Here is a 57,671-nt window from a genome sequence, read left to right on the forward strand (position 1 = left end):
CCGCTTACGATCATCGTGAATCCTTTATTAAGTCAATTGCAGCCCTATCCCTTTGAAAAGTTAAAACAACTCTTTAATGGCGTTACCCCGCCTGCACATTTAGCGCCGATAAGTTTAGGCATAGGCGAACCGAAACATGACACGCCCGAGTTCATTAAGCAGGCGATCACGGCTAATTTATCGGGATTGGCAAATTATCCGAGCACCTTGGGTTCGGATGCTTTGCGCGGCGCGATCGCCGATTGGATTGCGCGCCGCTATCAACTCCCAAGACCGAATCCAGCAACGCAAATTTTGCCCGTGAATGGTTCGCGTGAAGCGCTATTCGCCTTTGCTCAAACGGTAATCAATACCCAAGCGACTTCCTCTGCGTTGATTATGTGCCCGAATCCGTTTTACCAAATTTACGAAGGCGCGGCCTATTTGTCCGGCGCGCAGCCGTATTTTGTGAATGCTGATCCAGCCAGAAATTACTCGCCTGATTACGCCAATGTTCCTGCTGACGTGTGGGAGCGCGTGCAACTGCTGTTTGTGTGCTCGCCCGGTAATCCTACCGGCGCGGTGTTGACGTTAGCCGATTGGCAGCAATTGTTTGAGCTGTCCGATCGTTATGGTTTTGTGATTGCTGCCGACGAATGTTATTCCGAGATTTATTTCGGCGAACAAGCACCGCTAGGGGCATTGGAAGCGGCGCACCGATTGGGCCGCACTTCGTATGCGCGCTTGCTTAGCTTTTCCAGCTTGTCGAAACGGTCTAACGCCCCCGGAATGCGCTCAGGTTTTGTCGCGGGAGACGCTGAACTGATTAAGCAATTTTTGCTATATCGCACGTATCACGGCAGCGCGATGAGTCCCGTTATTCAAGCTGCGTCGGCGTTGGCTTGGCAAGATGAGCAACACGTGATTCAAAATCGCGCCTTGTACAAAGCAAAATTCAATCAAATTACTCCGTTGTTGCAAGAGGTGCTGGACGTCCAATTACCGGATGCGGGATTTTACCTCTGGGCTAAAGTGGATAAATTAGCGCCAATTTCTGATACCGAATACGCCAAGCAACTCTATGCCGAATATAATGTGACGGTTTTGCCGGGCAGTTATTTGGCGCGCGACGCACACGGCATTAATCCTGGCCAACAGCGCATCCGAATGGCATTGGTTGCCTCGGTGGATGAATGTTTAGAAGCGGCGAATCGAATCGTTGCATTCACCAAAAAACTAGCGCGCTAGTTTTGCCAATGTCGCCAATATTTCCGAATTGTCTTAGCCGATTAGCAGTTCTTCTTTTTACTTTTATTAAAGCAAACCATGACTCAACAATTACAGCAAATCATTGATCAAGCTTGGGAAGACCGAGCCAGTTTTTCACCTAAATCCGCGCCCACTGAGTTGCGCCAAGCGGTTGCTGAAGTGCTAGCACAACTCGACAATGGCAGCCTGCGCGTGGCAGAAAAATTAGCGGGTGCTGGTAACTGGCAAGTTAATCAATGGGTAAAAAAAGCCGTCTTGCTGTCGTTCCGCCTAGAAGACAATATTGTGATGCCATCGGGTGAGCACATGCAGTTTTTCGACAAAGTGCCGACCAAGTTCGCTAATTACACTGCCGAAGATTTTGCTAAAGGTGGCTTCCGCGTGGTTCCTCCAGCGGTAGCGCGTCGCGGTAGCTTTATTGCTAAGAATGTTGTTTTAATGCCGTCCTACGTCAATATCGGTGCGTATGTGGATGAAGGTGCCATGGTTGATACTTGGGCAACGGTCGGTTCGTGCGCACAAATCGGTAAAAACGTACATTTATCGGGCGGCGTTGGTATCGGTGGCGTGTTGGAGCCGATGCAAGCTAATCCGACGATTATCGAAGACAACTGCTTTATCGGCGCTCGTTCTGAGATCGTTGAAGGCGTGATCGTCGAGGAGAATTCGGTCATTTCTATGGGCGTCTACATCGGCCAATCGACCAAAATCTATGACCGCGCGACGGGCGAAGTCACTTATGGTCGCGTTCCAAGCGGCTCAGTCGTGGTTTCGGGTAATTTGCCGAGTTCAGATGGCAAGTACAGCTTGTATTGCGCGGTGATTGTGAAGCGCGTCGATGCACAAACTCGCTCAAAAACCAGCATAAATGAATTATTGCGTGGAGTTTAAGGCCCAGTTTGGTTTACTATCCTGAAATAAATATTTATTTGTATCAATAAATTTATTGTAGATTCGTCGTTAGGTAAATTTAAGCGCTAAACGATTGATTTTTATGTGAATTAATATAAAAGCAGGAACGGGAAGGAAATATCATGGCAATGGACCGTCTTTTTGAGTTGATGAGAGAAAAGCAAGCTTCGGACATGTTTTTCGCGATCAACTCGCCGATACATCTGAAAATCAATGGCAATTTGCTCCCCATTAATAACCAAAAAATGGATCAAGCCAATATTCTTGCCTTGTTATCCGAAGTAGTGTCTGCCGAAGATATGGAAAAGCTGCAGCGCGAAAACGAGTTAAATCTCGGTATTGGTGCTTCCGGTATTGGGCGTTTCCGTTTGTCGGCGTTTAGGCAGCGCGGCACCATTTCTGCGGTATTCCGTTTCGTTCCTGGTCACATTCCGGCACTAAATGCCCTGCGTCTGCCCAGCGTGTTGGGCGACTTGATTATGGAAAAGCGTGGATTGATTTTATTGGTCGGTTCCACCGGTTCGGGTAAATCGACCACCATCGCTTCCATGCTCGACCATCGTAATACGCTGCGCACTGGTCATATTCTGACCATTGAAGATCCAATTGAATATCTATTCCGTAGCAAGAAATCCATCGTCAACCAACGTGAAATTGGAACTGACTCGGAAAGTCTAGAAGTCGCTCTGCGCAATTCCTTGCGCCAAGCACCGGATTGTATTTTGATCGGCGAAATTCGGGATGAATCCACGATGGCGTCAGCGATGTCGTATGCGCAATCGGGCCATCTGGTTTTGGCGACCTTGCATGCCAATAACAGTTATCAAGCTTTGAACCGTATCATTAGCTTTTTCCCTTCCGAACACCGCACCGCGCTGCTGCTGGATTTAGCGTCGTCTATCCGCGCTGTGGTTTCCCAGCGCTTGGTCAAAGCTATCGACGGCGGCCGCTATCCTGCGGTGGAAGTGTTGCTCAATACGCGCTACGTTGCCGATTTGATCGCCGCTGGTGATATGTCCGAAATCAAAGAAGCGATCGACAAGAGCTTGTCGCCAGGTTCACAAACCTTTGAGCGCGCTTTAATGCAGTTGATAAATGATGGTTTGATCACGCAAGAAGAAGGTTTGGCCAATGCCGATTCCGCCAACAACTTGTTGTGGCTGCTCAATAACGAGCAAGGATCGAACACCGCCGCTGACCCAGAACCACCAAAAGTAGAGGAAGCGTCCTTTACTGAATTCACCTTGAACATGTAAGCAATGAGTATTACTTTGTATGGAATACCGAACTGCGATCAGGTAAAAAAAGCCCGCACTTGGTTAGCCGATAATTCGGTTGAGTTTGAGTTTGTTGATTACAAAAAGGCTGGTATTTCGCCAGCCATCATCAATCATTGGCTAACCAATCAAGCGACCGATTGGCAAACGTTATTAAACCGCCGCGGCACTACTTGGCGTAAATTGTCCGAAGCCGATCAAGCCCAAGTCGTTGATCAAGCCAGTGCCGTTGCCGCCATGGTGCAATCACCATCCTTGATTAAACGGCCAGTGTTGGTCATTGAGCAGTCCAAAAAACTCGACGTTGTGGTTGGTTTTTTAGAAGATAAATATCAGTCGCTCTTTGCTTAATTTGTCCACGGCGCTTGAGCGCAAATAACTACCCTGCTGCTAGCAGCAATTCCCCTACTCCCACCCTCCTTTTTGAACGACATATGAGCAAGACACTGAAGCTGACTGAGCAATTGATTACCCTTGAATCTGTAACGCCAACCGATTTTGGCTGTCAAAAATTAATGGTCGATCTATTGACTCCCCTCGGCTTTACCTGCGAAACCATTCAATCCGGCAATGTCACCAATTTATGGGCCCGTAAAGGTAGCGCGCAGCCTCTGATTGTGTTTGCGGGTCATACCGACGTCGTGCCAACAGGCCCGGTCGAGAAATGGAATTCCGCCCCGTTTATCCCAACAATTCGTGACGGCAAATTATATGGGCGCGGCGCAGCCGATATGAAAAGCTCAATTGCTGCGATGTTGGTCGCTGTTGAAGAATTCGTGCAACAGCATGCCGACCATCCTGGTTCAATTGGTTTTTTAATTACCAGCGATGAAGAAGGTCCAGCCATTGATGGCACGGTTGTGGTGTGCAATTTATTGAAGAATCGTGGCGAGCAATTAGATTACTGCGTGGTTGGTGAGCCAACCTCGTCCCAACAGTTTGGCGACACGATTAAGAACGGTCGTCGCGGCTCCCTAACCGGCAAGTTGGTCGTGCACGGCGTTCAGGGTCATATCGCTTATCCGCAATTAGCCAGCAATCCCATCCATCTCGCCGCCCCAGCCATTACCGCATTAACGAACGAAGTGTGGGATCAGGCCAATGAATATTATTTGCCGACCTCGTTCCAGATTTCTAATGTGCATTCCGGCACGGGTGCATCGAACGTTATTCCGGGCGACATCACGATAGATTTTAATTTCCGTTTCTCTACCGCCAGTTCAGCCCAAAGTTTGCAAGAGCGCGTGCATGCCATTTTGGATAAACATGGATTGAATTATGACTTGGCATGGACAATCGGCGGACAGCCGTTTTTGACGCCTAAAGGCACATTGAGCGATGCGTTATCGAAAGCAATTTTGTCGGAAACTGGAATCCAAACTGAACTCTCAACCACCGGTGGAACGTCGGACGGTCGCTTCATCGCGCAAATCTGTCCGCAGGTGATTGAGTTCGGCCCAATTAACGCCAGTATTCATAAAATCGACGAACACATCGCCATCAGCGAAATTGAGCCGCTCAAGAATGTGTATCGCAAAACCTTAGAAAATATTTTGCTGTAAATCGACTAGTACAACCTTAATCACATCAACACAACGCCATCTGATTTAACGCAACAACAGATGGCGTCTCTTTTAAAGAAGTTCACCATGTCACATTCCACCTTGAGCAACCATCCCTTCGTTACCGTGCGCGATTTACTGCGCTATGCCGTTAGTCACTTTAACGCGGCGAAATTATTTTTCGGACATGGCAGCGCGAATGCGGTGGATGAGGCGGCCTACTTAATTTTGCATACGCTGCATTTGCCGCTCGATAATTTAGAGTTGTATTTGGAAGCCAAATTATTACCAACCGAAATCGCTGCCGTGATTAATGTGATTGAGCGCAGAACCAATGATCGCGTGCCCGCGGCTTATATTACCAATCAAGCGTGGTTAGGAACCTATGAGTTTTATGTGGACGAACGCGTCATTGTGCCCCGCTCATTTATTGCCGAATTGATTCCCTCGCATTTTTCACCTTGGGTGACGGATCCTGATGATGTCACCGATATTTTAGAACTTTGCACCGGTTCGGGATGTTTGCCTATCATGTTGGCCGATGCATTCCCCAATGCCCATGTGCACACCGCCGATATTTCTGCCGATGCGTTAGCAGTGGCCAAGCGCAACGTGGATACTTACCAATTGCAAGATCGGATTACGTTGCACCAATCGGATCTATATACCATTGTGCCGAACAAAAAATACCAGTTGATCATTTCTAATCCACCTTATGTGAATAGCGCGTCGATGGGGAAATTGCCGCCAGAATATTTGCATGAACCGCAAATCGCCTTGGGCGGTGGCACCGACGGAATGGACTTAGTCCGAACCATTATTGCTGGAGCCAAAGAACGCCTGACGCCCGATGGAATTTTGATGGTTGAAATCGGCAATGAACGCGCCTACGCCGAAGCGGCTTTTCCGGAATTAGAATTTACATGGGTCTCCACTTCAGCCGGTGACGACATGGTGTTTTTGCTGACCGCAGATCAACTTCCTTGATGCCTCGCACGATAAATTTTTACCTTTTTACTTAACTTAACTTGACTCAAGCCAGTCACACCCGAATGCCTAAATAATGATACGTTTTCAACAGCTTTACCTCATGCGCGGTACCAAACCACTTTTCGAAGGTGTCGACTTAACGCTTAATCCACGCGAAAAAATTGGTTTAATCGGCTCCAACGGCGCTGGCAAATCCAGTCTATTTGCCATGCTGCGCAATGAGATTCATTCGGATCAAGGCAGCTTAGACTTTCCGGCCCAATGGCAAGTCGCTTACGTGGCGCAAGAAACCCCACCACTAGAACGCAGCGCAATTGATTATGCGATTGATGGCGATACCCGATTGCGTAAATTAGAAGCGCGACTAGCAGAACTCGAAAGCCAAGAAGCTACTGACGAAAACGGAAATGCGATTGCCGAGGTTTATATCGCGTTGGCAGATGCCGATGCGTACACCGTGCAATCACGGGCGGAGCAATTATTGCTGGGCCTTGGTTTCACCATGGCGCAAATGACGCAATCGGTGGCCAGCTTCTCAGGCGGCTGGCGCATGCGTTTGAATTTGGCGCAAGCGTTGATGTGCCCATCTGATTTATTGCTGCTCGATGAACCGACCAACCATTTGGATTTAGATGCGATTATTTGGCTCGAAGAATGGCTTAAACGTTACGCTGGAACCTTGGTCATTATTTCCCATGATCGCGATTTCTTGGATGGTGTGGTCAATGTGATTGTGCATATCGACGAGCGCAAATTAAAACGTTATGGCGGCAATTATTCTAGCTTCGAACGTCAACGTTTGGCGCAATTGGAATTGGCGCAAGGCATGATCGAGAAACAAAATCGCCAGCGTGCTCACTTGCAATCCTTTATTGATCGCTTCAAAGCCAAGGCCAGCAAAGCGAAACAGGCTCAAAGCCGTGTTAAAGCTTTGGCCCGCATGGACGAATTGGCTCCGTTGCGTGCAGCGGCCGAATTCTCGTTTGAATTCAAAGAACCATTAAACGCGCCTAATCCGCTCTTAGTGATGGAAGATGTTAGCGCTGGTTATTATTTGGATGAATACGATAAAAGCCAAACCAAAATCATCGTTGATAACATTAATTTCTCGCTGCAAATCGGCCAACGGATTGGCTTGTTGGGCGTCAACGGTGCGGGTAAATCTACCTTAATCAAAACTATTGCAGGCGAATTAAATCCGGTCAATGGCGTATCCCATTTAGGCAAAGGCTTAACCATCGGTTACTTCGCCCAGCATCAAGTTGAAATGTTGCGCCACGACGAATCGCCGCTCTGGCACATGGTCAAAATCGCGCCGACTGTGCGCGAACAAGAGCTGCGTAATTTCTTGGGTAGTTTCAACTTCCCCGGCAACATGGTCACCTCACCCATCAAACCATTTTCGGGCGGAGAAAAAGCACGTTTGGCCTTAGCCTTAATCGTCTGGCAGCGCCCTAACCTGTTGCTGCTCGATGAACCGACCAACCATCTGGATTTAGAAACGCGCGAAGCCTTAACCGATGCCTTGGCGCAGTTTGAAGGCACTGTCGTATTGGTATCGCATGATCGTCACTTGTTACGTGCCACCACCGACCAATTCATCATCGTAGCCGATGGCGAACTCAAGCCGTTTGATGGCGATTTGGACGATTACAAAGATTGGCTACTGCAAAACAAATTAGCCACCGCTGAAGCGTCCAAGAACGCGCTGGCAGCCAAAGTGGAAGTTAAAGCAGAACCAGTTGCTGAAACGAAGCCAGCTAAACCGACCACTTTGAATCCGACGCAAAAGAAAGCGTTAGAAACCAAAATCCAACGTCTGGACGGCGAGATCGAGCAATTCAATGCCGAGTTGGCTGAAATTGCGAGCAAATTAGCCGATAGCGATATTTATGACGATAAGCGCAAACATCAGTTGAAGACTCTGCTAGCAAGTCAGACTAAATTGCAAGGTCGTTTAGAAGTAGCGGAAGCCGAATGGCTCAGCCTGAATGAACAACTCGAAGCGTAGCCGTTGATAAAATGACAGCCAAAGGCTAACTCAACAATGTTGCACAAGCTGTTGAGTTAGTTTTTATTGGGATAGGTCCCACCTGCTTGGTTGATTTGGCGGCGCAAGGCTTGCCGTTCTTCTTTCGTGAGTTGCTTTTTGGGGTGCTGAACCGACGCGGCAACGGAACTGGCTCCTGCTTGGCCGACAGCATTTTTATCGTCTTTACCGTTATTCTCTGCGCGCGCAGCCATTTTGACTGGCTTAGGCGCGGCATGCTCAACCGGGCCAGCCAATTTTCCACCCCGACCGCGGCCTTCTCCTGCATTGGCAAAAGAAGCGATCGTGAGCGCAATAAACAGCAAGTTAAGGCGAACCGTATTGATCATGATTGAATAGTGGTTTTAATTTAAAACGTCCAATTTCCCCATCAAACGCTTAACCAATGTGCACGAAATCCTTAGTTAAACGTTGATCTATCTAGATGTTGATTGTATGAGTTTGCCATCGGGAAGTAGATGAATATTGCCGTAAAGTATGTAACAATTTGTGATACAAGTATATTGAAATAAACCAACTTAATAAAAATCCACTACCATAACGCCATGAATACAGAAACCACCCCCAATACCACTTCAGGTCATTCTGCTCACCAGGCTAAGATTTTGGTGGTGGATGACGACGTCCGCTTACGTGAGCTGCTGCGCCGTTATTTAAGCGAGCAAAATTTCAGCGTCGTTACCGCTGAAAATGCCACCGCAATGAATAAGCTGTGGCAGCGCGAACGCTACGATTTGTTGGTGCTTGATTTGATGTTGCCAGGCGAAGACGGCCTGTCCATTTGCCGCCGCCTGCGCGGGATCGGTGACACTACTCCGATCATTATGCTGACTGCGAAAGGCGAAGATATTGATCGCATTATTGGTTTGGAAATGGGCGCAGATGATTACATGCCAAAGCCGTTTAATCCACGTGAATTAGTCGCTCGCATTAACGCTGTATTGCGCCGCAAAGGCAGTGATGAAGCGCCGGGCGGCCCTTCTGAGACGCCGCAATCGTTTGATTTTGGCGGCTTTACGTTGGATTTGGGTACGCGCACCTTGAAAAAAGGCGATGAAAATATTCCGATCACCACCGGCGAATTCTCGGTACTCAAAGTCTTCGCACGCCACGCACGCCAACCTTTGTCGCGTGAAAAGTTAATGGAATTAGCCCGCGGTCGTGAGTATGAAGTATACGATCGCAGCCTTGACGTACAGATTTCGCGCCTGCGTAAATTGATTGAGCCAGACCCATCCAATCCGTTATACATTCAAACTGTTTGGGGCTTGGGTTATGTCTTCATCCCTGAAGGTCAACCGCGTTAATGCAAATAATTAGGGCGCAATTTAACTGGTTAAAAAGCGGCTTATTTTGGCGCACTTTTTTCTTTTTAACTGCGGCTATTTTTATCAGTTTAGTCACGTGGTTTTCCACTTTTCGTCTTAGCGAAGAAAAGCCACGTGCCCAACAGATTGCCTCACAACTCCTCTCTGTCATCACCATCACGCGGGCTGCGTTAATCCACTCCGTACCGGAATCGCGCCAAGAATTGCTGTTTGAATTGGCAAGTGACGATGGCGTGCGCATCTATTCGCTCGAAGATACCGATGTGGTGGAACCACCGCCCGAAGCCGATTTCATGGCGGATTTGCAAAAACTAGTGCGCGACAAATTAGGTCCCGGCACTATTTTTTCACGTCGTGTGAATGGCATCGATGGATTCTGGGTCAGCTTTCAAATTGATGAAGATGACTACTGGCTTAAGCTGGACCGCGAGCGGTTTAATTCGGTGTCCAATTTGCGCTGGATTAGCTGGTCAGCGCTGATTTTGTTGATGTCGATTTTGGCTGCGATGGTCATTACGCGCTTGATTAATCAACCGTTAGCGCGTTTAAGCCAAGCTGCACAGGCTATTTCAGACGGTCAATTTCACAAACCTTTACCCGAAACAGGGATAGGCGAAATTCGCGAAACCAATAAAAGTTTTAACCAGATGGCGCAGGAATTGGCGCGAATTGAAACCGATCGCACCTTGATTTTGGCGGGTATCTCGCACGATTTACGTACCCCCTTAGCGCGCTTGCAATTGGAAGTTGAGTTAGCCCATTTACCAGATGAAGCACGGCACGGAATGCAGACCGATATTACCCAGATGGATGCGATTATTGGCCAGTTTTTGGACTTCGCCAAACCGATGGATGCAACGCGTTTTTCCTCGGTGAATTTAACCGAGTTGCTGGAAGAATGCGTTCTATCGGCCCAACGTTTGCCTGACATTAAAATCCGCCATTTCATTGCCAAAGATTTGACGATAGGCGGGAACTCGATTGAGATCAGTCGCTTAATTAATAACTTAATCGAGAATGCGCGCCGTTACGGAAAAACGCCGGGCAAAGGTTATGCCGATATCACGTTGATTTGCAAAACCCAAGAGCGCAATAAGGTGAATCGGATTGTGTTGCAGTTTTCGGATAACGGGAACGGGATTCCCGAAGAGGACACTGAACGTCTGTTGCGCCCGTTTACGCGCGTGGATAGTGCGCGTGGGCAGGCTAACGGCGCTGGTTTAGGTTTAGCGATTGTTCAACGGATTGTGCAACAACATCGGGCTACGATGAAACTCATTAACCGCAATGGTTTGCTGATTGAAGTGGTTTTTTAAGCTTACTCTTCTTCAGCGATTGGCCCAGCCTTAAACAAGGCCGCGCGCAATGCGTGATCCAAATCAGGATCGTGCCGACGCATCCATTCCACTAACATGGCGATATTCTTTTTTTCCGTGGCGCGTGCGGCTTTTAGTATTGCTATCAGTGACGAATCAGTGCAAGCATCGACGCGCTGATTGCAGCGGTCTAATTCGGCTGCTTTTTCTGACAGCGAAATCAAAGCGCGATGCATATCCATCGTCGGAGCGGTAAGTTTTTGCACTTGTTCTACATAGTCATCTGAATTCATTCCATCTCCCAAAGTAAGCAGCTCATCAATTATTTGCGTACCGGCTTACGTCCAATCGGCGCCGCGCCTTGTCCGCTTTCTATCGTAAATTTGGCTTCGCTGTCATTGCCCAGCACTTTGACCAAGTACGGCATGACTTCTTTAAGCATGGCTTCCAACACCCAAGGCGGGTTGATGATAAACATGCCGCTACTGTGCAAACCAAAACCATCAGGCATAGGCTGACTGATTGACAGCGTGACGTTAAGCCACGTATCGACTGGCAACTGGGACAATTTTCTGGCGAGTTCGCGTGATTCTTGGCGCTGCAATACCGGGTACCAAACGGCGTAAGTACCGCTAGGAAAACGTTGCAAACTATCGGCCAACATATCGCGCACGTATTTGTAGTCGCGTTTATCTTCGTAGGGTGGATCAATTAACACCAAGGCGCGGCGCTGCTGGGGTGGGAGCAACGCTTTAATACCCTCAAAGCCATCACCGGCCATGAGCAAAACACGTTTGCCACGCGCTTTAATGCCTTGTTCGGCCAAATGCATTTCGCGCTTACGCACGTTTTCTTGCAAAATTTTGACGTCGCTTGGATGCAGTTCAAACAGGCGTAAGCGGTCTTCTAGGCGCATCACGCGCTCGGCGCAATAGGGCGAACCTGGGTAGTAGCGCAGTTTGCCGCTGGGATTGAGCTCTTTAATTAGATCGACATATTGCGCCAAGGCCGGCGGCAAGTCTTTACGTTCCCATAATTTAGCAATCCCGTTTTCATACTCGGCATTTTTGGCCGCATAGCCAGTATCGAGCGAATACAGACCCGCGCCAGCATGGGTGTCGATGTACATATACGGCGCGTCTTTTTGCCCCATGTAATCGAGTAATTGAATTTGAATGAAATGCTTTAACACATCAGCGTGATTGCCGGCGTGAAAGGCGTGGCGGTAACTTAACATAGGAATCTTTTCTAATAGTAGACACAGCGCGGATGCTGTGGATGCTCTTTAGTCGGTGCTTAAAGAGTAGCTAAGGAATGGTGTTGCTGCAAAGAATATCGCGCATTATAGCGGATTGGCCGGCGACTCTGAGCAAAACCGCCCCCAAAGGCGGTGACCTAGGCTGAAATCCGCTTACCCAAAATGATTAAATCGCGCTCAATGCCGTCTAAATTGGCAACTTTCGGCAGTTCCGCCCATTGCTGATAACCCATTTTTTTAAATAGGCCCAAGCTAGCGGCATTATGTCCAAAAATAAAGCCCAGCAAGGTATGCACCAAAACCTGCGGCGCATGGGCTTCCGCCAATTTTAAGCAGTAAGTTCCTAAGCCTTTGCCACGCGCATCTGGATGCAAATAAATCGAGAGTTCAGCAGTACCGGAATAGGCTGGACGGCCATAAAAATTGGAGAACGACATCCATCCGACGATTTGCTTGCCCTGCCCCTGATCCATTTCCAAAACCCATAATGGACGCTTGTCAGGTGTGTGCGCATCGAACCACTCTTGACGCGACGCGACGCTAACCTCTTCGGTGTCGGCCGTGACTTCGCGTGAGGCAATGGTTGAATTGTAGATGGCGACGATGGCGGGTAAATCGTGTTGTTCGGCGATGCGGTGTATGGTCATGCTGGTCTTAAATGAAGCGACGATTAAAGAGTATGGGTAATTCGAGTCGAACGCAGAGCAGAGCCAAGCAGTTCTTCTACCCGTTGCTTGATGCGTAGTCCACTTTCATCGTCCGGAAAATGCACGCCAATCCCCTGAGATTTGTTATTGCCAGCAGTCGATGGGGTAACCCACGCAACTTTGCCCGCAATCGGGTATTTGTTTGGGTCGTCTAGCAGCGTCAAAATCAGATAAATTTCATCACCCAAGTTGTAGCTTTTATTGGTAGGAACAAAAATGCCGCCATTTTTTAAAAACGGCATGTAGGCCGAATACAAAGCGGCTTTTTCTTTAATGACCAAGGAAAGGACCGACGGACGCGAGATGGCTGCGGGGGTCGGATCGTTCGGTAAATCTGCCATTGTGTTCTTTCTGGGGCTGGCCCTATTCAATGCACAACTAGGTTTGGTATTGGTTACGTACTTAATTAAATAATTTTTTACATTAATTAGCTTCGGCTTTTTTGCAGTTGTTGACCGTATTCCAGCAACATATCTTCAATCACTAACTTTGGTGCTAACGGATGCTCGGCAGACATACGCCGCTGGGTGTTCGCATCGAGTAAAGAGAGAAGCGATGGCACGGTTAAATTTGCTGCAATTAAACTAATTTCTTTTTGGTAACGCGGATAATAACGGATTTCTCCCGCCAATTTATAAGAAAAAATATCATATAACCACCGTTGCATCCAAGAAATTATCAACGGAATTGAGGTTTTATTTAATTTATCGGCAATTTTCAACGCATTGCTCAAATCTGGCCGCTGCAAATGCATCAAAAATTCCTGTTGCTGCTCCAAAAATTCCGATTGCGACGCTGCTAATGCCGCTAACGGCGCACCGCCCTGCTCGGCTAAAAACTGTTCTGGCTTACTAATCTCTTGCTGCGCCAACCAAGCTTTTGCTTGTTCTGGACTTGGCATTGTCAGGGCAAACTTATGGCAGCGCGAAATTAAGGTCGGCAACAAGGCCTCAATCGAATTGCTGACCAAGATAAAAACGGTGTTGGGACCCGGTTCTTCCAATGATTTTAGTAATGCATTGGCAGCAGCAACATTCATCGTCTCGGCTGGATACAATAAAATGACGCGCGCGCCTTGGCGATGGGTGGATAAGGTCATGAATTCCGCAATGCTACGCACTTGATTAATGACGATTTCTTTGGAAGGCGCTTTGCTGGCTTTGGCTTCTGATTTGCTGGCCTTGCCGCCGTCTTCGCCTTCCGCATCGGGCGCATCGGTTTCTAATATTTCGGGACGCAGGCGGCGATAGTCGGGATGGCTATATTGCGCAAACCAGCCGCAAGAGACGCAGCTAGCGCATGCTTGACCGTCAGCTTGGGGCGCTTCGCACAGCAAGGATTTCGCCAAGCTCTCGGCGAATTCGGTTTTGCCGATTCCTTCTGGGCCGTGCAACAAAATCGCATGCGGCCAGCGTCCTTTGAGCTGCTGCAGTTGCGCCCACGCGGTTTGCTGCCAAGGGTAAAGTGAGCTAGTCATGTTTAATCGTCTTTCAGAATTGGTCGCACGCGGCTTACTCGGCTACACGGCGGCGAAACACCCAGTGCTGTTGATCCGAGCTGTCGGCGTCAAAGGCATAACCATCCAGATTAAATTGCTTGAGCTTTTCTGGATTGGTGACGTTATGCAGTGCGCAGTAGCGCGCCATTAAACCACGGGCACGTTTGGCGTAGAAAGAAATAATTTTGTAGCGATCAGTTTTCCAGTCTTGAAAAACTGGTGTGATGACGTCGGCCTTGAGTTTGGCTAATTGCACCGATTTAAAATACTCTTCGGACGCCAGATTAACCACCACTTGGGCTGAGTGCCCTTCTAACTCTTGGTTGAGTTTTTTGGCAATCGTATCGCCCCAATACGCATATAAATTGGGGCCTTTGGCGTTGTCTAAACGTGTTCCCATTTCCAGCCGATAGGCCTGCAGCATATCAAAAGGTCGCAGCACGCCGTATAGACCAGATAAAATGCGGGTGTGTTTTTGGACATAGGCAAGCTGCTTTACCGACAGTGAATAAGCGTCTAGCCCCTCATAGACGTCGCCATTAAATGCAAAAATAGCGGCTTTGCCATGTTCCAAACTGGGTTTTGCCTTCCAATCTACATAACGGGCTTTATTGAGTTGCGCTAGCGGCTCCGAGATCGACATTAACTCCATCAACTCCAACGCGCTTTGCTTTTTTAGCAAAGTAATGAGCTGCGCGGATTGTTTCATGAAGTCGGGCAAGCTTAACGGGAATGAATCGGAATGCGGTGGCTGGGTGCTGTAATCCAAGGATTTGGCCGGCGATAAAGCAATTAGCATAAGTTCAAAATAAGTTTTAACAACAATGAATTCGACGAAAGTACGGAATGATACCTAAACCACCCGAAGACCGCTTAGTTTTAGTGCTGGACACCAATGTTTGTCTCGACTTGTTTGTGTTCCACGACCCGCGCTGGACGGCTTTGTTAACGGCAATTCAAGAAAAGCGTGTACGTGCGATTACTAAAGCCAGTTGTCGCGATGAATGGTTAGCCGTGTTGCATTACAAACAGCTCCCCATTAACGATAAAACGCGGCCAATGTTTGCTGCCGCGTTTGATCAATGGATTGAATGCGTAGCACCGGAAGCGCGCTCCCTCGTTGCGCTCCCGCTGTGTACCGATCCTGACGATCAGCAATTTATGGAATTGGCGCGCGATTCTGGGGCAACTTATTTGATTACAAAAGATAAAGCTTTACTAAAATGCGCCAAGCGGATTGCCAAACTTAAGCTATTTAACATTCTGACGCCGGAAGATTTTTTAAAAAAAGTACGCGTTTAGGTCAATTTTTTTATTTCTCAGGTGAATTTGTGGTTGTTTTTATCAAATCATCGCATATGCTGAAGTCAGCAAATCATCGCACTACAAATATTTCCTTAAATCAATATTCGGCGTGTTTTAGCAGCGCGTTTAATATGTGGTTCAAAGGTTAATGGAATTGGATTTGATTTTGTAATCAGCAGCGGCTTTCGCCCCACAATGGAGATAAAAGAACTATGAGCGACTCTGATGAAGATTTAGAAGCGCTGTTTGAGGAGATGGCTTCTCAACCAGCATCTCCAGCAGCGAGCAATACTGCAACCGCGGCGGCAGCAACTCCCGTAGCTTCCGCTGTCATCGATCCTATTACCGAAGAGGCGATTCCTTTGGATGTCGCCCCTGATGGTTCGCTCAAAATAAGCAAACCGATGTTTGAGCGGCTCGGTGGCGTGGTGCGGGTATTGCACGACTCGATGCGCGAATTGGGCTACGACCGCTCATTGACTGATCTGACATCACAAATCACTGACGCGCACGAGCGCCTCGACTACATTGCCACGTTGACCGAAAAAGCCGCTAACACCGTGCTTAACGCGACCGACGAAGCCATGCCCGAACAAGATAATTTGGCGAAACGGGCCAAAGACATCGACGATCGCTGGTCTAATTTATTTTCGGGCCAAATGAGCATCGAGGCGTTCAAAACCTTAGCCAACGATTCGCAAAACTTTGCCAAAGAAACGATAGCCTCAACCGAAGCTGAAAAAGCCCGCTTGCTAGCAATTATGATGTCGCAAGATTTCCAAGATTTGACTGGTCAGTTAATCAAGAAAGTACTGAAAATTACGGGCGATATCGAATGCGAACTCGCCCAAATTCTGCTTGATAATGCACCGGCTGAGATACGCGAAAAAGCGGTGGAATTGTTAGAGGGGCCGTCGGTCGCTGCTTCTGCACTTGTACAGGACGACGTAGATAATCTACTTGATAGTCTGGGCTTCTAATGGATGATGACATGCTCAAAGAATTCGTTGTCGAGGCATTAGACCTCGCAACGAATGTGGAAGAACACTTGCTCTCGCTCGAGCGCAATCCGGACGACATGCAAACGTTAAATGCAGTGTTCCGGTCGTTCCACACGATTAAAGGTGGTGCCGGTTTTATGAATTTGACGGCGATGGTGGAGGCTTGCCATTTGACGGAAAATTTATTTGATGCGCTGCGCACCGGTAAAGCACCCGTAACACTGATCGCGATCGAAGCGGCTCTAGAAGCTAGCGGCTTTGTAGCGGACCAATTGAAAGCGCTGCATAACGGCGTTGCGCCCGACCAATTGTCTTTGATGCCGCACGCGCTCGAAGTGATTCTGACCAACGCCATCGAAGGCAAAGGTGGAGTCGCCGTGGCGGCAGCTCCGGCACCAGTAGCCGCTCCGGTTGCGGCAGCCGCGCCCGTTAGCACCGCACCAGTCAACCAAGTTGCTGCCAGCGCAGATGGCCTTGATTGGGTTGCGCTGTATAACGCTGTTGTGCCAAGTGAGAAAGCGATTGCTAGCGCTCCTGCAGCAGGTAGTGCAACTGGCTCGGCGGCCGCGCCAAAACCAGTCGCCGCGGCAGTCAGCTCAGCTCCAATTGCCAAAGTGAGTTCGGCTGAAGTCAAGCAGAACGTGGCGCAGCCTAAGGAAGAAAGTATTCGGATTGACGCAGTGAAACTCGATGTCTTGCTCGAAGTCGCCGGCGAATCAGTCCAAGCTGCAAATCAGGCTGGCGTGTTGCTAGAGAAATTACTGCAATTTAAATTTGACGATAACGCCACCGTCTTGATGACCGCATTGACTGAAACACTGTCCCGCGCATCGCGTTACTCGACCGAATTGCAACGCGCATCGTTGGCAACCCGAATGCAGCCAGTTGGTCGCTTATTCCAGAAATTCCCGCGTTTAGTGCGCGAATTGGCCAAGGATTTAGAGAAAGACGTTGACCTCAACATCAGTGGTGCCGAAACCGAGGTTGACCGCGTGGTGGTGGATAGTTTGTACGATCCTTTGGTGCACATGCTGCGTAATTCGCTCGATCACGGGATTGAAACTCGCGAAGAACGCGCGTTAACTAAGAAGCCCGCTAAATCAGTCATTTCTCTCAAAGCATGGCAAGAAGCCAGCAGCGTCATGATTGAAGTTACCGACGACGGCAAAGGCATGGACGCCAATCGCTTGCGTAACATCGCGATTTCCAAAGGTTTGATCGGCGAAAACGATGCGCGCTCGCACGAAGAAGCGTATCAACTAGTGTTCTTGCCTGGCTTCTCGACCAAAGAAGTTGCCTCCAGCGTTTCTGGTCGGGGTGTTGGTATGGACGTGGTGAAAACCGCAGTCGAAAAACACCGTGGTGACATCAAAATCACTTCCAACCTGGGTACTGGAACGACTTTCTTAATCCGCTTGCCGATCGAGTTATCCATCGTTCCAACCATGTTGGTGCGAACCTCTAGCGCGTCCTTGGCACTGCCGATGGCAGTTGTTCAGCGCGTGGTTGAATTACCTGAGGTGTACGAAACCGTGGGCGGTTCGGCGGTATTGCGCGATCAAGGGATTCCGCTGCCAGTGCGATCGCTTGCCTCAATATTGGGTTATGAACCTTGCACCGAGCGCGTGGGAATTGTGATTGCCGCAGACAATCCTTATATCTTGGCATTGGAATCAGTCGATGGCACATCGGATCTGGTCATTAAGCCTTTAACTTGCATCAGCACACCCGGCATCACCGGAACGGCGCGCTCCGCTGAGGGTGAATTGGTGCTGGTCATTGGTCTGAGCTTCCTCTTGCAAGGCTGCGAGCAATTAGGAGCAGTTACCGCTTAAAACGTCGATTCAATTGCACTCAAAATCCGATTAATTTGGCTGTTTTCAGTTGAGTTACTCGGATTTTTTTATTCCTGTTTATAATTCGTGCTTTCAACATTTCAGCGCTGCACCATCAAAGCGCCCAGCATGTCATCCCTACTCTCTACATTGCGCTTGGCCGATGCGTTTGGTTCTCTAGGAACCGAGTTCTCCACGCCGCAGCAACCGACGCCGCTGCCGAATCCGAAGTTAATTGCATTTGACCAGTCCTGCATGAATTTGCTGGGTATTCCTGAGGAATTTGCGCAACAAGCAGAATTTGCCGAGCTTTTTAGCGGTAACCTGGTTTTGCCCGAATCAACTCCCCGTGCTGCGGTGTACTCAGGGCACCAATTTGGCGTTTGGGCAGGTCAATTGGGCGACGGTCGGGCAATTTTATTGGGCGAGTTAGCGGGCAATGAAATCCAATTAAAAGGCGCTGGCCCCACTCCCTATTCGCGTATGGGTGACGGGCGTGCGGTATTGCGTTCTTCAATTCGGGAATTTTTATGTTCCGCCGCGATGGTTGGCTTAGGCATCCCAACAACCCGCGCCTTGTGTATCACGGCGTCCGATTACATGGTTATGCGCGAGCAACCAGAAAGCACCGCAGTAGTGACCCGCGTCGCGCCCAGCTTTGTGCGCTTTGGTTCGTTTGAACATTGGTTTTACCGCGACGACCTGCCGGCATTAAGAACCTTGGCCGATCACGTCATCGGCAAGTATTTTCCCGAACTACTGAATTCCGACTCTCCCTATGCCGCTTTGTTGCGCGAAGTTACTAAACGCACTGCCGAGTTAGTCGCCCATTGGCAAACCGTCGGCTTCATGCACGGCGTTTTAAACACCGACAATATGTCTATCTTGGGTTTAACGCTGGATTACGGCCCTTTCGGTTTTATGGAAGCCTTTAACCCGCAGCACATTTGTAACCACAGCGATCATCAGGGCCGCTATTCGTATGCGATGCAGCCGCAAATTGGCGAATGGAATTGCTATGCACTAGGACAGGCGCTCTTGCCCTTGATAGGCACGGTCGAGGATACGACTGCCGCTTTAAGCCAATACAAAGAGGTTTTTGAATTGAAATTGGCCGAGTTATGGCAGGCAAAATTGGGGCTAGCTACTCGGCAAGATGGCGATACAGAGTTGGTCGCCGCGTTACTCAAGGTTATGCAGCGCAATCAACTGGATTTCACCTATTTCTTCCGACAATTAAGTCATCTCGGCACAGCGCAATCCGACCGTGACAATGTGCTGCGTGATCTGTGCGTGGATAGAGAGTCGCTCGATCAGTGGCTACTACAATACCGTCAACGATTAGCGTCAGAAGGCAGTCAGGACGCAGCGCGCCAAACGCGCATGAAACAAGTTAATCCCAAATTCGTTTTACGTAATTACCTAGCGCAGCAAGCCATTGAAGCGGCGCAGAAAAACGATTTTTCTGAGATCCAAACGCTGCAAACATTGCTCGCCAAGCCCTTTGACGAGCATGAGCAACACGAATCTTATGCCGCGTTACCGCCGGATTGGGGGCGCGCACTTTCGGTAAGCTGTTCTTCGTAAACCGCATTCTTTGTTAACTAGTTGACTGGAACCACCATGAAAAAAATCATCAAGTCCGAAGCAGAATGGCGCGAGCAACTCAGCCCCATGGAATACCAAGTTAGCCGTGAAGCTGCCACCGAGCGCGCCTTTACCGGTAAATATTGGGATCACCACGAGGTCGGCACCTATACCTGCGTGTGTTGTAATACGCCCTTGTTCACATCAGACGCCAAATTTGATTCGGGCTGCGGCTGGCCTAGCTATTTCAAAGCGTTAAATCCCTTGCATGTGCGCGAAATCATCGACCGCTCGCACGGCATGACACGCACCGAAATAGTGTGTAACATCTGCGACGCGCATTTGGGCCATGTCTTCCCTGACGGGCCACCGCCAACTGGTTTGCGGTATTGCATCAACTCCGCCTCATTGCGATTTGATCCAACGCCATAATTTTTGATTTGCTTTTTTACGTAGTCCGTATCCATGAAACTTTTATTCGACCTGTTCCCGGTAATCCTGTTTTTCGCGATGTTTCGCTGGGGCGAAGGTCATGCGGCCAGCGCGAAATCGATCTTGCAAGACTACTTTAACGGCTTGATTTCGGGTGGCGCGCCAACCTTACAACAAGCCCCGATTCTTCTAGCTACCATTGTGACGATCGCCGCAACGGTCGCGCAAATCGGGTACTTGCTGTTGCGCCGCAAGAAAGTGGACGGAATGCTGTGGATTTCGTTTGTCGTAGTCACCGTTTTTGGTGGCTTGACCATTTACTTCCATAACGAAACCTTTATCAAGTGGAAACCAACCATGCTGTATTGGTGTTATTCCATGGCGCTATTGGTGAGCCAAGTTGTCTTCAAAAAGAATCTGACTCGCAGCTTTATCTCGGTGTTGGAAGAAGAATTTGCGATTCCCGAGTCCGTCTGGAGCAAGCTCAACGTCATTTGGATATTTTTCTTCGCCGCGATGGGAGCACTAAATCTGGTGATTGCTTATAATTTCTCGACAGAAACTTGGGTGAATTTTAAATTGTTCGGTAGCATGGGCATGATGTTCTTATTCATGTTGGCCCAAATCATTTATTTATCTAAATACAATAAAAATCCCGCTAATTCCTAAAATCTGGCCATGTCATGTCAAATCTCGATCGAATTACCCGAATTAAGCAGCGCTTGGCTGTTTTAAACCCTATTTTGTGCACTGTTGAAGACGAATCGGCACTGCATGCCGGTCATGCGGGCGCGGCGTCGGGCGCTGGGCATTTTCGGATAACTATTTCATCTGAAAAATTTAATGGCTTAAAGCCTATCCAACGCCACCGACTGGTGTATGATGCCGTTGGCGATTTGATGCAAACAGATATTCATGCTTTAGCAATAAACGCTCTGGCAGCTTCTGAGTGACCTTAAACAGCTATAATTTTTAATTACGCTTTATTTTTTGCTCTATTTTTAAAACATATTTTAGGAATACATAATGACTTTTAAACCTGCACATTTATTGCTCGTATTACTAGCCTTAGCAACTGCTCCTGTCATGGCACAAAATGTGGCTGTAGTAAATGGCAAGGCAATCCCAACATCACGCGTTGATGAATTGGTGAAGCAAATTACTTCGCAACCAAACGCCCCTCAAGATTCCCCTGACCTGCGTCTGAAAATCAAAGAAGAATTAATCACTCGTGAAGTCTTGATTCAAGAATCTGAAAAATTAGGTTTAGCTAAAAACGCCGATGTTAAAGCGCAATTGGAAATCGCTCGTCAATCCATCTTGATTCGCGCCTTGGTTGCTGATTTCGTGAAGAAAAACCCAATCACTGACGCTGAAGTTTCTGCTGAATACGAAAAAGTTAAAGCACAAGCTGGCGACAAGGAATACCACGTACGTCACATCTTGTTAGGCTCCGAAGATGAAGCGAAAGCAGTTATCGCTAAATTGAAAGCTGGCGCAAGTTTTGAAGAATTAGCAAAACAATCCAAAGACACTGGCTCTGCTAACAACGGTGGTGATTTAGATTGGGCAACTCCAGTAGCATTCGTTAAGCCATTTTCCGATGCGATGGTTGCATTGCAAAAAGGCCAAATGACTGAAACTCCAGTGCAAACTCAATATGGTTTCCACATCATCAAACTCGATGACGTTCGCGCTGCTAAGATTCCTGCTTTAGAAGATGTTAAGAAGCAAATCGTTGACGCAATGGAGCAAAAGAAATTGCAAGCCTTCCAAGAAGAATTGCGTAAAAAAGCAGTGGTTAAGTAATTTGACGTAAACGCTGTTTAATCAGTACTTAAAAAAAGCATCTAATTTTTAGATGCTTTTTTTTATTTTAATTCTCGCAAAACGCGGGTGAAGAGTTAGAACTAAGTGGCTTAATGCATTGTGCTTTACCCTTTAATTCCCGTACCCAACGATATACTCGTCCCAAGAATTTACATTCTTTTTAAAAATTGGCGCTAAAAAGCCTCAATTTTTTTGAAAGTCTGCCGTAACAAGTAGGAAGCGCGGTATTTCGACTTGCGATAGCAAACCTGAAAGTAACATGTTTGCAATATCGCTCGAATGTTATTTGGGGAGTTCACCATGTCAATTTCAAGTCTTGGATCGTACCAGCAGGTGGGATACGCACAACAAGTTCAAAGCTCGCAAGGCAGCGGGCAAAGTCAGGTTTCTGGGCCGGCGCAAGGCAGGCGTAGAGGTGGCGATGGCGATGGAGGCGGCGCGATTTTTAGCGCGATCAGTAACGCTCTGCAGCAACTGGGTATCAACACCAACACCAGCGTTAATCCCACGACCAACGTACCTCCTAACACGGCCACCACGCCGACAAATAGTAATTCAAATGCGACCAAGGGCACGTCGGCTAGTACGTCAGCCGAAACCCCGCAACAAGCCCTGTCGTCATTCGTGCAAACATTGTTTGCCGCTATCCAAACTCAGGTAAGCCAACAGCGTTCGGCGGCCAGCTCAGGCTCGAACACATTGCCAACGGTGCCAACTGCTTCTCCGATCACGATCAACATCACCATTAATGAAGGTGGTTCATCAAATTCAACATCAGGGGCTAACAGCGCAACCCAATCGGGTTTTGGCTCATCGGCTGTGTCTGGTTACCGCCATCATAGCGACGGTGGCGCGAGCAAATTGGAGAGTGGCATCCAAAGCTTAATCATTCAACTGAGTTCTAGTAGTTCTAGCTCCAACAATGGCGGCACAGGGGCAACAGGTTCAACAAGCTCAACTACTTCATGGTCTAGCAGCAGTGGCACGTCAAGTAGCTCCAACTCTGCTTTATCCGCCCTGCAAAGCAGCTTCAATACCTTGCTCTCGACCGACGGAATATCGAGCAACAACGCCACTCTTACCGGTTTCTTGCAATCCTTAGCCAATAACTTGCAGAGTTCCAGCACATCGGGAAATGCGGTGCATACAAAAGTGTAAGGCAGCAAAATTTCAATAAAAAAGCGCATGAAAAATGCGCTTTTTTTATTACCTATTTATGCTGATTTTTTGCGTTAGATCGAATCAAGGTTCGTGTACTAAATAGCCTTCTTTGCTCGTATCCTTCATGCGATACGAAACAATAAATGCAATCGCGCATAATGCCGTGACATACCAATAAAAGGCCGATTCATTGCCAATCGATTTCAGCCATAACGCCACATATTCTGCCGAACCACCAAAGACCGCGTTGCCCACCGCATACGACAAGCCCACGCCCAAGGCACGTACTTCTGACGGGAACATTTCGGCCTTAATCAAACCGCCAATCGAGGTGTAAAAACTCACAATTGCTAGCGCGGTGATAATTAAACCAAAGGCTACATAGGGATTCTCAACATCTTTTAATGCATGCATGATCGGCACGGTACACAGGGTTGCTAAGGCCCCAAACCACAGCATGTTAGAACGCCGACCAATCTTATCCGACAAGGCACCAAAGACTGGTTGCAACACCATATACACGAACAAAGCGCAGGTCATCACGAAGCTGGCTGTTTTAGGGTCCATATGTGCGGTGTTGACCAAATACTTTTGCATATAAGTCGTGAAGGTATAAAAAATCAGCGAGCCACCGGCAGTAAACCCAACCACCGTCAAGAACGCGCCTTTGTGTTTCATTAATCCCGCAATGGTTCCGGCATCTTTGTTTTTTCGGCTGGCGTCGGAAGCTGTTTCTTCTAACGATTTACGCAGGTACAAAGCGACCAAAGCAGACAGGGCACCCAACACGAATGGGATACGCCAGCCCCACTCCATTAATTGTTCTTTGCTTAGCAACTGCTGCAGAATCACTAGGACAAGCACCGCTAACAATTGACCACCGATTAGCGTCACATACTGAAACGAGGCGAAGAATCCGCGCCGACCTTTTAAGGCTACTTCGCTCATATAGGTTGCGCTAGTACCGTATTCGCCGCCGACCGACAAGCCTTGAATCAAACGTGCCAACAGCAATAACAACGGCGCCGCAGCGCCAATAACGGCGTAGGTCGGTAAGCAGGCAATCATCAATGAGCCGCCGCACATCATTAACACGGAAATCATCATCGACTTGCGACGCCCATATTTGTCAGCGATGAAGCCAAACAGCCATCCGCCGATTGGACGCATTAAAAATCCCGCCGCGAAAACGCCAGCTGTATTTAGTAGTTGGGTGGTTGGATTACCGCTAGGGAAAAATGACGGGGCAAAATAAATAGCGCAAAACGAATAAATGTAGAAGTCAAACCACTCCACCAAATTACCGGACGATGCGCCGACGATGGCGAAGATACGGCGTTTGTTGTCTTGTCGGATGGTTTGTTGCTGGGGCAAGCTGCAATTGTCTGAATGTGGCATGTCTCGATACCCTTTTTGTAGTGACTAAAACAGCGAAAATTATAGTCTATTTATTATTGTTTCCAGCACTCAAATACGTTTAATAATGCGGTGGCTTTTCATGCGCCAAACTAGTTTGGTTGGCATTGGCGGAGGTTTCTTTCAAGCGCTTGGCCAGGGCCGAACACAGCATTTCTAGCTCATCAATTTTCTTTCGCTGTTGATAAACTTGATGATTTAGCGTCTCCAGTAAATCTTCCATACTGGTTAATTTCAGTTCGATATTTTCTAAGCGATTCTCTTGCATACCTACTCATTTCAGATAAATAAAAACCGCTTAATTGAACAGATGTTATTAAGCGGTTTTACGATTAAGGCTCAAGCTGGGCCGAGCCAATTCAGACTAATTTAAACCATTTTTGCTAAGGCTTGCTCAATGTCAGAGATTAAGTCAGCGACATCTTCTAAACCGATATTAAAGCGCACTAACTGGCCTTGTTCAGCCCAGTTGGAACGCATGGTTTTCATGCGATACGGCAGACACAAACTATGCGCCCCGCCCCAGCTATAGCCGATTTTGAACAAGCTCAGGCTATCGATAAAACGGTCGGTTTGCGCTTCGGTAAATTTCGGATCAAAAATTACAGAAAACAAACCGCCCGCTCCAGTAAAGTCGCGCGCCCAATTTTCGTGGCCTGGGCAATCGCTCAATGCAGGATGCAATACCTTGACAATCTCAGGTCGAGCAGACAACCAAGTAGCAATTGTTCTGGCGTGGTTATCGTGGGCTGCGAAGCGAATCGGCATACTGGGCAAACTGCGCAAAATCAGCGAGACATCGTCCATGCTAACGCCCAAGCCTAACAAGCGGCGCACCGTTTCTAAGCGCTCATGCAATTTGATATCGCGCGTCACTAAGGAACCCATTAACACGTCAGAGCCGCCGCACTGGTATTTGGTCAGGGCTTGCATGGTAATGTCAACGCCGTGTGAGAACGGTTTGAAGGCGATTCCGGCCGACCACGTGTTGTCCAGCGCAACTATCGCGCCCCGAGCATGAGCCGCCGCGCAAATGGCGGGAATATCCGGTACTTCCATGCTGACTGAGCCGGGCGCTTCAGCCCAAATCAGGCGCGTATTATCTTGAATTAATTCGCTGATACCAGCGCCTATCATTGGATCGTAGAAGCGCGCTGACACGCCGTAATCGCGCACCAACCATTGGGCAAGTTCGCGATTCGGTGAATAAACGTTGTCGGGTAACAAAACGTCGTCGCCGCTTTTTAAAAACGCCAAGCTGACAAGGGAAATTGCCGATAAACCGCTAGGTGCAAGCAGACAATATTCACCTTCCTCGATTGCCGCCAAGCGCGCTTCTAACGTGCGCGAAGTTGGTGTGCCATGCAACCCATAGGTATAAATCGACTTATCGAGCCAATTGCTGCTGCGCATCGCGGCCACATTCTCAAACAAGACTGTCGAAGCGCGGTGAACCGCCATAGGGAAAGCAGAGAAGCCTTCGGGCGCAACATATTCCGGATGGATGATTTTGGTCGATGGATGTGGTTTCATTGTTAGTTTTGGTTCAACAGCAAACGTACAGTTAGTGACTCAAATTGCCTCATCTAATGAATTCGATTAGATCGGCTCGGCCCATAAATCATGCGAATCAGAAGTCGTAATCACGACATCGACAAACTCGCCCACGACTAATTTTTTATGCGGCTCAAAATGCGGTTTGACATACACAACGCCATCAATCTCAGGCGCGTCGGCCGAGGATCGCCCTACTCCGCCTTGGCGATTAACTTCATCTAACAACACGCGCACGGTTTTGCCGACTTTGGCTTGCAAACGCTTTTTAGAAATCTGTTCTTGCAGCTCCATCACACGGCCACGACGTTCTTCACGCAGTTCTTCTGGCACCGGATTGTCGAGCAAATTGGCGGTTGCGCCCTCGACTGGTGAATAGGCAAAGCAGCCCAAGCGGTCGATTTCCGCTTCTTTTAGGAAGTCCAATAAATACTCAAATTCCGCCTCAGTTTCGCCTGGGAATCCAGCGATTAAGGTGGAACGAATCGTCAAATCGGGGCACATTTTGCGCCACGCTTGAATGCGATCTAAATTCTTCTCGCCGCTGGCAGGACGCTTCATGCGCTTTAATACATCGGGATGCGCGTGCTGCAATGGGACATCCAAATAAGGCAGGATGATGCCGTTTTGCATGTGCGGAATAATTTGATCGACATGGGGATACGGATAAACGTAATGCAAACGTACCCAAGCGCCGTAGCTCTTAGCCAACTCGCCCAAGGCTTCAACGAGTTGCGTCATGTGCGTTTTAACTGGTTTGCCGTTCCAAAAGCCCATGCGGAATTTCACGTCAACGCCGTAAGCACTGGTGTCTTGAGAAATGACCAGCAATTCTTTGACGCCAGATTTAAACAGGTTTTCTGCTTCCAACATTAAATCTGCAATCGGACGCGAGACTAAATCCCCGCGCATAGATGGAATAATGCAGAAGCTGCAGCGGTGATTGCAGCCTTCAGAAATTTTTAAGTAAGCGTAATGTTTGGGCGTTAATTTCACGCCTTGCGCCGGAACCAAATCCATGAACGGATCGTGCGGCTTGGGCAGATGTTTATGCACCGCGGTCATGACTTCGGTCAGCGCATGCGGGCCAGTGACTTCCAGCACCTTCGGATGGATGGTTTTGATCATATCTTGACCTTGGGCGTCTTTTTTAGCACCCAGGCAACCGGTAACGATCACTTTGCCATTTTCATGCAAAGCTTCGCCAATGGCATCAAGCGACTCTTGCACCGCCGCGTCAATAAAACCGCATGTGTTGACGATTACCAGATCCGCGCCTTCGTAGGATTTGGCGGTTTCATAGCCCTCGGCGCGCAGTTGCGTAAGGATATTTTCAGAATCAACTAGCGCCTTGGGGCAGCCTAGGGAAACGAAGCCGACTTTTGGTGAGGTGGAATGTTCTTGCATGGCAATCTTATGACAAAACGAAGCCGCCATTGTACTCCAATGCAGCCCTTACTTTTGGCCCAAAACGGCAATTAAGCGGGTGATTTCAGCCGATAAATTGCTAGGCCAAGATAGTTAATTGCACTTTATTTAATGATTTTCGAGTAGACCCGTAAATCCGATAATTGCTGGCTGGCGGTATCGCGCAAAAAGTTACGCAACGTGCCCTCTAATTCAAAGCCCGCACGCTCGGCGACTTTCCAACTAGCCGTGTTATCGTCGTCTGCTCTAATCTCAACCCGCCTTGCTTCCAATTGGCTAAACGCAAAGTCGGTTATGGCATTGACCGCTTCCACTACATAGCCGTTGCCTTGCGCGCTCGAACGACACCAGTAGCCGATTTCAAACTTGGGGATAGTCCAATCGATGCGGTGCAGGCCAATCCCGCCTACCAAGTGTTCGTTCGCCTTAGTAATCATTAAAAACGTTAAATCTTCCCGTTTAATGAAGCGGCTGCGGGCCTTGCGGCAATAGCTCTCAGAGTGCGCTTTGGATGGTTCTTCTTTAATCCACGGCAAATCACCTAAGTAGCGCCGCAAATCGGTGATTGATTCTTGCACCGCCGCGAAATGCTGCGCTCCGTCGCCAGCGCGTGTGGCCCGAATCAATAGGCGTTCGGTTTCTAATTGTTCAGCGATATCGAGTAAAACCGGATCAAATTGCATGCTAATAACGAATTGGCTGGGCTGGGGAAATAGTGGCAGATTGTTAAATCAGGAACGCTGATAAAGAAATACCGCAAGCAAGCGCGATAAGTCACTTACGCAATGATAATATTCCAATTTGGAAACAATAACCATCTAATGACCATGAAAAAACGCGATCCCCGCACCGTAACTCAGAAAGTCGAAGTTGGCGGTCGTGAGTTTATCGCTCACGGAGTCAGTCCACAGTTTTGGCAGGATTTGTATCACTACGCGATGACGTCCAGTTGGCCCACGTTTTTTGCGGCCTTTGCGGCGCTTTTTGCCTTGCTCAATTTTATCTTTGCCGCTTTGTACTGCTTGGGTGACAACTCGATTGCCAATCTTTTTCCCACTGGTTTTTGGGGCGCATTCTTTTTCAGCGTCGAGACCTTAGCCACGGTCGGTTACGGCGATATGCATCCGCAAACTTTGTACGGACACATCATCTCGACGACGGAAATTTTTGTTGGGATGTCGGGCATTGCCATGGTCACGGGCGTCATGTTTGCGCGTTTTTCGCGTCCTAAGGCAAAGATTTTATTCACCAAGCATCCGGTGACTTACCAGCATAACGGCGAGCATGTGTTATCGATTCGGATTGCCAATGCCCGCATGAATATCATTGCCGAAGCGTCCGCCAAGCTGCGTTTGCTGCAAGTCGAAACCACCAAACAAAATACCAAATTTGCGCGCCTAATCGATCTGCCGCTCAAGCGCGACCAACACCCGATGTTTAATTTGGGCTGGAATTTATTCCACGTGATTGATGAAAACAGCCCGTTTTATAAAAAGTCCGCCAAAGATTTTGAGCATGTGCAGGCGCGCTTGATTTTGAGCATCGAAGGCGTCGATGAAACGACCAGCCAATCCATGCGAGCGCGCCATATTTATCTGTGGGATACCTTCCGATTTAATCATCGCTACATCGACATCAGCAGCTTTGATGAAAACAATATGAACCACATGGATTACAACCTGTTTGACGATATTGAAGAAGAGCTGAATCAAGAGATTAACGATCAAGAGTTCAACCTCAACGACGCAAGCAAGCGCGACATCAAGCAATGACGCTAGCGCCACCATCAACGCCAGCTCGCATCACAGTCGCATCTGCGCGTAATCTTCATCTAGCAGCGCAAGGCTTGCTCAAGTCGCCACCTAAGAAACCCGGCAAGGAGCACGTTTTGCAGTGCATACGCCAAATGTCAGCGCTGCAAATTGACACAATTAGCGTGGTGGCGCGCAGCCCGTATTTGGTTCTCTGGAGCCGCTTGGGCGACTACGAACTAAGTTGGTTGGATGAATTGCTTGAAGAAGGCAAATTGTTTGAATACTGGGCGCATGAAGCCTGCTTCCTGCCGATTGAAGATTATTATTTATACCGCCATCGCATGATCTCACCGCAAGGCTTGGGCTGGAAATTCAATCGACGCTGGTTAGCCGAACATAAAAAGGAAGTCGCGCAAGTCAAAAAACATATCGAGAAACACGGCCCGTGTCGCTCGATCGATTTTGGTAAGCGCGATCCCAACACGCCAACTGGCTGGTGGGGCTGGAAACCGGAGAAACGTTCGCTCGAAGTGCTCTTTAGCATGGGCGAATTAATGATCGCTAAACGCCAAGGTTTTCAGCGGGTGTACGATTTGCGCGAACGTGTACATCCGACCTGGGACGATAAAAAGCATTTACCTTCGCCTCTCGAGTGTGAAAGGCAGTTGGTGTTAAATGCCGTCAAAGCGCTGGGTTGCGCAAAGGCGAGTTGGATTGCGGATTATTTCCGAATGGCCAAATTCGATCCGCGCAATCAACCGGAGCAACTGGTGAAACAAGGATTGCTGCTTAAAGCGGAAGTGATCGGTTGGGACGCGCCGGTATATATTCATCCTGAGCACGCCTCGCTGTTGAGCGCGGCAGTCAATGGTGAATTAAAACCAACCCTAACACGACTCTTGTCGCCCTTTGATCCCGTTGTTTGGGACAGAAAGCGCGCCCTAGAATTATTTGATTTCGACTACCGACTTGAATGCTATACGCCCGCCGAAAAACGTCGGCATGGCTATTTTTGTTTGCCTATCCTGCGCAATGGACGTTTAATTGGGCGCATGGATGCCAAAGCGCATCGCCAACAAGGACGATTTGAAATTAAAGCGCTGCATTGGGAAGAAAATATAAAAGTATCGGCTGCCGTTATTGCCGATGTGCGCAAGAGTATGTTGGCGTTTGCGGAGTGGCACGGCACGCCGGAATTGGATTTTAGCGCGACTGAAGATGCAGCCATGTTCGGCGTATAAAAAAGGCGCTGAATAGTGCCAATCAGCGCCCTGCGATGGTGCCTTGATTTTTAATCTGAAGCTTAGCGCACCTTATTTTTGGTTCTTAACCACATTCATTGCAGTCGCAATCAAGCCACCAATGTCGCCCATATTGGCCGGAATAATGATGGAATTATTAGTCTTAGCCAAATTTCCAAAAGCGGCGACGTATTGCTCAGCGACTTTCAAATTCACCGCGTCTGATCCACCCGGAGATTGAATCGCAGCAGCCGTTTTACGAATCGCCTCAGCGCTGGCTTCTGCAATCGACAAAATTGCCGCCGCTTGTCCCTCTGCGCGGTTAATTGACGCTTGTTTTTCACCTTCGGATTTCGCAATCGACGCTTCACGTTCACCAGTGGCAATATTGATTTGTTCTTGCTTACGACCTTCGGAAGCTGCGATCAAAGCGCGTTTTTCACGTTCAGCCGTAATCTGCGCTTGCATTGCGTGCAGAATTTCTTTCGGTGGCGTTAAATCTTTAATCTCATAACGCAATACTTTAACGCCCCAATTTGCAGCCGATTCGTCAATCGCGTTCACGATGCTGGTGTTGATGTGGTCGCGCTCTTCAAAGGTTTTATCTAATTCCATCTTACCGATCACCGAACGCAACGTGGTCTGCGCTAGTTGCGTGATAGCGGCCACATAATTGGACGAGCCGTACGATGCGCGCATGGCGTCCGTGACTTGGAAATACAAAATTCCATCAACAGAGAGCTGGGTATTGTCACGCGTAATACACACTTGCGGCGGCACATCGAGCGGAATTTCTTTGAGAATATGTTTATACGCAATACGATCAAAAAACGGGATAACAATATTTAAACCAGGGCCCAACGTTGCATGATATTTACCGAGCCGTTCAACCACCCAAGCATGCTGCTGCGGCACGACGTTAATCGTTTTAACGACAAACACAATGGCGATCACAAACAAAATAAAAGCCACACCACCAAAATTAAATTCCATAACCATTCCTATCAAAAATAAAGAATCGAGTTTAGGTGCAGAGCATTCACATAGTTCCCGAATCGCTCTGCGCTGTATTCACCACTAACTTACCACCGGTTCGACAATCAATTGGCTGCCTTGAATCTCCACGATTATAAACATGCCCGAATGCGGTTGTTGTGGCGACTTAAATTGTATGTCCCACATCGCGCCGCGATGCATAGAACGCGCTGAATAAACGCCATCGGAAACATTGTTCCATCTGACTATTTGCAAAGTTTGTCCAATGTCTAAATTCACATTTGGGTCACGAGTCGCATCGACTTTGCTGCGCAATCCAAAACGACTGCGGCGCAAAATTACCGTGGCAACTACGCCGATAACGCCAGCGATAATGAATTGCAGCTCGCTACTTAAACCCAACAACGCCGCCAAGCCGCCCGAGGCCAAACCAATTCCTATCATCAGCAAATAAAACGTGCCAGAAAACAGCTCCAACACCACCACAATGCCCGCTACACCAAACCAACTCATCCATTCACTCATCATTTTCCTTTCATACAAAAAAAGCCCCAATTGGCACGGCCAGTTGGGGCTTTGTTGTTTAGTCCGTGGACGCAGACAGAGTCTACGCCAACGAAAGACAAACACAAGTGATTTTTATAACATTCGTTAGCGGTCCTGCACTTATTTCGCTAACCACTGCCATGTATCAATTACTGTGTCTGGATTTAACGAAATCGAAGCAATGCCTTCTTTCATCAACCATTGCGCGAAATCTGGATGATCCGATGGACCTTGACCGCAGATGCCGACATATTTACCTTGCTTGCGGCAGGCGGCAATGGCTTGCGACAATAAAGCTAATACAGCAGGATCACGCTCATCAAAATCAGCAGCCAATAACGGCATACCGGAATCACGATCTAAACCCAAAGTTAATTGCGTTAAATCGTTGGAGCCAATCGAGAATCCGTCGAAATGCGCTAGGAACTGTTCCGCCAAAATCGCGTTTGATGGGACTTCGCACATCATGATTAAACGCAGACCATTTTCACCGCGCACTAAACCGTTTTTGCCTAACAAGTTCACGACTTTTTCAGCTTGGCCTAAGGTACGGACAAATGGCACCATGATTTCAACGTTGGTTAAACCCATGTCGTTGCGCACGCGCTTCATCGCGGTACATTCCATCTCAAACGATTCAGCAAAATCCGCTGCCAAATAGCGTGCCGCGCCGCGGAAGCCCAACATCGGATTTTCTTCATCCGGCTCGTAACGTGAACCGCCGATGAGTTTTTTGTACTCATTGGATTTAAAGTCGGACAAACGCACAATCACTGGTTTTGGCCAGAATGCCGCGGCAATGGTAGCAATACCTTCAGCTAATTTATCAACGTAAAACGCTTTCGGTGATGCGTGACCGCGCGCAACGGATTCCACCGCTTTTTTCAACGCTGGATCGATGTTGGGATATTCCAAAATCGCTTTGGGATGAACACCAATATTGTTGTTGATGATGAACTCTAAACGCGCCAAACCGACACCTGCATTTGGCGTGCTTTGGAAGTCAAACGCCATTTGTGGATTGCCCACGTTCATCATGATCTTGACCGGAATTTCTGGCAAAGCGGTGTTAGCTACTTCGGTGATTTCGGTTTCTAACAAACCGTCGTAAATCTTACCTTCGTCGCCTTCAGCGCAAGACACAGTAACCAGCGTATCGTTTTTGAGCACATCGGTCGCATCGCCGCAACCAACTACCGCAGGCACGCCCAATTCACGCGCAATAATCGCTGCGTGGCAAGTACGACCACCGCGATTAGTAACAATAGCGGATGCGCGCTTCATGACCGGTTCCCAGTTAGGATCAGTCATGTCAGCGACCAAAATATCGCCCGGTTGTACTAGTTCCATTTCAGACGGATCGTGAATTACACGCACCCGACCTGCGCCGATTTTCTGTCCAATCGCACGACCAGAAGCCAACACTGTGCCGCTGCCTTTGAGCTTGTAGCGCTGTTGCGAGTCGGTCGTTTTTTGCTGCGATTTCACGGTTTCTGGACGTGCTTGCAAAATGTACAGACGACCATCGCGGCCATCTTTACCCCACTCGATATCCATTGGGCGGCCATAATGATTTTCAATAATGACCGCGTATTTAGCTAATTCAACGACTTCGGTATCCGTTAATGAGTAGCGATTACGCTGCTCAATCGCCACATCCACGGTACGCACCGAACGACCCGCTTTGGCTTCGTCGGTGAATTCCATCTTAATTAATTTGGAGCCGATGTTGCGGCGGATAACTGGGGATTTGCCGGAAGCTAACATTGGTTTATGGACATAAAATTCGTCCGGATTCACCGCGCCCTGCACCACTGTTTCGCCCAACCCGTAACTCGATGTGATGAACACCACGTCTTTAAAGCCGGATTCGGTATCGATAGTAAACATCACGCCAGCAGCACCCAAATCGGAACGCACCATACGTTGCACGCCGGCTGACAAAGCCACTTCAGCGTGGGTAAAGCCTTTGTGTACGCGATAGGAAATGGCGCGGTCGTTGTATAGCGAAGCGAATACGTGCTTCATTGCTTCGAGAATATTGTCGATGCCAACGACGTTTAAGAACGTTTCTTGCTGACCTGCGAAGGAAGCGTCGGGCAAATCTTCTGCCGTTGCAGAAGAACGGACAGCAAACGACATTTCACCGACCGATTCAGCGACCAATTTTTGGTAGAACTGATTGATTTCAGCCAATAAACGCGGTTGGAACGGCGTGTCGATAATCCATTGACGAATTTCTGCGCCCGCCTTAGCCAAGGAGCGCACATCGTTAATGTCTAAATCGGCCAAGCGATTGGCGATACGATCTGCCAAGGACGAGCCATCCGCTTGTGGGAAAGCCAAGAAATCGCGGAATGCTTGCGCCGTGGTGGCAAATCCACCCGGAACGCGCACGCCCGCACCAGCCAATTGGCTGATCATTTCGCCCAAGGATGCGTTTTTACCGCCGACGATTTCAACGTCTTGCATCCTTAAGTGTTCAAATGAAGCAACATATGTCGTTTCGTCTATACCGCCGTTCACGTTAGTACTGTTAGTCATAACAACCTCTTTGATGATAAGAAACCGTCAAGCTGTTGTGCAATGTTTATTCTTTTTCTTGTGTTCGCACCAACATTAATCTATATCTCCAGCCGCGCTGCACTCGGGCCACCAAGGGCGCGTCACGCTAAATTCTGTATTTCACCTTCGCTACTGCGCTTCATTTTGTGGCAAATCGTTTTAACAATTAAAACCCGATCAAAAGCAGCGTCAAAATTGGGCTCCATTTTACATGCTGCACTGCACTTAAAGTGATATATTCCTTGCCTATTATCACTTTTTTATTTCAGAAACCATGACCGATTTGCCGCACAAGCCACTGCCACTGGATGGCCACACCGTTTTTTTTGTCTCTGATGGGACAGGTATCACTGCGGAAACATTTGGTCATTCCGTTTTAACCCAATTTGATTTGCGTTTCAAACAAATTCGTCTGCCTTTTATCGACAATATTGATAAAGCGCACGACGCATGCAAAAAAATTAATGAGGCGTTCGCAGAAAAAGGTTTGCGTCCCATTGTATTTTCTACCCTAGTCCGCGCTGACTTCGCCAAAATTATCCGCCAAGCGCATGGCGTGCACATGGATTTAATTCAAACCTTTGTTGAACCGTTGGAGCAAGAATTAGGCGTCAAATCAACCCACACCGTCGGACGCAGCCATAACACGGCCGATACCCAGGCATATCGCAATCGGATTGAAGCGATCAACTTTTCGTTGGCGCACGATGACGGTCAGTCGCATAAGAATTTATCGACAGCCGATGTTATTTTGGTGGGCGTTTCGCGCTCGGGAAAAACACCAACCAGCTTGTACTTGGCGATGCAATTTGGGATTAAGGCGGCGAATTACCCGCTAATTCCTGAGGATTTCGAACGTGGAAAACTTCCAAGTGCGCTGTATGCGTTTAAAGGCAAGATTTTTGGCTTAACCATTGCGCCAGAGCGCTTGTCCGAAATTAGAAATGAACGCCGTCCGGGAAGTAAATATGCGGCGTTGGAAAACTGCCGCTATGAAGTCAATGAAGCCGAAGCGATGATGAAACGCGAGAATATTCGTTGGCTGTCGTCCACAGCTAAATCGATTGAGGAAATTTCCACTACGATTTTGCAAGAAATGAAAACGGACGTAGAAATCAATTGGTAGCGCCCAACTGGCAACGACTAGAGACTAATGCGATCAACGCGGCGGTGATGCGCTGGACAACTTGCGATAATTTCCTATCATTAAACTTGCCGTGGATTTAGCGTATTGCCGCACACAGGTATTGCCTGAATATGAACGATTACTTTAGGTCTGAAATAGCATTTCTTGATTAAAAATAACTTTCCAGCACGCAAGTTTGGTAAAATCCTACCCCATGTTCCCAAGCACATTTCACTCTTCGAGAAAAGCAATCGTATTTAGGTGGTTCGCCATCTGGGTAATGTTGTGCTTGCTGGGGCAATCTTTATTGCCATCGTTCGCTTTCGCCCAAGCCGATTCCAATCCGCGCCTGTGGGATGAAATTTGTAGTGTATATGGCGCACGGAGCACTACTGCTGATAAATCTCATGACGCCGACTCAAAACTTCCGGCGCCTACACACCATGCAGAATGTCCGCTGTGTTTGCACGTATTCAATGATGTAACGCTATCCACACCGACTGCTATACCAAGTTTTCACTTGGTGTTGTTGCAGCAACTCGGCTACCAAGCACCGCAACTAGCTTCTGCAATTCAACCAATCTCAAGCGCGCAAGCGCGGGCGCCCCCTTTTCTTATCTAAACCAATTCATCGCGATTTTTGGTCAAGCCGCTATTAAGCAGCTTTGACCGTCGCTCACCTATTCGTTTTATTTAAGAAAATATCATGACAACTTTTAATCTACGTATTACTTCGAAATCCATCGCCTTGATTGGCGCAGTCGCTCCACTATTTTTCGCATCCAACGTGTACGCTTGCGCTACTTGCGGTTGCTCACTGTCGTCCGACGGTGCTCTTGGTTATGCCAGCACGAGCGGATGGGGTATTAGTTTGGATGACACCTTCATCAACCAAAACCAATTACGCACCGGAACGCGAACAATTTCGCAAGCACAAGTGCAAACTATTGATGGGCAAGAGGTGGAAAATCAAACGATCAATCGCTATGTAACGCTAGGGTTGAGCTATTCCGCTGGCCCCGATTGGAATGTCAAATTATCGCTTCCCTATGTTGATCGCAGTCATTCTACCTACGGCACGTCCGCCACATTGCCCCTGACACCCGATCAAATCAGCAGCTCAACTGCCTCCGGCATCGGTGACACAAAAATAGTCGCGAGTTACCAAGGATTTTTGCCAACGAAGAATCTTGGTGTCCAAGTCGGTATCAAGCTGCCAACTGGCAACTACGGGGGACCGAGTCCTGACAATACCACTGGCGCGGTCGGTCAAGGTTCGGTTGGACGTCATCCAGCGGTTTTCGGGCCCGCCGGTAATTCTGGCAACACTTATTTAGACACCAGCTTAAATGTCGGTAACGGCAGCACGGATGTGATTTTGGGTGCTTATTACTTCCAAGCAGTTAGCCAAAATTTGGACGCATTCGTTGATGGACAATATCAATTTTCGGTTAAGCAACAACTCAATCAGACCGACGCCAATTACAAGCCTGGTAACCAAGCAAACGTGAGTGTTGGGCTGCGTTATATGGCCGATCCGCAAATCATTCCGCAATTACAGATTAACCTGACCAACAAGCAGGCCGATTCGGGCGCATTTGCCGATACCATGAACACTGCTGGAACATTGGCATACTTAAGTCCAGGGGTCACGATGAGCGCAACGGCCAATACCCGCGTCTATGCTTTTGTTCAGGTTCCCATTTACAGTAACCTAGCTGGCTACCAATTGTTTCCGCGTTATACAGCCTCGGTTGGCGTGAGCTATCATTTTTAACCGTTTGGTATAGTTTGTAGGTAATGGGAATGAGGGATTTTTTGAAAGTGGATTCAGATATGTCTAGAAACTTGGATAGCAACGTTACGCTGCATCGTGAATTGGCGATCCCCAGCGCTGAATCCAACTTTGATGCAATGCGCCGCAGACTAATATTTTCCGCCTTGGGCTTGGCCGGCCTAAGTGCGCTAAATGCCCTGCTCCCAACGCCTGCCAACGCCAAAGAGTTAGCCCTTGGAAAACCAGCCCCTGCGCTGGTTTTGCATACCCTTGATGGGAAAACAATCGCCACCACCGATTTGATCGGTCAAATCGTAATTGTGACGTTTTGGGCTAGCTATTGCGATCCTTGCCGCGAAGAGTTACCACTGTTATCCAGCTATGCCGAGCAGCATGCGAAAAACGGTTTGAAGGTGCTGGGCTTTTGCTTAGACAGCCCAATTAATATCGACGAGGTGACGGCAATCGCCAGTAAATTGTCGTTTCCGGTGGGCTTGCTACCGAATCAGTATGCGGGCGATTACGGACGAATTTGGCGTATGCCGGTGAGCTTTGTCATCGACCGCGCTGGTCGCTTGGTCGATAACGGCTGGAATGATGAAAATCCTGTTTGGACCAAAGAACGCTTGCGGCGTGTGATGGATCCCTTGCTGGCGCGCAAAGAATAAGGTTTGACGCTGAAAACGTTATTCTTTCACTTCGCCGTTGATGACTGGATCGACGTGGGTCATCACATCTAAAACTGGATGTTCGCGCAGCACCCGCGCGGTCGCCTCTTGCGCGATTTTATGCCCTTCGACCACGGTTAAGCTGCCATCCAATTCCAGGTGAACGTCCACAATAATTAGGTCGCCGACTTTGCGCGTGCGCATGTCGTGCAGGCCGAGGACGCCTGGAGTTTCTTTGAGGGTCAACTTAATGGCTTCAAATTCTTCAGGCGATACGGCGCGGTCCATCAGATCATGCAACGCGTCCCAGCCAAATTTCCAACCCATGCGGCCAACCATACAGCCGACTACAAACGCAGCGATCGGGTCAAACAGCGGATAGCCCATTAGATTGCCAATAATGCCCAGCGCGACCACCAATGAAGACGCGGCATCCGAACGCGCATGCCATGCATTAGCAATTAACATACTGGAACGAATGCGTTCTGCAACGGCGAGCATGTAGCGGAACAATCCTTCTTTGGCGACCAGAGCAATTAGTGCCACCCACAATGCAATGCTATGCACTTCGGGGATTGTTTCAGGCGCTTGAATCTTAACTACCGCCGTCCACAACATGCCCACGCTAACAATTAGCAGCAAAACACCAAGCACCAACGATGCAGCGTTTTCATAGCGCAAATGGCCGTATTGATGATCTTCGTCGGCTTCTTTTTTGCTTTCTTTGTTGGCCAGCAAAACGACAAAGTCGGCGAATAAATCCGATAAAGTATGAATACCATCAGAGATCAAACCTTGCGACTTGGAAAATATCCCGATCGCAATTTGAACAATGCTTAAAACGATATTGACCGCTACGCTGACCATCGTGCTGCGGTGCGCCGCAGCGTTGCGATCAGGCGTATCTGGTTCTTGGAATGCTGGTTGAGGTTCAGCCATTTTTAAAATGCACCAATCGCTTGTAGGTCAGCATGATAGGAGGAGCGCACCATCGGACCGGACGCGACTTGGGTAAATCCAATGCCCAATGCATACAGTCGCAACTCATCAAATTCTTCCGGCGTGACATAGCACTGCACGGGCAAGTGGTGTTTGCTCGGTTGAAGATATTGTCCCAAGGTCAGCATAGTGATGCCATGCGCGCGCATATCTTGCAGAACTTGTTGAATCTCAGGAATCGTCTCACCCAAGCCCAGCATGAGACCTGATTTCGTCGGCACGGTTGGATTTTGTAGGGCGAAGCGCTGCAATAAATCTAGCGAGTTTTGATAATCGGCTCCTGGACGCGCTTCCTTATATAAGCGCGGGATAGTTTCCAAATTATGATTAAACACATCCGGCACTTCCGCATTCAAAATGTCTAAAGCGACATCGATACGCCCGCGAAAATCCGGTGTCAGCACTTCAATCTTGGTGCTCGGTGTTGCGGCACGAATAGCGCGAATACATTCGGCAAAATGAGCTGCCCCGCCATCGCGCAAATCGTCACGATCCACTGAGGTGATTACCACATAACGCAGTCCCATGGCGCTCACGGTTTTCGCCAAATTGCTTGGCTCATTCACATCGAGCGGATTTGGGCGGCCGTGGCCTACATCGCAAAACGGACAACGGCGAGTGCAAATATCACCCATGATCATGAAGGTGGCGGTGCCATGTTTAAAACATTCGCCCAGATTTGGGCAGCGCGCTTCTTCACAAACGGTATGCAGATTGTTTTCACGCAGAATGGATTTGATTCGCGCCACTTCTTCGGTTCCAGTGAACTCAGCGCGAATCCAGCTTGGTTTGCGCAGGTATTGGGATGGCTCTGTAGGAACGATCTTGATAGGAATACGGGCCATTTTTTCGGCGCCGCGTAGTTTCACTCCAGCGATGGCTTTGGCTGGCTTTTTTTCTGTTTCGGTCGTCATGTTAACTACCCTTCTTTCTTCGCCGCGATTTTGGGCGTTGCTACCTGCACATCAACGCATTGTGCGCGATGACGCAAGGCGTGATCGATTAGCACTAGGGCCAACATGGCTTCGGCAATCGGGGTGGCACGAATCCCAACACACGGATCATGGCGACCAAAGGTTTGCACAACGCTCGATTGTCCTTGCTGGTCGATGGAATTACGTGGCGTACGAATCGAGGAAGTCGGTTTAATCGCCATCGAAACAGTAATATCTTGACCGCTTGAAATCCCGCCTAACACGCCACCGGAATTGTTGCCAACGAAGCCTTCAGGAGTTAATTCATCGCCGTGCTCTGAACCTTTTTGCGCGATTGATGCGAAACCGGCGCCAATTTCAACACCTTTTACGGCGTTAATGCCCATCATCGCATAGGCAATGTCGGCGTCCAATTTGTCGTAGATCGGCTCACCCCAACCCACTGGAACATTTTGCGCCACTACATTGACTCGCGCACCGATCGAATCGCCCTGCTTACGCAAATCGTCCATGTAAGCTTCTAAATTGGTCAGCACGGTAGGATTGTCGGTAGCGGCAAAAAATGGATTGGCGTGTACATGTTGCCAATCTTCGAACGGAATTGTTAGCTCGCCCAGCTGGCTCATGTAGCCGCGGATTTCTGTTCCATATTGCTCTTTGAGCCATTTTTTGGCGATAGCCCCAGCGCCAACCGCAGGCGCCGTTAAACGCGCCGACGAGCGTCCACCGCCGCGGTAATCGCGAACACCGTATTTTTGCCAATACGTGTAATCGGCGTGGCCAGGTCTAAATGTTTCCACAATATTGCCGTAGTCCTTACTACGCTGGTCCTCATTGCGGATGAGCAATGCAATCGGTGTGCCAGTGGTTTTTCCTTCGAATACACCCGATAAAATCTCCACCGTATCGGACTCTTGCCGTTGGGTAACGTGGCGCGAGGTGCCGGGCTTGCGGCGGTCCAATTCAGGTTGAATATCGGCTTCGGAAAGACTTAAACCGGGCGGACAGCCATCGATAACACAGCCAATCGCAGGACCATGTGATTCGCCAAAAGTGGTGACCGTAAATAAAGTGCCGAAAGTATTGCCAGACATAATGTACTTTTTAGTGAAAAAATTGAGCAAAGAGCGCCATTTTAACAGGACAGCAATGGTTGTTGCAGTACAAGTTAGCAATCAATCCGTGTTGGACTGTTCTAACTAGGAATATTTCATAAATGAAAGATTTCTTGGGTAGAAAATTTACCCTTTTAAGCTATACTGATTGTTGATCATGGTTCACATTTGAGGCAAAACTGGATGAGCACAAATCAACACTCATCACACGATGAGTTAATATTTTTAGAAGAACTAGAAAAATCTGACCCTCAAGTGAAGCCAGAGGGAAATTTAACGTGGCGCATCATGATTATTGATGACGACCCCGATGTTCATTCTGCAACAACTTTTGCTTTAAGCAGCTTGGCGATTCAAGGCCGTTCGTTGAGCTTTTTACACGCTTATTCGGCGGTCCAAGCAAAAGAAATCTTAAAGAACGAAACTGACATCGCCATCATCCTGCTCGACGTTGTTATGGAGCAAGAAGATGCGGGCTTGCATTTGGTCAATACCATTCGCAATGAATTGGGCTTAGCCGAGGTTCGTATCATTTTGCGTACCGGCCAACCGGGCTATGCCCCGGAAATTGATGCAATCCGCGATTTTGACATTAATGACTATAAAACTAAGTCTGAACTAACCCGCACTAAGCTTTTCACGACCGTAACGTCAGCGATTCGCTCGTACGATCAAATTTGCTCCATTAATACTTTGCGCCGTGCCTCCGATATCACCACGCGCTCGAGCCGTGAGTTGATTTCGCAAACCAATCTAAACGAATTCGCCGCTATCGCGATTCGCAGCATCATCGAATATTTCAACGAGCCCAATATTAATTTGCTGCTGTTCAAGCAAGATGAGTTAGGCGGCGCAGTCAATATCATCGCTGCCAATGGTCAGTTTTCGCAGTTGCTCAACAATCCAACCAAGACGTCCGACAATTCGTTGATTTTGCAGACGATAGAACTGTGTTTAATCCAGCAGCAAAACCTGATTGAATCGGACCACGCTGCCCTGTATTTAAGCAACACAACCCAGACCCGTTACGCGCTTTATATCGGTGTTAATAAGCAAATTACCCCGCAAGACGGTCGGTTTTTAGATGTGTTTTCAAGCAATGTGTCGGTTTGTCTTGACAACGTTTTGCTCAATATTCGTTTGCGCACTCATGCCTTTACCGATCCTCTAACGAACCTGCCTAATCGTCTGAAGTTGTTGCACATGCTGGATCAAATTTTGGCCCAGCAAAATCGCCCGCAAACGACGCTCGCCTTAATTGATATTGATCACTTCGCCGAAACCAATAATGCATTGGGACATCAATTCGGCGATTTATTGTTGTGCGCGGTGGCTGAACGCTTGCGTCATCATTTTGAGCACTCGTGTAAGTTGGCTCGTATTGGCAGCGATACGTTCTCGATTGTTGGACATAACGATATTGTTCGGCCTGAAATTATTCTATCTTTGTTCTATGCGCCCTTCTTAATTGAGAAGCAAGACGTTCAACTGTCCGCCACCATCGGTCTGGTGAAACTTGATGACTATCAGGGCGATACATCGGACGCGCTCAAAGACACAAACATCGCTCTCAAGCAGGCTAAAAAACAGCAACGCACCGGCTACGTGTATTTCACCAACAACATGGGAGTTGAAATCCGCGAACGCGTACGCTTGATGCGTGCGCTGAACAGCGCATTCCAAAAGAATCATTTGTTCGTGGTGTATCAACCGCAAGTCGAAATTTCGTCAGCCAAAGCGATTGGCGCGGAAGCTTTGTTGCGCTGGAAAACGGCTGAGGGCAAATATATTCCGCCCGATCAATTCATTCCTATTGCCGAGTACTCTGGCTTGATTATCGAATTAGGCGATTGGGTGCTGCGTAACGCCTGCTTCGAGCTGAAGACACTGCTCAAAAAAGGTTACGACGATTTCAAAATGTCGGTCAATGTCTCGCAAGCGCAGTTTTTGCACCCTGAGTTTCTCAATTCGGTGCGACGCGCGATCAGCGATACAGGCGTTCCGCCGCATTTGCTAGATCTGGAAATTACCGAATCCATGGCGATGGAAGATCCCATATTCCTGATGGAAACATTGCATCAGTTGAAGAAAATTGGCGTAAAAATCTCTATCGATGATTTTGGAACCGGCTTCTCGTCACTGAGCTATTTACAGAAACTGCCGATCGACCAATTAAAAATTGACCGCTCTTTTGTCAATCAAATCGTTGATGCCAATAGCAGCGCTAGCATTCCTAAGATGATTATTCAGCTGTGCCAAAGTTTAGGCTTGAGCGTTATTGCCGAAGGCGTGGAGGAATTGAAGCAGGCTGAAGCCCTAGTGTCATTTGGTTGTTCGTACGCCCAAGGTTACTACTACTCCAAACCGCTGGAAACCTTAATGTTGCATGAGTGGTTGGGACAACGGCTTTAACATGCACAAAACTTACGCCAATAAAAAAAAGCCCTGAATCACAAAATTCAGGGCTTTTTCTTTGCTACTTATTTCGGCAAATTACGCCATTTTAGCAATTTGCTTGTCCACTTCATTGACTGCAACGTGAGCGCCAGAAATAAATACGTACATCGCTGGAACCACAAACAACGTAAATAAAGTACCGATAGACAATCCAGTGAAAATCACCAAGCCCATCGCGTGACGTCCAGCCGCACCAGCACCGGATGCAATCACCAAAGGCAATACACCGAACACCATCGCCGCGGTAGTCATCAAGATTGGACGCAGACGTTCACCAGCAGCTTCTTCAATCGCAGCGCGCTTGTCTAAACCTTTTTTACGTAACTGGTTAGCAAACTCAACAATCAAAATACCGTGTTTACTAATCAAGCCCATCAGTGTTACTAGACCAACTTGAGTGTAAATATTGATGGACGAGAAGCCCCAGAAAATAAAGATGGTTGCACCAAACAATGCCAGCGGCACAGACACCAAAATCACGATTGGATCACGGAAGCTTTCAAATTGTGCGGCCAACGCCAAGAACACAATAATCACAGCAAACAACAATGTTCCAACGAAACCGCCAGATTCATTCATAAACTGACGCGATTGACCTGAGTAGTCAGCGCTGTAACCCGTTGGGGCCACTTCTTTCAACGCATCACGCATAATTTGCAGCGCTTCGCCTTGAGATACACCAGCCACACCGGAAATCGTTGCCGAATTCAGCTGTTGGAAGTGATTGACCGACTCAGGCACAACAGAAGTAGTGATATGCGCGATTGTGCTCGCAGGAATCATGTCACCAGCCGGTGTGCGGATATGGAAATCCAATAAGTCATCGGGATTCAAACGATTAACTTGCAGCACCTGGGGGATAACTTTGTAAGAACGACCCGCAATCGAGAAATAGTTCACGTAACCACCACCCAACGCTGCACCAAGTGCTTGTCCAACGTCTTGCTGAGTCATGCCCAACGTTGCGATTTTATCGCGATCCACGACCAAGGTTGCTTGCGGCTTGTCGAGTTTCAAATCGTTATCGATAAAATAGAATTTGCCCGAAGCTTGAAGCTTAGCCATCACCTTTTGGGAAACTTCGTTCAAGTTAGCAAATGGCTCAGTCGTCGTAATCAAGAATTGAACTGGCAAGCCAGAGGATCCCGGTAATGCTGGGAATTGGAAGGCCACAACTTTTGCACCAGCCAATTTATTCCACTTAGCTTGCAAGTCTTGTTGAATCTCTTTGGCGCTGCGTGAGCGTTGATCCCAATCTTTCAGTAGCACACCGCCAATACCAGCATTGGTAGTCGGTACGCCAGTCAATTGGAACATCTGCTTATATTCAGGCATAGAATGAGCAACTTTGAAGACTTGGTCGGCATACACTTGCATTTGATCTGCAGTTGCCGTTGGCGCTCCAACAACTTGGGACAAGACAATACCTTGATCTTCTTCTGGCGCTAGTTCGGAAGTCGACATTTTGAACATCAACACCAAACAGCCGATCAAGATGACACTCATCACAATCAAGACTGGCCAAGTATTTAAAATACTGTGCAGAACGCGCAGATAGCCGTGACGCACTTTTTCGAAAATGCGATCAATCAACATCACGAATTTCCCCGAGTCTTGCTCAGGTTTAAAGAAGCGCGCGCACATCATTGGCGACAAGGTCAACGCGACGACGCCCGATACCGCCACCGAACCCGCCAGCGTGAAGGCAAATTCAGTAAACAATGCGCCAGTCAAGCCGCCTTGGAAACCAATCGGCACATATACGGCGATCAGAACAACTGTCATCGCCAAAATTGGACCGCCCAGTTCACGCGCCGCCAAAATGGAAGATTCAATTGGGGACTTGCCTTCCTTCATATGGCGGTCAACGTTTTCAACCACGATAATGGCGTCATCCACCACCAACCCGATCGCTAATACTAATGCGAGCAAGGTCAACAGGTTGATTGAGTAGCCCAACATCAGCATCACGAAGAAAGTACCGATCAATGATAATGGCATCGCGATAACCGGGATCAACACCGCGCGGAAGCTACCTAAGAACAAGTAAATAACCACGGTCACGATCACCAAGGCTTCGACCAAAGTCTTAATCACTTCAGAGATCGAGGTATTAATAAACTCAGTCGAGTCGTACACAATCTTGCCGGTCAAACCGTGTGGCAATTCGTCTTGCAAACCTGGGAAAGCTTTACGAACGCGCTCGGCAACATTCAAAATGTTCGCTTCAGGTGCAACTTTAATACCGATAAAGACCGAACGAACGCCACTAAAGGCCACGTTGAAATCGTAATTCTCGGAACCCAAGCTCACCGTGGCGATATCTTCCAGACGAACAATCGCGCCATTATTTTGCTTTACGGCGAGCTGTTTAAATTCTTCCACTGAGTGCAAATCGGTTCCTGCGGTCAGCGGAACAGTGACTGTCTGACCTTTGGATGCGCCCAATGCGGTCAAATAGTTATTGCTAGCTAATGCACCGCTCACATCCGCTGCAGTCACGCCCATCGCTGCCATCTTGGACGAATCCAACCATGCGCGTAACGCGAAGGTACGAGCACCTAAGATCTCAGCGGTCTGAACACCGTCAATCGAATCAAGCTTAGGTTTAATGACCCGCAGCAAGAAGTCGGTAACGTTATTGGTCGGCAAAGTATCGCTGTAGAAACCCATGTACATCGCATCCGTGGTTTGACCGGTTTGCACGGTTAAAACAGGTTGCTGCGCTTGGGCTGGCAATTGGTTTTTCACCGCATTGACTTGGGTACTAATCTCGGTCAAAGCGCGGTTAGCGTCGTAATTCAAACGCAACGTTGCTGTAATAGTCGATACCCCGTTAGTGCTTGATGAGGATAAATAATCGATTCCTTGGGCCTGTGCGATGGAAGATTCCAACGGTTGGGTAATAAAACCAGCGACTGTTTGCGCATCCGCACCGTAGTACGTGGTCGAAATAGTGACGATCGCGTTTTGCGTTTTAGGATATTGATTGACTGGTAGCGAAAACAATGACTTCACACCGAGCACCACGATCAACAGGCTAACAACAATAGCCAAGACCGGGCGTCGGATAAAAAGATCGGTAAATTTCATCGTATTACCTCTTAGTGTTCTTGAGGAGTTGGATTGGCATCGTTGGCCGGAGTCACCGAATTATCAACAATAATTTGCGTACCGTTTTTCAGCTTTAACTGACCGCTGGTAACGACTTCTTGACCAACTTCCAAGCCCTTGGTAATGGCCACTTGATCGCCGCGGGTCGCGCCAGTTTCAACGAATACTTGGCTCACAACTAACGTTGCATTGCCTTTATCGTCTTTTTTGTCGCCCGCTTTGACTACAAACACCGTGGAACCATATGGATTAAAAGTGATGGCTGCTTGCGGCAAGGTAATGTAGTTTCCTTTTGTACCAACATCCAAACTCACGTTAGCAAACATGCCCGGCAATAATTGTTGCTTTTCGTTCGACAATTTTGCTTGCACTTGAACGTTGCGGCTGCTGGCGTCAATCACAGGATTAATAGCGTTGACCTTACCGATAAATTTCACGCCAGGGAAAGCGTCACTCGAAATGTTTAAGTTTTGGTTCACTTTCAACATCGCGGTTTGTTTTTGCGGAACAAAGAAATTCACGTAGATTGGATCAACTGTTTGCAGGCTAACTAATTTGTCACCTGGATTAACGTATTGACCTGGATTGACCGCTGTAATGCCTAGACGTCCAGAGAACGGCGCGCGAATTGTTTTCTTCGCGACCAATGCAGCTTGCTGCTCAGCTAAAGCGCGTTTGCTTTTTAAGTCAGCTTTATCGGCATCGACTTGCGCTTGGCTAACACCTTCAACCGCAAATTGAGCTTCGTCGCGCTTTAATACAACTGCTGCCAACTCGGCCGCGGCTTCCAAAGCGTGTAATTGAGCGATGTCAGAATCGGCATTCAATACAAACAATACGTCGTTCTTTTTAACGGTATCGCCTGATTTAAATTTGATTTCACGAACCAACCCAGCAATTTCGGAAGTGACGTCAACACCGCGGAATGGCGCAACTGTTCCCACTGAGGCCAACTGTGGTTGCCATTCAACCGAGGTTACCTTAGTTGTTGATACGGTTTGAGCGCCTTGCTTAGGGGCGTTAGCAATTAATTGCTTAATTTGCAGATATTTTCCAAATGCCAATCCAATAATCAACAATAGGACACATCCCAGCATGATGAGCATACGCTTAGTCATGAATACTTCCCCTTACGTTTCAATGTTCAAAAATAAAATGATTTCTAAAAGTACGATTTACTATTTAAGTCTGTTCTACTGCAGATACTCACTCATTTTTAACCGAGATATCTTTCAATTCAGGACGATTCCACCAGCCACCGCCCAAGGATTGAAACAAGGCTGCAGTATCGGCGTAACGCGCTGCTTGCGCTTGAATCAGAGCAATCTTGGCGCTTTGATAGGTGCGTTTCGCGTCGAGCAAAGCCAGTGAGCTGACAGCACCAAGTTTGTACTGCTGCGTTGTTAACTCTAAAGTTTGTTTTGCGGTGGACTCGACTTCGACCTGTTGTTTCAACGTTTTGGCATCGAATTCAAGTGCTTGCAAGCTATCTGCTACGCTTTGGAAAGCCGATAACACCGTCGAACGATATTGCGCATCGGCTTGATCATAGGCGGCAACTGCTGCACGTTTTTTGGCGGATAGCGCACCAGCATTGAAGATCGGTTGCGTAATACCGGCGCCGATGTTCCACAAATTCCAGTCTTTGCTGAACAGTTGACTTGCTTTGGTCGCAGCGGAGCCGTAACTCGCGGTCAGATTGATTTGCGGATATTGTGCGGCGGTAGCAACCCCGACCTCAGCACTAGCTTGATGCAGCAAGGCCTCATTGGCGCGGATATCAGGCCGTTGGCGCACTAACGCTGATGGGATGGATAATGGCAAGTCTTGCGGCAACTGCAGGGATTCCAGCTTAAACTCTGGCAGGCCAGCATCGCTAGGTAGGCGACCAGCATACACTGCTAATTGGTTACGAGTTTGCTCCAATGATTTCTCAAGTGCCGGCAAACTAGCGCGAGTTTGGGCAACCAAGTTGCGTTGCGCTAAAGCGCTGGCTTTGGGAATCGCACCAATCGCTAATTGACGCTCAATTACATTTAATTGCTGCGTTTGGTAGTCCAGAATTTCTTGAGTGGCTTTGATTTGTTCTCGAATCGAAGCTTCTCTAACAGCGGTTGTCACCAAGTTAGAAGTCAGTGTCAAATACACTGCCTCAACTTGAAAGTGTTGGTAATCAACTGCAGCTTGCGCGCCCTCTAACGCACGTTTATTCGCACCGAACAAATCTATCGTGTAAGACACATTCACCGACGCGTTATACAGAGTGTATAACTGCCCCCCAGGAACACCGGTCGAAACGGCAGATGCCTGATTGCGGCTTGCTCCTAATGTTCCATTTACGGATGGGAAGATTGTATTGCCGTATTGAGCGTTGTAGTTTTCTTGAGCTTGACGCAAGGCGGCTTGCGCGGACGCTAAATTAGGGCTTTGCTCTAAGGCCGATCGGATTAACTGATCAAGCTCGCTTGAGTGAAAAATCGTCCACCACTGCGCTGGAATATCTTGCCCAACATTAATTTTTTGCGCCGCACCAGCCACATTGTCAGCGGAGACAGTTTGCGTTGCCGTAGGTGTCGAAGTGTAGGCTGCAGTATCTGATTTTGCTGGCTGTACAGGTGCTTTAAAGTCAGGGCCAACCGCGCAAGCACTTAACAGCAGGCTGATCGACATCGCTAAGACGGTCTGATTTAACCCAGATGGTACGGAATTAATTAAGGGAAGTTGCATCATTTTTTTCACTGATATGCTCCTGATGATTGCTTAATTGACTATAAAGTCAGGTAAAGGTAATGCGCTACAGCCCACTTCAAGGTGCAACAAATTCGGATTACTGGGGGGAGATTTTGACGCTTAAATGACGCTAGAAACCAAACAAAAAAATAAATGACCCAAAAGTCAGGAGCGCATTATACCGCTTTTTTAAAACAGGGTTTATTTTTATTAAAATAACGAAAACAGAGCAAAATAGCGCCCTCAAGAACTGTTAATTAAAGCAGAAACAAGAACAATGTACTAGAAAAATAGTGCGCCGCATCAATTAAAAATTGTTAATTCCGCGCCAATCACTCGCCCTACTGCCATCGTCCGCGTAACTGTTCTACTTGTTGTTTCAGATAGTCAGGCTTGGCTGTTTCTGACGGAACCGGTTCTCCCACCACCAATTCCAAGCGAGAAAATAAACCGCGGCGGAAGGCTCGTTCAAATGGATTATCGTTGCTCCGACTATAAATACTTCCCCATAATCCGCGCAACGCCATAGGAATCACTGGCACTGGCGTTCGTTCTAAAATGGTTTGAACGCCAGCCTTGAACGCATTAATCTCGCCATTTTGGGTCAGCTTTCCTTCAGGGAAAATACAAACCAGTTCGCCCTCATGCAATGCCTTGGCTATATCGACAAACGCATGCTCCATCACCCAAGGATCTTGCTTGGCGGATGAAATCGGAATTGCTTTGGCTGTTCTAAAAATCCACGAGAACAATGGAATGTTAAAAATCCGATTATCCATCACAAAGCGAATTGGGCGCGGTGCGTAAGCGGCAATGACTAAAGCATCCAAATAGCTCACATGGTTACACACCAACACCGCTGGACCTTCCGAAGGAATGCGTTCGATGTTAATGCCGCGGACACGATGGATGGTATGGATTAACAGCCAGACTAAAAAACGCATTAGGAACTCGGGTACCAAACTAAATATATACATTGCAACCAGCGCGTTTAAGCATGCGGTCACCAAAAAAATCTGTGGAATACTCAAACCAGATTTCAGCATCACCATGGCAGACAAGGCGGCGACCACCATAAACAACGAGTTCAGAATATTCATCCCCGCAATGGTGCGGGACATGTGTGTTGGATCACAGCGAGTTTGGATCAGGGCAAACAGCGGAACAATATATAAACCACCAAAGATTCCAAGGCCAACAATCGCTCCTAAAATCAACCAACTGCCCTGCTGCTCCAAGAATTTCCCAGCATCGACGCTGGCGGTAGCAACGTAATGACCGCTAGCAAAGTACAGCAGAATGCCGAATAAAGTTAAGCCGAACGAACCAAACGGCACTAAACCGATTTCAACTTTGTGGCCCGAAAGTCGCTCGCAAAGCAATGAACCAGCCCCGATTCCCACCGAAAATATCGCTAGTAGCAACACAAAAACACTATGATCGCCATGCAAGTACTCTTTGGCGTATTGAGGAAATTGCGCAAGAACAATCGCGCCATAAAACCAGAACCACGAATTACCCAGCAGGGATAAGAACACTGTGCGATTTTGGCGCGAGAAACGAATATTGCGTATGGTTTCGCTGAACGGATTCCAATTCATTTCCAAATCCGGCACCGGCGCTGGAGATGGGGGAATGCGCCAACTCACAACGCAGCCTAAAACCGCGATTCCGATGGTACCAAGCGCCACTAAATGGATGCCCCAAGGTTTGTGCACGACCAAGAGCGCGCCGATAATTTCGCCTAATAAGATACCGACGAAAGTACCCATCTCAACAATCCCGTTACCGCCAATGAGTTCATCCGTCTTTAAATGCTGCGGCAAATAGGCGTATTTCATTGGCCCGAACAAGGTGGAATGCAATCCCATCCCAGCCACGGCGGCGATTAGCAGCCACAACTGATGATTAAACCAGCCCAAAGCGGCCACGCTCATAATGAAAATCTCTAACAATTTGACCGCGCGCGCGAGCTTACCTTTTTCAACTTTGTCCGCGATTTGGCCTGCGGATGCCGAAAATAATAGGAAAGGTAGGATGAATAAGCCGGGAATTAGATTGTTGAGTAGCCCGATATTCATATCGGTCCAATTCAAGGCATCGAAGGTCAGAATGGTTAATAAGGCGGTTTTAAATACGTTATCGTTGAGTGCGCCAAGAAATTGAGTCCAAAAAAATGGGGCGAAACGGCGTTGCAGGAGCAATGAGAATTGGCTGGTTGGTTTCATTTTGGAATCAAAATCAATGGAATTCTGGAAATATACATCAACATCCACCGACTTTGTTGCGTTTGCAATCCCAATCAAAAAATTATTGTTGCACGATATTTGTAACACCCAAGGATTGGAACTAGGGTTTAATGCAGTTCTTTGGAGCGACAGTCATAATCAACTACCGGAATTACCGCCAAGTACGTTTTTTTAAAAATGGCTGGCAAAATGCATTACTATTACGCGTGTTTTTAGCCGTGTTCTCATTTTCTTTCACAAACTAATTACCTATGAATCTATTTAACTCGCCAATGTTACGAACTTCCCTGATGCTGTTGTTATTTACTGCCGTTGGGATTTGTGCCGCTCAAAATGCGCCAACGGAGCCTGCCGCAACGTCAGCAGCCGAGCCAATCACCGTCGCGAATGCACCGGCCAAGATAACGTCATTAATCAAAATCGATAACAAGATCGGGACGGGTGCTGAAGCCTCGCCTGGGCTTTATTTGGATGTCAACTACACCGGCTGGTTATATGACCCGAAAAAGCCCGATAAACGTGGCAGTAAATTCGACAGCTCGATTGATTCCGGCAGACCGCTCACCTTCCAATTAGATGCCCGCACGGTAATTCGCGGCTGGGATCTTGGCATCAAAGGGATGAAAGTCGGCGGACAACGCACTCTGATTATTCCGGGCTATTTGGCTTATGGCGTTAAGGGAAGCAACTCGATTCCACCGAATGCGACATTGATTTTTGATGTTGAATTGGTTGACGTTAAATAGTTAATCCGACCAAATCTGAGTCAAAATAAAAGGGAGAGTTATTACAACTCTCCCTTTTGCTATTTCTTCCCTCTACTTCACCCTACTTCATCATTTAGCTCAGACTCAACTTTAGCTTTGCGTCTGCCAACACTCGGCGGATGGTCGAGGCTAACTCTTCGGCCACAAACTTGGCTACATAAGCGTCCGCTCCGACGTTTTTCACGTGCTCTTCATTGGTAGAACCAGTCAACGAGGAGTGAATAACGACCGGCAACGATTGGAATCGGGTGTCATGCTTGATTTTTCTGGTTAAGGTAAAACCGTCCATTTCTGGCATTTCCAAATCGGTCAACACCAAAGCAACTTTGTCATGGATTGTTTTACCTTGCGCTTCGACTTCGTTTGAGAGCGCTTGGAGCTTTTCCCAGCATTCTTTACCGGTTTTGGTCATGATGAATGGTGCGCCCATGGCTGTCAGGCCGCGCTCAATCAACGTACGCGCCATATGCGAATCGTCGGCGGCGAGGATCACGGTTCCAGGGGGCAACAATAACGAGGGGCCAACCGTTTTTGCATCGATTTCTGGTTCTTCGGGTTGGATTGAACGCAGGATTTGCTCCACGTCCAACACTTGCGCCAAGCGTGTATTGGCAATATCACCGTCCAAACGAGCAATGCTGGTGACCATGCCAGCCACGGAGCTGGATTCAGCGGACAAAACTTGGCCCCAATCCAAGCGCACAATTTCTTCCACCGATTCCACCGCAAAGCCTTGGGTCGAGCGCGCATACTCGGTGACCAGCAAGATATTCAATCCAGTACTAGGAACGCATCCCACCACGCCAGGAAGATCAATAACAGGAATGATTTGCCCACGCAGGTTAACTACGCCCAGCATGTGATCGACTGCACCTGCGACTTCGGTGATGCTGGGCATGGCCACAATTTCACGGACTTTAAATACATTAATTCCGAATAACTCAGAATGTTGTGTTTGTTTGGCAATGCCTAAGCGAAACAACAATAATTCAAACTTGTTTGATGCTGTTAGATTCGTGCGTTCGTCAATTTCTTGCTGAATTGAACTCATGTTACCTCCGATAAGACTGTCGAAATTACCTAGCTCTGAATTGATTATAGTGACGATTTCTAAACAGGCTAGGCATTTCCATCGGAAAACTTATTTTATTACGTGGTAGCACGGCACATACTGAGTTCCCGGCAGTTTCATGCGCTGCTGCTGAACAAAAGAACTTAGCAAAGAATCAATGGAAACCATCAAATCCGTCTCGCCAGTTATCTCGAAATAGCCAAACTGCTGCACCGCTTGGATCCCCGCCGCTTTGACATTTCCCGCCACAATTCCCGAAAACGCGCGCCGTAAATTGGCTGCCAGCAGGTAGGCCTCTTGGTTTTTGTGCAATTGCAACTGGCGCATATTTTGGTGATTGGGAATAAATGGCTGCTGGAATTCGGTTGGAATACGCAGCGACCAATTAAAGTAATACGCATCCGATGTTGATTTGCGGAAGGCACGCACCTCGGTAATGCCGGCATTCACACGTTGAGCAACCAACTCGGGGTTATCAATGATGATTTGGTAGCGCGCTTGCGCTTTCGCGCCCAAGGTGCCGCCAATAAATTGGTCGATTTGCTTGAAATAGTCGGCAGCGCTAGACGGTCCGGTGAAGATTAAGGGAAATGGAATATCGGCGTTGTCTGGGTGCAATAAAATTCCCAGCACGTAGAGGATTTCTTCGGCCGTACCTGCGCCGCCCGGAAAGACGATGATGGCGTGTCCAAGCCGGACAAAGGCTTCCAAGCGCTTTTCAATATCGGGCAATATAACCAGCTCATTGACAATCGCATTAGGCGCTTCGGCGGCAATAATTCCCGGCTCAGTAATACCTAAATACAAGCCAGTCGAGCTGCGTTGCTTCGCGTGACCAATTGTCGCGCCCTTCATTGGGCCTTTCATCGCGCCAGGGCCGCAACCGGTGCCAATATTCAATCCGCGCAGACCTAGCTGATAACCGACGTGTTTGGTGTAATCGTATTCATTGCCGGAGATGGAATGACCGCCCCAGCACACCACCAAATTGGGATTTATCGAAGGTTGCAACAAGTTGGCGTTGCGTAAGATATGAAATACCGCATCGGTAATCCCTTGGGATGTCGTGACGTCAAATTGAGGATTGCCTTCGATTTCGCTATTCAAGAAGATAATGTCGCGCAGCACAGCAAACACGTGCTCTTGAATGCCTTTGATCATCACTCCATCAACAAAGGCGCTCGCTGGCGCATTCTTGATGTCGAGCTTAATTCCGCGCTCACGATGAATAATGCTAATGGCAAACGACGGATACCGCGCAAGTAATTCTTTGCCATCGTCGAGTGCGTTTCCGCTATTTAACACCGCCAAGGCACAGTGGCGGAAGATGGTATACAAACCGCCATGACTGGTATCGAGTAGTTTGTTGATTTCTGCTTTGGAGAGAACGTCTAAGCGACCTTCGGGAGAAATTTGGGTATCCATTACCGGATAATCCATGTTGACCTCTTTTTTAAATTGAAATGAAACAAGTTTAGGAAGTTCTCGTTTCAGTGTAATTCAATTTAAAAAAATCAACACCACCAACCTGCATTATGGTGCTCGTTAGGCAAAAACAAGCCTAATAAGCCCAAACCAATGAGAATCAGGGCAGCGCCAACCGCCAACCAAACTGGTGGCTTTTTCGCGCCAAAACGTTGAACTAAACCCTGGGTAAATAGCAGATACGGCAAAGCGCCAAATCCAAAACACAGCATTAAGATCGCGCCCGACCAAGCTGCGCCGCTCACTAAAGCCAATGGCAAAACGCCATACACCAATCCGCAAGGCAAACAACCCCAGATGATTCCGCGCACGAAATACGAACGCGACAAGCGCACGTTGCTAAAAATTGCAGCAAAGCGACCACTGATTCGCACGCTAAAGATTTGCCCGAAGCGCCCCAACGATACAAAGTTAGGCACGTATCCCAAGCATTTAAAGCCCAAATAAATCAGGCTTACATTTCCAATAAAAAACAGAATGGATTGAACAGGAATAACCGGCTTGAGCAACAATCCAGCCGCACCCAATGCGCCAACCAATGCGCCCGCGAGCGCGTAAGTCAGTAACCGTCCTGCATGCAATAAGCCAATATTTCTCCAAACCTGCGACTTGGTCGTACTGGCTTCTTGGGCATGGATAGGGATAATTTTCGACCCTGCGATAATGGCAGCTTTTGACTTAGACGAATTTGACAGCATCGCAGCGATCCCGCCGCACATGCCTATGCAATGGCTTCCGCCGGCCACTCCAGCAAGTAAGGCTGTGAGCAAGAGCGATTGATTCAGCATTGAGTTGGACGAGAAATGTTAAAAGCCGGCGTTAACCGGCTTAGGCATCGCTGCGGTAAAAAGTCAAAAGGGTTCAACGCGGCTTGGTCAAAAGGATTGCAGTAATGGTGCTGGCAACGCAGCCCAAAAACCAGAATAGCAGGAAACCAACGGTATAAGTTGCATCAACCCCAAGGTCAAAGCGCTCATCGAAACCAAGCAAATCGGACGGGTCGATAATACTAAACACCACACCACTGCTAACGCAGGCCATTAAGAAAGCGGGCCATAAAATCGATATCACCAAACGGAAGGTCGTGATGGATTGCGGCATCTGATATTCCAAAGCAGAACTCCTTAATTGACTGATAGCAATTCGTAATAATAAACAATAGCGCTTAATTTAACACCTTAAATTAACACCTCAATTAACCGCCCTAATTTGCAAATCGGAATCTGCTGGATGATGCCAATCACTGGTCAACCGCCAACCGGTTGCTTCCAATTTCAAATGCATCAACGAGGCTTTCGTCTCAGATAGCTTACCTTGGTAGATGCCGGGTGTCACTTGGCGCAAGGGCAGACGGTGGGTAGTCTCAACCAAGTCATGCGCGTCAGATGTGGCGACACTCAGTAAAATGGTATCGGGTAGTTGACCTTGGCCTTGCAGTCGCAATTCGAGTTGACCATCTGCTTGTAGGTGCAAGTTAGCTTCTAGTTTTAGCGCCCGCGCTTTGGCGTCACGAACCAAATCGGTGTTAATCATTAAGCCTTGTTTGTAATAATCTTCTGTGACGACTTTATCTGCACCACTGAAGGCTAAATAACCAGTGAACAAACTAGCGCAAACCACACATAATGGGCCGCCAATGACTAGCAACAGCCAAGGTTCTTTTTTCCAGTTATCTCTTTTTTGCAGGGTAGGCAAAACATCCATCATTATCTCTTTCATTGATTACATTAGCGTGGCACTAAAAACACGGCTTTTTCGGTGACAGATACATTCGGATTTTTAGCATCTTTAATAATGAAGCGAATTTTATTCGATCCTTTTTCGGCGCTTCCATAAGGAATTTGCACTCGGACGGGGAACGCCCTATTGCTCGCACCTGGAATCTCAATCGTGTGCTCGGTTAAGATTTCGGCACCGGGAATGCCAGCAACTTCCACGGAATAAGTATTGCTTTGTTCGAGCGCATTCATGATTTGCAATTTATAGACATTGTCGATTGCTCCGGTTTCGGTTACGCGTGGCATGCCGCGATCACGGATGACGTTGACTTTTAGCGGCACGCGATTAGCCAAGGTGATCGCTGCGACTAAAATAATCGTCCACAAGATGCCGGTATAGACCAAGGTTCGCGGTCTAAATACCCGCTTCCACATCTGGGCTTTGGTGAGACCATTTTCTAGCGCGTGCTCGGTGTTGTAGCTGATCAGGCCACGCTCATAGCCCATTTTATCCATGATGTCATTGCAACCATCGATACAGGCGGTGCAACCGGTGCACTCATATTGCAAGCCATTACGAATATCAATACCGGTGGGACAGACTTGCACGCAAATACCACAATCGATGCAAGCGCCTAAGCCAAGTTCTTTATGATCCGCAT

Annotated in this window: 54 protein-coding genes (1 of these 54 only partly in view); 26 read left to right on the forward strand and 28 right to left on the reverse strand. The window is 48.1% G+C overall.

Features of this window, described 5'->3' with window-relative positions; genetic code table 11:
* Window positions 1-15 precede the first annotated feature (15 nt).
* The 7 genes from dapC to E2I14_RS03650 all read left to right on the forward strand — a co-directional run bounded on the left by dapC (window position 16) and on the right by E2I14_RS03650 (window position 8,000).
* On the forward strand, window positions 16-1,227 hold the full coding sequence (gene dapC, locus E2I14_RS03620) for a succinyldiaminopimelate transaminase (RefSeq protein ID WP_133325475.1): 1,212 nt from the start codon (window positions 16-18) through the stop codon (window positions 1,225-1,227).
* Window positions 1,228-1,305: 78 nt separating this feature from the next.
* On the forward strand, window positions 1,306-2,139 hold the full coding sequence (gene dapD / locus E2I14_RS03625) for a 2,3,4,5-tetrahydropyridine-2,6-dicarboxylate N-succinyltransferase (protein ID WP_133325477.1): 834 nt from the start codon (window positions 1,306-1,308) through the stop codon (window positions 2,137-2,139).
* 143 nt (window positions 2,140-2,282) lie between these two features.
* On the forward strand, window positions 2,283-3,416 hold the full coding sequence (locus tag E2I14_RS03630; RefSeq protein WP_133325479.1) for a PilT/PilU family type 4a pilus ATPase: 1,134 nt from the start codon (window positions 2,283-2,285) through the stop codon (window positions 3,414-3,416).
* A 3-nt stretch (window positions 3,417-3,419) separates the two neighbouring features.
* On the forward strand, window positions 3,420-3,788 hold the full coding sequence (locus tag E2I14_RS03635; RefSeq protein ID WP_133325481.1) for an ArsC family reductase: 369 nt from the start codon (window positions 3,420-3,422) through the stop codon (window positions 3,786-3,788).
* Between the two features lie 83 nt (window positions 3,789-3,871).
* Window positions 3,872-4,999, forward strand: coding sequence for a succinyl-diaminopimelate desuccinylase (dapE, locus tag E2I14_RS03640; protein ID WP_133325483.1), 1,128 nt, complete (start codon window positions 3,872-3,874; stop codon window positions 4,997-4,999).
* Window positions 5,000-5,086: 87 nt separating this feature from the next.
* Complete coding sequence (prmB, locus tag E2I14_RS03645) at window positions 5,087-5,986, forward strand: 50S ribosomal protein L3 N(5)-glutamine methyltransferase (protein ID WP_406675695.1); 900 nt, start codon at window positions 5,087-5,089, stop codon at window positions 5,984-5,986.
* A 76-nt stretch (window positions 5,987-6,062) separates the two neighbouring features.
* Window positions 6,063-8,000 (forward strand): ATP-binding cassette domain-containing protein, encoded by a 1,938-nt coding sequence (locus E2I14_RS03650; RefSeq protein ID WP_133325485.1) that lies wholly within the window; start codon window positions 6,063-6,065, stop codon window positions 7,998-8,000.
* 56 nt (window positions 8,001-8,056) lie between these two features.
* Here E2I14_RS03650 and E2I14_RS03655 read toward each other — a convergent pair whose 3' ends face one another.
* Complete coding sequence (locus E2I14_RS03655) at window positions 8,057-8,368, reverse strand: hypothetical protein (protein WP_133325487.1); 312 nt, start codon at window positions 8,366-8,368, stop codon at window positions 8,057-8,059.
* A 216-nt stretch (window positions 8,369-8,584) separates the two neighbouring features.
* Between E2I14_RS03655 and ompR the strand changes: the two genes are divergently transcribed.
* The gene (gene ompR / locus E2I14_RS03660) at window positions 8,585-9,346 is read left to right on the forward strand and encodes an osmolarity response regulator transcription factor OmpR (protein WP_133325489.1); all 762 of its coding nucleotides are present in this window, start codon (window positions 8,585-8,587) and stop codon (window positions 9,344-9,346) included.
* Complete coding sequence (locus E2I14_RS03665; protein ID WP_133325491.1) at window positions 9,346-10,683, forward strand: ATP-binding protein; 1,338 nt, start codon at window positions 9,346-9,348, stop codon at window positions 10,681-10,683. Before ompR ends, E2I14_RS03665 begins: the two co-directional genes overlap by 1 nt.
* Window positions 10,684-10,685: 2 nt before the next feature.
* Here the strand turns inward: E2I14_RS03665 and E2I14_RS03670 are convergent, their stop codons facing one another.
* From E2I14_RS03670 to yaaA, 6 genes are all read right to left on the reverse strand, one after another.
* Window positions 10,686-10,976 (reverse strand): ferritin family protein, encoded by a 291-nt coding sequence (locus E2I14_RS03670; protein ID WP_133325492.1) that lies wholly within the window; start codon window positions 10,974-10,976, stop codon window positions 10,686-10,688.
* A 29-nt stretch (window positions 10,977-11,005) separates the two neighbouring features.
* Window positions 11,006-11,920 carry a 23S rRNA (adenine(2030)-N(6))-methyltransferase RlmJ gene (locus tag E2I14_RS03675; RefSeq protein ID WP_133325495.1) on the reverse strand — a complete coding sequence of 305 codons (915 nt, stop codon included), beginning with the start codon at window positions 11,918-11,920 and terminating at the stop codon, window positions 11,006-11,008.
* 158 nt (window positions 11,921-12,078) lie between these two features.
* Window positions 12,079-12,588, reverse strand: a complete 510-nt coding sequence (locus E2I14_RS03680) for a GNAT family N-acetyltransferase (protein WP_133325497.1) — start codon at window positions 12,586-12,588, stop codon at window positions 12,079-12,081.
* A gap of 23 nt (window positions 12,589-12,611) precedes the next feature.
* A complete protein-coding gene (locus E2I14_RS03685; RefSeq protein WP_133325499.1) occupies window positions 12,612-12,989 on the reverse strand; it encodes a PilZ domain-containing protein in 378 nt (125 codons plus the stop codon).
* Window positions 12,990-13,075: 86 nt separating this feature from the next.
* Entirely contained in the window at window positions 13,076-14,125 is a 1,050-nt protein-coding gene (holB, locus tag E2I14_RS03690) for a DNA polymerase III subunit delta' (protein WP_133325501.1), read from the reverse strand.
* A gap of 34 nt (window positions 14,126-14,159) precedes the next feature.
* Complete coding sequence (yaaA, locus tag E2I14_RS03695) at window positions 14,160-14,945, reverse strand: peroxide stress protein YaaA (RefSeq protein WP_133325503.1); 786 nt, start codon at window positions 14,943-14,945, stop codon at window positions 14,160-14,162.
* 47 nt (window positions 14,946-14,992) lie between these two features.
* Here yaaA and E2I14_RS03700 point away from each other — a divergent pair, with 47 nt between their 5' ends.
* The 9 genes from E2I14_RS03700 (at window position 14,993) to E2I14_RS03740 (ending at window position 23,294) form a co-directional block, all read left to right on the forward strand.
* Complete coding sequence (locus E2I14_RS03700; RefSeq protein ID WP_133325505.1) at window positions 14,993-15,448, forward strand: putative toxin-antitoxin system toxin component, PIN family; 456 nt, start codon at window positions 14,993-14,995, stop codon at window positions 15,446-15,448.
* 215 nt (window positions 15,449-15,663) lie between these two features.
* A complete protein-coding gene (locus E2I14_RS03705; protein WP_133325507.1) occupies window positions 15,664-16,431 on the forward strand; it encodes a protein phosphatase CheZ in 768 nt (255 codons plus the stop codon).
* The gene (locus tag E2I14_RS03710) at window positions 16,431-18,287 is read left to right on the forward strand and encodes a chemotaxis protein CheA (protein WP_133325509.1); all 1,857 of its coding nucleotides are present in this window, start codon (window positions 16,431-16,433) and stop codon (window positions 18,285-18,287) included. The genes E2I14_RS03705 and E2I14_RS03710 overlap by 1 nt, the downstream gene beginning before the upstream one ends.
* Window positions 18,288-18,416: 129 nt before the next feature.
* Complete coding sequence (locus tag E2I14_RS03715) at window positions 18,417-19,874, forward strand: protein adenylyltransferase SelO (RefSeq protein WP_133325511.1); 1,458 nt, start codon at window positions 18,417-18,419, stop codon at window positions 19,872-19,874.
* 36 nt (window positions 19,875-19,910) lie between these two features.
* Window positions 19,911-20,306, forward strand: coding sequence for a peptide-methionine (R)-S-oxide reductase MsrB (gene msrB, locus E2I14_RS03720; RefSeq protein WP_133325513.1), 396 nt, complete (start codon window positions 19,911-19,913; stop codon window positions 20,304-20,306).
* Between the two features lie 33 nt (window positions 20,307-20,339).
* Window positions 20,340-20,975 (forward strand): septation protein A, encoded by a 636-nt coding sequence (locus tag E2I14_RS03725; RefSeq protein ID WP_133325515.1) that lies wholly within the window; start codon window positions 20,340-20,342, stop codon window positions 20,973-20,975.
* Between the two features lie 14 nt (window positions 20,976-20,989).
* Window positions 20,990-21,259 carry a BolA family protein gene (locus tag E2I14_RS03730; protein ID WP_133325517.1) on the forward strand — a complete coding sequence of 90 codons (270 nt, stop codon included), beginning with the start codon at window positions 20,990-20,992 and terminating at the stop codon, window positions 21,257-21,259.
* Between the two features lie 73 nt (window positions 21,260-21,332).
* On the forward strand, window positions 21,333-22,115 hold the full coding sequence (locus E2I14_RS03735) for a peptidylprolyl isomerase (RefSeq protein WP_133325519.1): 783 nt from the start codon (window positions 21,333-21,335) through the stop codon (window positions 22,113-22,115).
* Between the two features lie 321 nt (window positions 22,116-22,436).
* Window positions 22,437-23,294, forward strand: coding sequence for a hypothetical protein (locus tag E2I14_RS03740; protein WP_133325521.1), 858 nt, complete (start codon window positions 22,437-22,439; stop codon window positions 23,292-23,294).
* An 84-nt stretch (window positions 23,295-23,378) separates the two neighbouring features.
* On the opposite strand, the gene E2I14_RS03745 is transcribed toward E2I14_RS03740, so the two are convergent.
* The 5 genes from E2I14_RS03745 to E2I14_RS03765 all read right to left on the reverse strand — a co-directional run bounded on the left by E2I14_RS03745 (window position 23,379) and on the right by E2I14_RS03765 (window position 28,378).
* A complete protein-coding gene (locus E2I14_RS03745; protein WP_133325523.1) occupies window positions 23,379-24,695 on the reverse strand; it encodes an MFS family transporter in 1,317 nt (438 codons plus the stop codon).
* Window positions 24,696-24,774: 79 nt separating this feature from the next.
* Window positions 24,775-24,981: a SlyX family protein gene (locus E2I14_RS03750; protein ID WP_133325525.1), complete on the reverse strand. Its 207-nt coding sequence runs from the start codon at window positions 24,979-24,981 to the stop codon at window positions 24,775-24,777.
* A gap of 101 nt (window positions 24,982-25,082) precedes the next feature.
* The gene (locus tag E2I14_RS03755; protein ID WP_133325527.1) at window positions 25,083-26,246 is read right to left on the reverse strand and encodes a cystathionine beta-lyase; all 1,164 of its coding nucleotides are present in this window, start codon (window positions 26,244-26,246) and stop codon (window positions 25,083-25,085) included.
* A gap of 66 nt (window positions 26,247-26,312) precedes the next feature.
* Window positions 26,313-27,674: a 30S ribosomal protein S12 methylthiotransferase RimO gene (rimO, locus tag E2I14_RS03760; protein WP_133325759.1), complete on the reverse strand. Its 1,362-nt coding sequence runs from the start codon at window positions 27,672-27,674 to the stop codon at window positions 26,313-26,315.
* 125 nt (window positions 27,675-27,799) lie between these two features.
* Complete coding sequence (locus tag E2I14_RS03765) at window positions 27,800-28,378, reverse strand: GNAT family N-acetyltransferase (RefSeq protein ID WP_133325529.1); 579 nt, start codon at window positions 28,376-28,378, stop codon at window positions 27,800-27,802.
* 138 nt (window positions 28,379-28,516) lie between these two features.
* On the opposite strand from E2I14_RS03765, the gene E2I14_RS03770 reads away from it, so the two are divergent.
* The gene (locus E2I14_RS03770; protein WP_133325531.1) at window positions 28,517-29,467 is read left to right on the forward strand and encodes an ion channel; all 951 of its coding nucleotides are present in this window, start codon (window positions 28,517-28,519) and stop codon (window positions 29,465-29,467) included.
* Window positions 29,464-30,690, forward strand: a complete 1,227-nt coding sequence (locus E2I14_RS03775; protein ID WP_133325533.1) for a winged helix-turn-helix domain-containing protein — start codon at window positions 29,464-29,466, stop codon at window positions 30,688-30,690. Before E2I14_RS03770 ends, E2I14_RS03775 begins: the two co-directional genes overlap by 4 nt.
* Before the next feature lie 72 nt (window positions 30,691-30,762).
* Here the strand turns inward: E2I14_RS03775 and E2I14_RS03780 are convergent, their stop codons facing one another.
* The 3 genes from E2I14_RS03780 to ppsA all read right to left on the reverse strand — a co-directional run bounded on the left by E2I14_RS03780 (window position 30,763) and on the right by ppsA (window position 34,776).
* Window positions 30,763-31,683 (reverse strand): SPFH domain-containing protein, encoded by a 921-nt coding sequence (locus E2I14_RS03780; protein ID WP_133325535.1) that lies wholly within the window; start codon window positions 31,681-31,683, stop codon window positions 30,763-30,765.
* Between the two features lie 84 nt (window positions 31,684-31,767).
* Window positions 31,768-32,214: an NfeD family protein gene (locus E2I14_RS03785; RefSeq protein WP_319945917.1), complete on the reverse strand. Its 447-nt coding sequence runs from the start codon at window positions 32,212-32,214 to the stop codon at window positions 31,768-31,770.
* A gap of 138 nt (window positions 32,215-32,352) precedes the next feature.
* Entirely contained in the window at window positions 32,353-34,776 is a 2,424-nt protein-coding gene (ppsA, locus tag E2I14_RS03790; protein ID WP_133325537.1) for a phosphoenolpyruvate synthase, read from the reverse strand.
* 295 nt (window positions 34,777-35,071) lie between these two features.
* Here ppsA and ppsR point away from each other — a divergent pair, with 295 nt between their 5' ends.
* The 4 genes from ppsR to E2I14_RS03810 all read left to right on the forward strand — a co-directional run bounded on the left by ppsR (window position 35,072) and on the right by E2I14_RS03810 (window position 38,368).
* On the forward strand, window positions 35,072-35,923 hold the full coding sequence (gene ppsR / locus E2I14_RS03795; RefSeq protein ID WP_133325539.1) for a posphoenolpyruvate synthetase regulatory kinase/phosphorylase PpsR: 852 nt from the start codon (window positions 35,072-35,074) through the stop codon (window positions 35,921-35,923).
* A 214-nt stretch (window positions 35,924-36,137) separates the two neighbouring features.
* Window positions 36,138-36,545 (forward strand): DUF2946 family protein, encoded by a 408-nt coding sequence (locus tag E2I14_RS19950; RefSeq protein ID WP_133325541.1) that lies wholly within the window; start codon window positions 36,138-36,140, stop codon window positions 36,543-36,545.
* 84 nt (window positions 36,546-36,629) lie between these two features.
* On the forward strand, window positions 36,630-37,700 hold the full coding sequence (locus E2I14_RS03805; RefSeq protein WP_227544569.1) for a transporter: 1,071 nt from the start codon (window positions 36,630-36,632) through the stop codon (window positions 37,698-37,700).
* Between the two features lie 137 nt (window positions 37,701-37,837).
* Window positions 37,838-38,368 carry a peroxiredoxin family protein gene (locus tag E2I14_RS03810; protein WP_133325764.1) on the forward strand — a complete coding sequence of 177 codons (531 nt, stop codon included), beginning with the start codon at window positions 37,838-37,840 and terminating at the stop codon, window positions 38,366-38,368.
* An 18-nt stretch (window positions 38,369-38,386) separates the two neighbouring features.
* On the opposite strand, the gene E2I14_RS03815 is transcribed toward E2I14_RS03810, so the two are convergent.
* Genes E2I14_RS03815 through aroC form a run of 3 tightly spaced genes read right to left on the reverse strand, consistent with a single transcriptional unit; the run spans window position 38,387 to window position 41,396 of the window.
* Window positions 38,387-39,307: a cation diffusion facilitator family transporter gene (locus E2I14_RS03815; RefSeq protein WP_133325543.1), complete on the reverse strand. Its 921-nt coding sequence runs from the start codon at window positions 39,305-39,307 to the stop codon at window positions 38,387-38,389.
* Between the two features lie 2 nt (window positions 39,308-39,309).
* The gene (gene lipA / locus E2I14_RS03820) at window positions 39,310-40,281 is read right to left on the reverse strand and encodes a lipoyl synthase (protein WP_133325545.1); all 972 of its coding nucleotides are present in this window, start codon (window positions 40,279-40,281) and stop codon (window positions 39,310-39,312) included.
* 5 nt (window positions 40,282-40,286) lie between these two features.
* Entirely contained in the window at window positions 40,287-41,396 is a 1,110-nt protein-coding gene (aroC, locus tag E2I14_RS03825) for a chorismate synthase (protein WP_133325547.1), read from the reverse strand.
* 204 nt (window positions 41,397-41,600) lie between these two features.
* Here aroC and E2I14_RS03830 point away from each other — a divergent pair, with 204 nt between their 5' ends.
* Window positions 41,601-43,829: a bifunctional diguanylate cyclase/phosphodiesterase gene (locus E2I14_RS03830; protein ID WP_227544570.1), complete on the forward strand. Its 2,229-nt coding sequence runs from the start codon at window positions 41,601-41,603 to the stop codon at window positions 43,827-43,829.
* An 81-nt stretch (window positions 43,830-43,910) separates the two neighbouring features.
* Here the strand turns inward: E2I14_RS03830 and E2I14_RS03835 are convergent, their stop codons facing one another.
* The 4 genes from E2I14_RS03835 to E2I14_RS03850 form a co-directional block, all read right to left on the reverse strand.
* Window positions 43,911-46,967 carry an efflux RND transporter permease subunit gene (locus E2I14_RS03835; RefSeq protein WP_133325549.1) on the reverse strand — a complete coding sequence of 1,019 codons (3,057 nt, stop codon included), beginning with the start codon at window positions 46,965-46,967 and terminating at the stop codon, window positions 43,911-43,913.
* A gap of 11 nt (window positions 46,968-46,978) precedes the next feature.
* The gene (locus E2I14_RS03840) at window positions 46,979-48,106 is read right to left on the reverse strand and encodes an efflux RND transporter periplasmic adaptor subunit (protein WP_133325551.1); all 1,128 of its coding nucleotides are present in this window, start codon (window positions 48,104-48,106) and stop codon (window positions 46,979-46,981) included.
* A gap of 88 nt (window positions 48,107-48,194) precedes the next feature.
* Window positions 48,195-49,718: an efflux transporter outer membrane subunit gene (locus E2I14_RS03845; RefSeq protein WP_133325768.1), complete on the reverse strand. Its 1,524-nt coding sequence runs from the start codon at window positions 49,716-49,718 to the stop codon at window positions 48,195-48,197.
* Window positions 49,719-50,059: 341 nt separating this feature from the next.
* A complete protein-coding gene (locus E2I14_RS03850; protein WP_133325553.1) occupies window positions 50,060-51,946 on the reverse strand; it encodes an MFS transporter in 1,887 nt (628 codons plus the stop codon).
* A 293-nt stretch (window positions 51,947-52,239) separates the two neighbouring features.
* Between E2I14_RS03850 and E2I14_RS03855 the strand changes: the two genes are divergently transcribed.
* Window positions 52,240-52,713, forward strand: coding sequence for an FKBP-type peptidyl-prolyl cis-trans isomerase (locus E2I14_RS03855; protein ID WP_227544571.1), 474 nt, complete (start codon window positions 52,240-52,242; stop codon window positions 52,711-52,713).
* Between the two features lie 94 nt (window positions 52,714-52,807).
* Here the strand turns inward: E2I14_RS03855 and E2I14_RS03860 are convergent, their stop codons facing one another.
* From E2I14_RS03860 to ccoG, 6 genes are all read right to left on the reverse strand, one after another.
* Window positions 52,808-53,785, reverse strand: a complete 978-nt coding sequence (locus E2I14_RS03860; RefSeq protein WP_133325557.1) for a chemotaxis protein — start codon at window positions 53,783-53,785, stop codon at window positions 52,808-52,810.
* A 90-nt stretch (window positions 53,786-53,875) separates the two neighbouring features.
* Window positions 53,876-55,246, reverse strand: a complete 1,371-nt coding sequence (gene ppnN / locus E2I14_RS03865; protein WP_133325559.1) for a nucleotide 5'-monophosphate nucleosidase PpnN — start codon at window positions 55,244-55,246, stop codon at window positions 53,876-53,878.
* A 74-nt stretch (window positions 55,247-55,320) separates the two neighbouring features.
* Window positions 55,321-56,079, reverse strand: coding sequence for a sulfite exporter TauE/SafE family protein (locus E2I14_RS03870; RefSeq protein WP_133325561.1), 759 nt, complete (start codon window positions 56,077-56,079; stop codon window positions 55,321-55,323).
* Window positions 56,080-56,152: 73 nt separating this feature from the next.
* Entirely contained in the window at window positions 56,153-56,392 is a 240-nt protein-coding gene (locus E2I14_RS03875; RefSeq protein ID WP_133325563.1) for a hypothetical protein, read from the reverse strand.
* Window positions 56,393-56,482: 90 nt separating this feature from the next.
* Complete coding sequence (locus E2I14_RS03880) at window positions 56,483-57,010, reverse strand: FixH family protein (RefSeq protein WP_133325565.1); 528 nt, start codon at window positions 57,008-57,010, stop codon at window positions 56,483-56,485.
* A gap of 8 nt (window positions 57,011-57,018) precedes the next feature.
* Window positions 57,019-57,671, reverse strand: partial view of a cytochrome c oxidase accessory protein CcoG gene (ccoG, locus tag E2I14_RS03885; protein ID WP_133325567.1) — the 3' portion only. It continues 784 nt past the right edge of the window; the window shows 653 of its 1,437 coding nt (coding positions 785-1,437); its start codon lies beyond the right edge, outside the window; its stop codon occupies window positions 57,019-57,021.

The organism is Sapientia aquatica, from assembly GCF_004358105.1.
Taxonomy (GTDB): Bacteria; Pseudomonadota; Gammaproteobacteria; order Burkholderiales; family Burkholderiaceae_D; genus Solimicrobium; species Solimicrobium aquaticum.

What these genes read in the sequence shown, in the direction of transcription:
- ppsA (WP_133325537.1), bottom strand. Translation starts at nt 34,776, where the DNA reads ATGACTAACAGTACTAACGTGAACGGCGGTATAGACGAAACGACATAT.
- E2I14_RS03685 (WP_133325499.1), bottom strand. Translation starts at nt 12,989, where the DNA reads ATGGCAGATTTACCGAACGATCCGACCCCCGCAGCCATCTCGCGTCCG.
- E2I14_RS03630 (WP_133325479.1), top strand. Translation starts at nt 2,283, where the DNA reads ATGGCAATGGACCGTCTTTTTGAGTTGATGAGAGAAAAGCAAGCTTCG.
- holB (WP_133325501.1), bottom strand. Translation starts at nt 14,125, where the DNA reads ATGACTAGCTCACTTTACCCTTGGCAGCAAACCGCGTGGGCGCAACTG.
- dapD (WP_133325477.1), top strand. Translation starts at nt 1,306, where the DNA reads ATGACTCAACAATTACAGCAAATCATTGATCAAGCTTGGGAAGACCGA.
- ompR (WP_133325489.1), top strand. Translation starts at nt 8,585, where the DNA reads ATGAATACAGAAACCACCCCCAATACCACTTCAGGTCATTCTGCTCAC.
- E2I14_RS03835 (WP_133325549.1), bottom strand. Translation starts at nt 46,967, where the DNA reads ATGAAATTTACCGATCTTTTTATCCGACGCCCGGTCTTGGCTATTGTT.
- E2I14_RS03850 (WP_133325553.1), bottom strand. Translation starts at nt 51,946, where the DNA reads ATGAAACCAACCAGCCAATTCTCATTGCTCCTGCAACGCCGTTTCGCC.
- E2I14_RS03880 (WP_133325565.1), bottom strand. Translation starts at nt 57,010, where the DNA reads ATGAAAGAGATAATGATGGATGTTTTGCCTACCCTGCAAAAAAGAGAT.
- E2I14_RS03715 (WP_133325511.1), top strand. Translation starts at nt 18,417, where the DNA reads ATGTCATCCCTACTCTCTACATTGCGCTTGGCCGATGCGTTTGGTTCT.
- E2I14_RS03635 (WP_133325481.1), top strand. Translation starts at nt 3,420, where the DNA reads ATGAGTATTACTTTGTATGGAATACCGAACTGCGATCAGGTAAAAAAA.
- E2I14_RS03765 (WP_133325529.1), bottom strand. Translation starts at nt 28,378, where the DNA reads ATGCAATTTGATCCGGTTTTACTCGATATCGCTGAACAATTAGAAACC.
- lipA (WP_133325545.1), bottom strand. Translation starts at nt 40,281, where the DNA reads ATGACGACCGAAACAGAAAAAAAGCCAGCCAAAGCCATCGCTGGAGTG.
- E2I14_RS03775 (WP_133325533.1), top strand. Translation starts at nt 29,464, where the DNA reads ATGACGCTAGCGCCACCATCAACGCCAGCTCGCATCACAGTCGCATCT.
- yaaA (WP_133325503.1), bottom strand. Translation starts at nt 14,945, where the DNA reads ATGCTAATTGCTTTATCGCCGGCCAAATCCTTGGATTACAGCACCCAG.
- E2I14_RS03870 (WP_133325561.1), bottom strand. Translation starts at nt 56,079, where the DNA reads ATGCTGAATCAATCGCTCTTGCTCACAGCCTTACTTGCTGGAGTGGCC.
- E2I14_RS03845 (WP_133325768.1), bottom strand. Translation starts at nt 49,718, where the DNA reads ATGATGCAACTTCCCTTAATTAATTCCGTACCATCTGGGTTAAATCAG.
- ppsR (WP_133325539.1), top strand. Translation starts at nt 35,072, where the DNA reads ATGACCGATTTGCCGCACAAGCCACTGCCACTGGATGGCCACACCGTT.
- E2I14_RS03875 (WP_133325563.1), bottom strand. Translation starts at nt 56,392, where the DNA reads ATGCCGCAATCCATCACGACCTTCCGTTTGGTGATATCGATTTTATGG.
- E2I14_RS03730 (WP_133325517.1), top strand. Translation starts at nt 20,990, where the DNA reads ATGTCAAATCTCGATCGAATTACCCGAATTAAGCAGCGCTTGGCTGTT.
- E2I14_RS03680 (WP_133325497.1), bottom strand. Translation starts at nt 12,588, where the DNA reads ATGACCATACACCGCATCGCCGAACAACACGATTTACCCGCCATCGTC.
- E2I14_RS03675 (WP_133325495.1), bottom strand. Translation starts at nt 11,920, where the DNA reads ATGTTAAGTTACCGCCACGCCTTTCACGCCGGCAATCACGCTGATGTG.
- E2I14_RS03815 (WP_133325543.1), bottom strand. Translation starts at nt 39,307, where the DNA reads ATGGCTGAACCTCAACCAGCATTCCAAGAACCAGATACGCCTGATCGC.
- E2I14_RS03855 (WP_227544571.1), top strand. Translation starts at nt 52,240, where the DNA reads ATGTTACGAACTTCCCTGATGCTGTTGTTATTTACTGCCGTTGGGATT.
- rimO (WP_133325759.1), bottom strand. Translation starts at nt 27,674, where the DNA reads ATGCAAGAACATTCCACCTCACCAAAAGTCGGCTTCGTTTCCCTAGGC.
- aroC (WP_133325547.1), bottom strand. Translation starts at nt 41,396, where the DNA reads ATGTCTGGCAATACTTTCGGCACTTTATTTACGGTCACCACTTTTGGC.
- E2I14_RS03655 (WP_133325487.1), bottom strand. Translation starts at nt 8,368, where the DNA reads ATGATCAATACGGTTCGCCTTAACTTGCTGTTTATTGCGCTCACGATC.
- E2I14_RS03840 (WP_133325551.1), bottom strand. Translation starts at nt 48,106, where the DNA reads ATGACTAAGCGTATGCTCATCATGCTGGGATGTGTCCTATTGTTGATT.
- E2I14_RS19950 (WP_133325541.1), top strand. Translation starts at nt 36,138, where the DNA reads ATGTTCCCAAGCACATTTCACTCTTCGAGAAAAGCAATCGTATTTAGG.
- dapE (WP_133325483.1), top strand. Translation starts at nt 3,872, where the DNA reads ATGAGCAAGACACTGAAGCTGACTGAGCAATTGATTACCCTTGAATCT.
- E2I14_RS03740 (WP_133325521.1), top strand. Translation starts at nt 22,437, where the DNA reads ATGTCAATTTCAAGTCTTGGATCGTACCAGCAGGTGGGATACGCACAA.
- msrB (WP_133325513.1), top strand. Translation starts at nt 19,911, where the DNA reads ATGAAAAAAATCATCAAGTCCGAAGCAGAATGGCGCGAGCAACTCAGC.
- E2I14_RS03755 (WP_133325527.1), bottom strand. Translation starts at nt 26,246, where the DNA reads ATGAAACCACATCCATCGACCAAAATCATCCATCCGGAATATGTTGCG.
- E2I14_RS03705 (WP_133325507.1), top strand. Translation starts at nt 15,664, where the DNA reads ATGAGCGACTCTGATGAAGATTTAGAAGCGCTGTTTGAGGAGATGGCT.
- E2I14_RS03830 (WP_227544570.1), top strand. Translation starts at nt 41,601, where the DNA reads ATGAGCACAAATCAACACTCATCACACGATGAGTTAATATTTTTAGAA.
- E2I14_RS03665 (WP_133325491.1), top strand. Translation starts at nt 9,346, where the DNA reads ATGCAAATAATTAGGGCGCAATTTAACTGGTTAAAAAGCGGCTTATTT.
- E2I14_RS03860 (WP_133325557.1), bottom strand. Translation starts at nt 53,785, where the DNA reads ATGAGTTCAATTCAGCAAGAAATTGACGAACGCACGAATCTAACAGCA.
- E2I14_RS03770 (WP_133325531.1), top strand. Translation starts at nt 28,517, where the DNA reads ATGACCATGAAAAAACGCGATCCCCGCACCGTAACTCAGAAAGTCGAA.
- E2I14_RS03710 (WP_133325509.1), top strand. Translation starts at nt 16,431, where the DNA reads ATGGATGATGACATGCTCAAAGAATTCGTTGTCGAGGCATTAGACCTC.
- E2I14_RS03785 (WP_319945917.1), bottom strand. Translation starts at nt 32,214, where the DNA reads ATGATGAGTGAATGGATGAGTTGGTTTGGTGTAGCGGGCATTGTGGTG.
- E2I14_RS03725 (WP_133325515.1), top strand. Translation starts at nt 20,340, where the DNA reads ATGAAACTTTTATTCGACCTGTTCCCGGTAATCCTGTTTTTCGCGATG.
- E2I14_RS03745 (WP_133325523.1), bottom strand. Translation starts at nt 24,695, where the DNA reads ATGCCACATTCAGACAATTGCAGCTTGCCCCAGCAACAAACCATCCGA.
- E2I14_RS03670 (WP_133325492.1), bottom strand. Translation starts at nt 10,976, where the DNA reads ATGAATTCAGATGACTATGTAGAACAAGTGCAAAAACTTACCGCTCCG.
- E2I14_RS03700 (WP_133325505.1), top strand. Translation starts at nt 14,993, where the DNA reads ATGATACCTAAACCACCCGAAGACCGCTTAGTTTTAGTGCTGGACACC.
- E2I14_RS03735 (WP_133325519.1), top strand. Translation starts at nt 21,333, where the DNA reads ATGACTTTTAAACCTGCACATTTATTGCTCGTATTACTAGCCTTAGCA.
- E2I14_RS03780 (WP_133325535.1), bottom strand. Translation starts at nt 31,683, where the DNA reads ATGGAATTTAATTTTGGTGGTGTGGCTTTTATTTTGTTTGTGATCGCC.
- ppnN (WP_133325559.1), bottom strand. Translation starts at nt 55,246, where the DNA reads ATGGATTATCCGGTAATGGATACCCAAATTTCTCCCGAAGGTCGCTTA.
- E2I14_RS03810 (WP_133325764.1), top strand. Translation starts at nt 37,838, where the DNA reads ATGCGCCGCAGACTAATATTTTCCGCCTTGGGCTTGGCCGGCCTAAGT.
- E2I14_RS03750 (WP_133325525.1), bottom strand. Translation starts at nt 24,981, where the DNA reads ATGCAAGAGAATCGCTTAGAAAATATCGAACTGAAATTAACCAGTATG.
- E2I14_RS03805 (WP_227544569.1), top strand. Translation starts at nt 36,630, where the DNA reads ATGACAACTTTTAATCTACGTATTACTTCGAAATCCATCGCCTTGATT.
- prmB (WP_406675695.1), top strand. Translation starts at nt 5,087, where the DNA reads ATGTCACATTCCACCTTGAGCAACCATCCCTTCGTTACCGTGCGCGAT.
- E2I14_RS03650 (WP_133325485.1), top strand. Translation starts at nt 6,063, where the DNA reads ATGATACGTTTTCAACAGCTTTACCTCATGCGCGGTACCAAACCACTT.